The organism is Geodermatophilus sp. SYSU D01186, from assembly GCF_054050215.1.
Genome location: NZ_JBJGYW010000023.1, coordinates 1 through 56,347 on the forward strand (window position 1 = coordinate 1; position 56,347 = coordinate 56,347).

The 56,347-nt window shown below is 75.7% G+C and carries 52 protein-coding genes (1 of these 52 cut by a window edge); 24 read left to right on the plus strand and 28 right to left on the minus strand.

The genetic code is table 11. The features are described from left to right. Nucleotides 1-186 precede the first annotated feature (186 nt). A complete protein-coding gene (locus ACI784_RS16820; RefSeq protein WP_457014219.1) occupies nucleotides 187-1,176 on the plus strand; it encodes an NAD(P)H-quinone oxidoreductase in 990 nt (329 codons plus the stop codon). Between the two features lie 16 nt (nucleotides 1,177-1,192). Here ACI784_RS16820 and ACI784_RS16825 read toward each other — a convergent pair whose 3' ends face one another. The 4 genes from ACI784_RS16825 to ACI784_RS16840 form a co-directional block, all read right to left on the minus strand. Beyond that, a complete protein-coding gene (locus ACI784_RS16825) occupies nucleotides 1,193-1,813 on the minus strand; it encodes a zf-HC2 domain-containing protein (RefSeq protein ID WP_457014220.1) in 621 nt (206 codons plus the stop codon). Next, on the minus strand, nucleotides 1,810-2,334 hold the full coding sequence (locus ACI784_RS16830; RefSeq protein ID WP_457014221.1) for a sigma-70 family RNA polymerase sigma factor: 525 nt from the start codon (nucleotides 2,332-2,334) through the stop codon (nucleotides 1,810-1,812). Before ACI784_RS16830 ends, ACI784_RS16825 begins: the two co-directional genes overlap by 4 nt. Next, on the minus strand, nucleotides 2,334-2,462 hold the full coding sequence (locus ACI784_RS16835; RefSeq protein ID WP_456922785.1) for a hypothetical protein: 129 nt from the start codon (nucleotides 2,460-2,462) through the stop codon (nucleotides 2,334-2,336). The genes ACI784_RS16830 and ACI784_RS16835 overlap by 1 nt, the downstream gene beginning before the upstream one ends. 169 nt (nucleotides 2,463-2,631) lie before the next feature. Continuing rightward, nucleotides 2,632-3,855, minus strand: a complete 1,224-nt coding sequence (locus ACI784_RS16840) for a cysteine desulfurase-like protein (RefSeq protein ID WP_457014222.1) — start codon at nucleotides 3,853-3,855, stop codon at nucleotides 2,632-2,634. A 90-nt stretch (nucleotides 3,856-3,945) separates the two neighbouring features. Between ACI784_RS16840 and ACI784_RS16845 the strand changes: the two genes are divergently transcribed. After that, nucleotides 3,946-4,509: a bacterial proteasome activator family protein gene (locus tag ACI784_RS16845; protein WP_456922787.1), complete on the plus strand. Its 564-nt coding sequence runs from the start codon at nucleotides 3,946-3,948 to the stop codon at nucleotides 4,507-4,509. A 137-nt stretch (nucleotides 4,510-4,646) separates the two neighbouring features. Continuing rightward, nucleotides 4,647-4,931 carry a hypothetical protein gene (locus tag ACI784_RS16850; RefSeq protein WP_456922789.1) on the plus strand — a complete coding sequence of 95 codons (285 nt, stop codon included), beginning with the start codon at nucleotides 4,647-4,649 and terminating at the stop codon, nucleotides 4,929-4,931. 103 nt (nucleotides 4,932-5,034) lie between these two features. Here ACI784_RS16850 and ACI784_RS16855 read toward each other — a convergent pair whose 3' ends face one another. The 3 genes from ACI784_RS16855 to serS are packed head-to-tail and all read right to left on the minus strand — an operon-like array spanning nucleotide 5,035 to nucleotide 8,031. After that, on the minus strand, nucleotides 5,035-5,838 hold the full coding sequence (locus ACI784_RS16855) for a Cof-type HAD-IIB family hydrolase (protein WP_456922790.1): 804 nt from the start codon (nucleotides 5,836-5,838) through the stop codon (nucleotides 5,035-5,037). Then, a complete protein-coding gene (locus tag ACI784_RS16860) occupies nucleotides 5,831-6,742 on the minus strand; it encodes an HAD family hydrolase (RefSeq protein ID WP_456922791.1) in 912 nt (303 codons plus the stop codon). Before ACI784_RS16860 ends, ACI784_RS16855 begins: the two co-directional genes overlap by 8 nt. Next, nucleotides 6,739-8,031 (minus strand): serine--tRNA ligase, encoded by a 1,293-nt coding sequence (gene serS, locus ACI784_RS16865; protein ID WP_457014223.1) that lies wholly within the window; start codon nucleotides 8,029-8,031, stop codon nucleotides 6,739-6,741. Before serS ends, ACI784_RS16860 begins: the two co-directional genes overlap by 4 nt. Nucleotides 8,032-8,167: 136 nt before the next feature. Here serS and ACI784_RS16870 point away from each other — a divergent pair, with 136 nt between their 5' ends. From ACI784_RS16870 to ACI784_RS16880, 3 genes are read left to right on the plus strand one after another with little or no spacing between them, the layout of a single operon-like run. Continuing rightward, nucleotides 8,168-9,598, plus strand: coding sequence for a GuaB1 family IMP dehydrogenase-related protein (locus ACI784_RS16870; protein WP_457014224.1), 1,431 nt, complete (start codon nucleotides 8,168-8,170; stop codon nucleotides 9,596-9,598). Beyond that, entirely contained in the window at nucleotides 9,595-9,942 is a 348-nt protein-coding gene (locus ACI784_RS16875; protein ID WP_456922794.1) for a metallopeptidase family protein, read from the plus strand. The genes ACI784_RS16870 and ACI784_RS16875 overlap by 4 nt, the downstream gene beginning before the upstream one ends. Before the next feature lie 44 nt (nucleotides 9,943-9,986). Continuing rightward, the gene (locus ACI784_RS16880) at nucleotides 9,987-10,316 is read left to right on the plus strand and encodes a GroES family chaperonin (RefSeq protein WP_457014225.1); all 330 of its coding nucleotides are present in this window, start codon (nucleotides 9,987-9,989) and stop codon (nucleotides 10,314-10,316) included. 134 nt (nucleotides 10,317-10,450) lie between these two features. On the opposite strand, the gene ACI784_RS16885 is transcribed toward ACI784_RS16880, so the two are convergent. After that, nucleotides 10,451-10,921, minus strand: coding sequence for a MarR family winged helix-turn-helix transcriptional regulator (locus ACI784_RS16885; protein ID WP_456922796.1), 471 nt, complete (start codon nucleotides 10,919-10,921; stop codon nucleotides 10,451-10,453). 78 nt (nucleotides 10,922-10,999) lie between these two features. Here ACI784_RS16885 and ACI784_RS16890 point away from each other — a divergent pair, with 78 nt between their 5' ends. Together ACI784_RS16890 and ACI784_RS16895 are read left to right on the plus strand one after the other, a co-directional pair. After that, nucleotides 11,000-13,111, plus strand: coding sequence for an MMPL family transporter (locus ACI784_RS16890; RefSeq protein ID WP_457014226.1), 2,112 nt, complete (start codon nucleotides 11,000-11,002; stop codon nucleotides 13,109-13,111). Between the two features lie 33 nt (nucleotides 13,112-13,144). Continuing rightward, nucleotides 13,145-14,026, plus strand: a complete 882-nt coding sequence (locus tag ACI784_RS16895) for a ketopantoate reductase family protein (RefSeq protein WP_457014227.1) — start codon at nucleotides 13,145-13,147, stop codon at nucleotides 14,024-14,026. 6 nt (nucleotides 14,027-14,032) lie between these two features. Here ACI784_RS16895 and pheA read toward each other — a convergent pair whose 3' ends face one another. Beyond that, entirely contained in the window at nucleotides 14,033-14,968 is a 936-nt protein-coding gene (pheA, locus tag ACI784_RS16900; RefSeq protein ID WP_457014228.1) for a prephenate dehydratase, read from the minus strand. 110 nt (nucleotides 14,969-15,078) lie between these two features. Between pheA and ACI784_RS16905 the strand changes: the two genes are divergently transcribed. The 3 genes from ACI784_RS16905 (at nucleotide 15,079) to larC (ending at nucleotide 20,789) form a co-directional block, all read left to right on the plus strand. Beyond that, complete coding sequence (locus ACI784_RS16905) at nucleotides 15,079-16,734, plus strand: diguanylate cyclase (RefSeq protein WP_457014229.1); 1,656 nt, start codon at nucleotides 15,079-15,081, stop codon at nucleotides 16,732-16,734. Between the two features lie 101 nt (nucleotides 16,735-16,835). Continuing rightward, nucleotides 16,836-19,523, plus strand: a complete 2,688-nt coding sequence (locus tag ACI784_RS16910; protein WP_457014230.1) for a diguanylate cyclase domain-containing protein — start codon at nucleotides 16,836-16,838, stop codon at nucleotides 19,521-19,523. Between the two features lie 93 nt (nucleotides 19,524-19,616). Continuing rightward, complete coding sequence (gene larC, locus ACI784_RS16915) at nucleotides 19,617-20,789, plus strand: nickel pincer cofactor biosynthesis protein LarC (RefSeq protein WP_457014231.1); 1,173 nt, start codon at nucleotides 19,617-19,619, stop codon at nucleotides 20,787-20,789. Here larC and ACI784_RS16920 read toward each other — a convergent pair. Beyond that, nucleotides 20,774-21,892 carry an MFS transporter gene (locus tag ACI784_RS16920; RefSeq protein WP_456922803.1) on the minus strand — a complete coding sequence of 373 codons (1,119 nt, stop codon included), beginning with the start codon at nucleotides 21,890-21,892 and terminating at the stop codon, nucleotides 20,774-20,776. The two genes, larC and ACI784_RS16920, sit on opposite strands and share 16 nt — an antisense overlap. Before the next feature lie 329 nt (nucleotides 21,893-22,221). Here ACI784_RS16920 and ACI784_RS16925 point away from each other — a divergent pair, with 329 nt between their 5' ends. Continuing rightward, entirely contained in the window at nucleotides 22,222-22,824 is a 603-nt protein-coding gene (locus ACI784_RS16925; protein WP_456922804.1) for a TMEM165/GDT1 family protein, read from the plus strand. 130 nt (nucleotides 22,825-22,954) lie between these two features. Then, nucleotides 22,955-24,403, plus strand: a complete 1,449-nt coding sequence (locus tag ACI784_RS16930) for a diguanylate cyclase domain-containing protein (RefSeq protein WP_457014232.1) — start codon at nucleotides 22,955-22,957, stop codon at nucleotides 24,401-24,403. Here ACI784_RS16930 and ACI784_RS16935 read toward each other — a convergent pair. Then, entirely contained in the window at nucleotides 24,380-24,961 is a 582-nt protein-coding gene (locus ACI784_RS16935) for a TetR/AcrR family transcriptional regulator (RefSeq protein ID WP_457014233.1), read from the minus strand. The two genes, ACI784_RS16930 and ACI784_RS16935, sit on opposite strands and share 24 nt — an antisense overlap. A gap of 68 nt (nucleotides 24,962-25,029) precedes the next feature. Here ACI784_RS16935 and ACI784_RS16940 point away from each other — a divergent pair, with 68 nt between their 5' ends. Next, nucleotides 25,030-25,410, plus strand: a complete 381-nt coding sequence (locus ACI784_RS16940; protein ID WP_456922807.1) for a hypothetical protein — start codon at nucleotides 25,030-25,032, stop codon at nucleotides 25,408-25,410. A gap of 163 nt (nucleotides 25,411-25,573) precedes the next feature. On the opposite strand, the gene ACI784_RS16945 is transcribed toward ACI784_RS16940, so the two are convergent. Continuing rightward, a complete protein-coding gene (locus ACI784_RS16945) occupies nucleotides 25,574-26,491 on the minus strand; it encodes a haloalkane dehalogenase (RefSeq protein WP_457014234.1) in 918 nt (305 codons plus the stop codon). Nucleotides 26,492-26,502: 11 nt separating this feature from the next. Next, the gene (locus ACI784_RS16950) at nucleotides 26,503-27,093 is read right to left on the minus strand and encodes a DinB family protein (RefSeq protein ID WP_456922809.1); all 591 of its coding nucleotides are present in this window, start codon (nucleotides 27,091-27,093) and stop codon (nucleotides 26,503-26,505) included. Between the two features lie 103 nt (nucleotides 27,094-27,196). On the opposite strand from ACI784_RS16950, the gene ACI784_RS16955 reads away from it, so the two are divergent. After that, complete coding sequence (locus ACI784_RS16955) at nucleotides 27,197-27,952, plus strand: MerR family transcriptional regulator (protein ID WP_457014235.1); 756 nt, start codon at nucleotides 27,197-27,199, stop codon at nucleotides 27,950-27,952. An 84-nt stretch (nucleotides 27,953-28,036) separates the two neighbouring features. Here ACI784_RS16955 and ACI784_RS16960 read toward each other — a convergent pair whose 3' ends face one another. Beyond that, nucleotides 28,037-28,831, minus strand: coding sequence for a methyltransferase domain-containing protein (locus tag ACI784_RS16960; RefSeq protein WP_457014236.1), 795 nt, complete (start codon nucleotides 28,829-28,831; stop codon nucleotides 28,037-28,039). Nucleotides 28,832-28,930: 99 nt separating this feature from the next. Here ACI784_RS16960 and ACI784_RS16965 point away from each other — a divergent pair, with 99 nt between their 5' ends. Further along, nucleotides 28,931-30,025, plus strand: coding sequence for an FUSC family protein (locus ACI784_RS16965; RefSeq protein ID WP_457014237.1), 1,095 nt, complete (start codon nucleotides 28,931-28,933; stop codon nucleotides 30,023-30,025). Nucleotides 30,026-30,090: 65 nt separating this feature from the next. After that, on the plus strand, nucleotides 30,091-31,182 hold the full coding sequence (locus ACI784_RS16970; RefSeq protein WP_457014238.1) for an FUSC family protein: 1,092 nt from the start codon (nucleotides 30,091-30,093) through the stop codon (nucleotides 31,180-31,182). Nucleotides 31,183-31,186: 4 nt separating this feature from the next. On the opposite strand, the gene ACI784_RS16975 is transcribed toward ACI784_RS16970, so the two are convergent. Beyond that, a complete protein-coding gene (locus ACI784_RS16975; protein ID WP_457014239.1) occupies nucleotides 31,187-32,719 on the minus strand; it encodes a glycerol-3-phosphate dehydrogenase/oxidase in 1,533 nt (510 codons plus the stop codon). Nucleotides 32,720-32,734: 15 nt separating this feature from the next. Here ACI784_RS16975 and ACI784_RS16980 point away from each other — a divergent pair, with 15 nt between their 5' ends. Next, on the plus strand, nucleotides 32,735-34,441 hold the full coding sequence (locus ACI784_RS16980) for an FAD-binding oxidoreductase (protein ID WP_457014240.1): 1,707 nt from the start codon (nucleotides 32,735-32,737) through the stop codon (nucleotides 34,439-34,441). A 93-nt stretch (nucleotides 34,442-34,534) separates the two neighbouring features. Here the strand turns inward: ACI784_RS16980 and ACI784_RS16985 are convergent, their stop codons facing one another. Continuing rightward, the gene (locus ACI784_RS16985) at nucleotides 34,535-35,143 is read right to left on the minus strand and encodes a hypothetical protein (protein WP_457014241.1); all 609 of its coding nucleotides are present in this window, start codon (nucleotides 35,141-35,143) and stop codon (nucleotides 34,535-34,537) included. Nucleotides 35,144-35,275: 132 nt separating this feature from the next. On the opposite strand from ACI784_RS16985, the gene ACI784_RS16990 reads away from it, so the two are divergent. Both ACI784_RS16990 and ACI784_RS16995 read left to right on the plus strand, forming a co-directional pair. Beyond that, nucleotides 35,276-35,743, plus strand: a complete 468-nt coding sequence (locus ACI784_RS16990) for a DUF7144 family membrane protein (RefSeq protein ID WP_456922817.1) — start codon at nucleotides 35,276-35,278, stop codon at nucleotides 35,741-35,743. 46 nt (nucleotides 35,744-35,789) lie between these two features. Next, complete coding sequence (locus ACI784_RS16995) at nucleotides 35,790-37,031, plus strand: arginine deiminase (protein WP_456922818.1); 1,242 nt, start codon at nucleotides 35,790-35,792, stop codon at nucleotides 37,029-37,031. 130 nt (nucleotides 37,032-37,161) lie between these two features. On the opposite strand, the gene araA is transcribed toward ACI784_RS16995, so the two are convergent. The 8 genes from araA to ACI784_RS17035 all read right to left on the minus strand — a co-directional run bounded on the left by araA (nucleotide 37,162) and on the right by ACI784_RS17035 (nucleotide 47,753). After that, nucleotides 37,162-38,673, minus strand: coding sequence for an L-arabinose isomerase (gene araA, locus ACI784_RS17000; protein ID WP_457014242.1), 1,512 nt, complete (start codon nucleotides 38,671-38,673; stop codon nucleotides 37,162-37,164). A 10-nt stretch (nucleotides 38,674-38,683) separates the two neighbouring features. After that, the gene (locus ACI784_RS17005) at nucleotides 38,684-39,361 is read right to left on the minus strand and encodes an L-ribulose-5-phosphate 4-epimerase (RefSeq protein ID WP_457014243.1); all 678 of its coding nucleotides are present in this window, start codon (nucleotides 39,359-39,361) and stop codon (nucleotides 38,684-38,686) included. After that, complete coding sequence (locus tag ACI784_RS17010) at nucleotides 39,358-41,034, minus strand: xylulokinase (protein WP_457014244.1); 1,677 nt, start codon at nucleotides 41,032-41,034, stop codon at nucleotides 39,358-39,360. Before ACI784_RS17010 ends, ACI784_RS17005 begins: the two co-directional genes overlap by 4 nt. Nucleotides 41,035-41,133: 99 nt before the next feature. After that, complete coding sequence (locus tag ACI784_RS17015; protein WP_456922823.1) at nucleotides 41,134-42,171, minus strand: LacI family DNA-binding transcriptional regulator; 1,038 nt, start codon at nucleotides 42,169-42,171, stop codon at nucleotides 41,134-41,136. A gap of 98 nt (nucleotides 42,172-42,269) precedes the next feature. Next, nucleotides 42,270-43,535 (minus strand): multiple monosaccharide ABC transporter permease, encoded by a 1,266-nt coding sequence (mmsB, locus tag ACI784_RS17020; protein ID WP_456925251.1) that lies wholly within the window; start codon nucleotides 43,533-43,535, stop codon nucleotides 42,270-42,272. Beyond that, the gene (gene mmsA / locus ACI784_RS17025; RefSeq protein WP_456925250.1) at nucleotides 43,532-45,070 is read right to left on the minus strand and encodes a multiple monosaccharide ABC transporter ATP-binding protein; all 1,539 of its coding nucleotides are present in this window, start codon (nucleotides 45,068-45,070) and stop codon (nucleotides 43,532-43,534) included. Before mmsA ends, mmsB begins: the two co-directional genes overlap by 4 nt. 168 nt (nucleotides 45,071-45,238) lie before the next feature. Then, nucleotides 45,239-46,396: a multiple monosaccharide ABC transporter substrate-binding protein gene (gene chvE / locus ACI784_RS17030; RefSeq protein WP_456925249.1), complete on the minus strand. Its 1,158-nt coding sequence runs from the start codon at nucleotides 46,394-46,396 to the stop codon at nucleotides 45,239-45,241. A gap of 418 nt (nucleotides 46,397-46,814) precedes the next feature. Further along, entirely contained in the window at nucleotides 46,815-47,753 is a 939-nt protein-coding gene (locus ACI784_RS17035) for a DUF5926 family protein (protein WP_456925248.1), read from the minus strand. A gap of 50 nt (nucleotides 47,754-47,803) precedes the next feature. Here ACI784_RS17035 and ACI784_RS17040 point away from each other — a divergent pair, with 50 nt between their 5' ends. Next, on the plus strand, nucleotides 47,804-49,012 hold the full coding sequence (locus ACI784_RS17040; RefSeq protein WP_457014245.1) for a cytochrome P450: 1,209 nt from the start codon (nucleotides 47,804-47,806) through the stop codon (nucleotides 49,010-49,012). Between the two features lie 166 nt (nucleotides 49,013-49,178). Continuing rightward, the gene (locus ACI784_RS17045) at nucleotides 49,179-50,798 is read left to right on the plus strand and encodes a long-chain fatty acid--CoA ligase (protein ID WP_456925246.1); all 1,620 of its coding nucleotides are present in this window, start codon (nucleotides 49,179-49,181) and stop codon (nucleotides 50,796-50,798) included. A 39-nt stretch (nucleotides 50,799-50,837) separates the two neighbouring features. Here ACI784_RS17045 and ACI784_RS17050 read toward each other — a convergent pair whose 3' ends face one another. Further along, on the minus strand, nucleotides 50,838-51,167 hold the full coding sequence (locus ACI784_RS17050; protein WP_456925245.1) for a rhodanese-like domain-containing protein: 330 nt from the start codon (nucleotides 51,165-51,167) through the stop codon (nucleotides 50,838-50,840). Between the two features lie 57 nt (nucleotides 51,168-51,224). Between ACI784_RS17050 and ACI784_RS17055 the strand changes: the two genes are divergently transcribed. Further along, nucleotides 51,225-51,734, plus strand: coding sequence for a PH domain-containing protein (locus ACI784_RS17055; RefSeq protein ID WP_457014246.1), 510 nt, complete (start codon nucleotides 51,225-51,227; stop codon nucleotides 51,732-51,734). A gap of 77 nt (nucleotides 51,735-51,811) precedes the next feature. Continuing rightward, the gene (locus tag ACI784_RS17060) at nucleotides 51,812-53,293 is read left to right on the plus strand and encodes a PH domain-containing protein (RefSeq protein WP_457014247.1); all 1,482 of its coding nucleotides are present in this window, start codon (nucleotides 51,812-51,814) and stop codon (nucleotides 53,291-53,293) included. Here ACI784_RS17060 and ACI784_RS17065 read toward each other — a convergent pair. From ACI784_RS17065 to ACI784_RS17075, 3 genes are all read right to left on the minus strand, one after another. Next, a complete protein-coding gene (locus ACI784_RS17065) occupies nucleotides 53,244-54,575 on the minus strand; it encodes a glutamate mutase L (RefSeq protein WP_457014248.1) in 1,332 nt (443 codons plus the stop codon). The genes ACI784_RS17060 and ACI784_RS17065 overlap by 50 nt on opposite strands. Then, a complete protein-coding gene (locus tag ACI784_RS17070; RefSeq protein WP_457014249.1) occupies nucleotides 54,572-55,672 on the minus strand; it encodes a saccharopine dehydrogenase family protein in 1,101 nt (366 codons plus the stop codon). Before ACI784_RS17070 ends, ACI784_RS17065 begins: the two co-directional genes overlap by 4 nt. Before the next feature lie 83 nt (nucleotides 55,673-55,755). Beyond that, nucleotides 55,756-56,347, minus strand: the 3' portion of a protein-coding gene (locus ACI784_RS17075) for a response regulator (RefSeq protein ID WP_456925240.1). Its footprint extends 95 nt past the window's final position; only the last 592 of its 687 coding nucleotides appear in the window; its start codon lies beyond the right edge, outside the window — the gene reads right to left on this strand; the stop codon is at nucleotides 55,756-55,758.

The window sequence follows — 56,347 nt, forward strand, 5'->3', positions numbered from 1 at the left end:
GCCGCGAGCCTGCGAGCGGTGGGCAGGACGGGGTCAGCCCACCGCCCGTGGCCCCGTCCCGGGACCTGCCGCGAGCCTGCGAGCGGTGGGCAGGACGGGGTCAGCCCACCGCCCGTGGCCCCGTCCCGGGACCTGCCGCGAGCCTGCGAGCGGTGGGCAGGACGGGGTCCTTCTAGGGTCGGGGCCATGCGCGCGGTGACTCTGAGCGGACCCGGTGGACCCGAGGTGCTGGAGTGGGGCGAGGTCCCCGACCCCGAGCTCAAGCCCGGCGAGGTGCTCGTCGACGTCGTCGCCACCGCGGTCAACCGGGCCGACCTGCTGCAGCGCGCCGGCAACTACCCACCGCCCCCGGGTGCCAGCGAGGTCCTCGGCCTGGAGTGCAGCGGGATCGTCAGCGATATCGGTGAGGGCGTCACCGGCTGGTCGGTCGGCGACGAGGTGTGCGCGCTGCTGTCCGGCGGCGGCTACGCCGAGCGGGTCGCCGTCCCCGCCGGGCAGCTGCTCCCCCGCCCGGCCGGCGTCGAGCTTGCCACGGCCGCGGCGCTGCCCGAGGTGGTCTGCACGGTGTGGTCCAACGTCTTCATGCTCGCCCGGCTGACCCGCGGCGACGACTTCCTCGTGCACGGCGGCTCGAGCGGGATCGGGACGATGGCCATCCAGCTGGCCGCCCGCGCCGGCGCGCGGGTGTTCACCACCGCCGGCACCGCGGCCAAGCTCGACGTCTGCCGCGAGCTCGGCGCCGACGTGCTGATCAACTACCGCGACGAGGACTTCGTGGCGTGCGTGCGGGAGGAGACCGACGGCGCGGGCGTCGACGTCGTCCTCGACAACATGGGCGCCAAGTACCTGGCCCGGAACGTCGACGCGCTGGCCACCGGCGGGCGGCTGGTCTGCATCGGCATGCAGGGCGGGACGAAGGCCGAGCTCGACCTCGGCGGGCTGATGCGCAAGCGCGCCGCGATCCACGCCACGACGCTGCGGGCGCGCCCGGCGACGGGCCCGGGAGGCAAGGCCGAGATCGTCGCCGCGGTGCGGCACGACGTGTGGCCGGACGTCGAGCGCGGCGTCGTGCGGCCGATCATCGATCGCCGGCTGCCGATGGCGCGGGCCGCCGAGGCGCACCGGGTGGTCGACGCCAGCGAGCACGTCGGCAAGGTGCTGCTGGTCAACGAGTGAGCGGGTGCGGGCGCCCCTACAGCGGCGCCCGCACGAGGGCCGCGCCGTCCTCGTCGACCACGAGGACGGCGGTGACGGCGCCCGCGTCGACGTCCGCCCAGCCCCGCCAGATGCCGCCGCCCTCGTAGTCGACCGCCCACTCCCCCGCCGCGTGGTGGCGGCCGTCGCGGTCCACGACCACCAGCCGGCACCAGGCGTCCTGGGGGAGCCCGGCGACCGCGACGTCCACCACCGTGCCGCCGCCCCCTGTCGACGCGGTCACGGCCATGCGCACCGCACCCTCGGACGCCACCGCCGTGGTCGCACCGCTGCCGGACCACGCCGCCATCCCGGCCGCCGCGCCTCCGGCGACGAGCACCAGCGCGGCCGCCACCAGCAGCAGCCGGCGGGCCCGGGAGGGCCGCCGGGACGCGGCCGACACCCGCGCGAAGAGGTCCGGCGAGGGCGTGACGTGCGGCGCCTCGAGGTCCGCGGGGTCCACCAGCGCGAGCAGTTCCGGCAGCGCCGCCAGCTCGGCCAGCTCCGCCCGGCAGTCGGCGCAGTCGTCCAGGTGCGCCTCGACCCGCCGTCGGTCCGCCGGCTCGAACGCCCCGAGCAGGAGGGCGCCGAGGTCGGGCACCACGGCACGGCAGGTCACGTCGTCATCCCCCTCTCGGCCAGGGCGAGCTTGAGCGCGCGCAGGGCGTAGTAGCAGCGGGACTTCACCGTGCCGGGCGGGACGCCGAGCACGGCGGCGGCCTCCCTCACCGTGCGCCCCCGGTAGTAGGTCTCGACGAGGACCGCCCGGTGCTCGGCCGACAGCGCCCTGAGCGCATCGGTGACGACGATCCGGTCCAGCGCCGGGCCGAGCTCGTCGAGTGCGGGCACGGCCGCCAGGCCAGTGTCGGCCACCTCGGGCGGCCGCGCCCGCCGGGCCCGGTGGGCGTCGATGGCCACGCGGTGGGCGACGGTGAACAGCCACGGGCGGACGGGCGCCGCATCGGGGTCCAGGTCGTCGAGGTGCCGCCACGCGCGGACGAGGGTCTCCTGGACGACGTCCTCGGCGCGGGAGCGGTCGCCGTCGCACAGCCGAACGGCGTAGGCGAGAAGGGCGGCGGCGTGCGCGTCGTAGAGCGCGCGCAGGGTGCGCTCCCCGGTGTCGCCGCTCCGCGCGCCCATCAGCCGGCCGGCACCTCGCGGGGTGGAGCCCCGGCATCCAGGCCTCCGCGCGGCCGGACGACGGCGACCGCGCCGGCGCGCTGCACCCGCACGCCGGGCCGGGGCGCGGCCGGGCGGGACGGGCTCATCGCACACTCCTCCGGAACGGGGCGGATCAGTATGCGGGCAGCGCGGCCGGTACGGCGGTGCTCGCGAGCTGGTGGGCGGGACGGCCGTGCTCCGCATGGGATCCCCTCCGCCGGGTGGTCCCCGCGGCAGGGGCCACACCCCGCAGTACGGCTCCCGGCCGGGAAGGGTTCAGCGCGGACGGAGGGCGGCGACCGAGTCGACGAGGTGACCGACCTCGTCGGCGGTGTTGTAGTGCATGAGGCCCAGCTGCACCGCGCCGCCCTCCTCGTTCACGCCGAGTGCGTCGAAGAGCTCGCGGGCGTAGAAGTCGCCGTCCCAGGCGCAGATCCCGCGGCGGGCGAGCTCCACGGCGACCTGGCGCGGCCGCATGCCGGCGACGGTGAACGACAGCGTCGGCGTGGTGCGGGCCGCCGAGCCGAGGACCTGCACGTGCCGCATCGCGCGCAGCGCCTGGTCCAGCCAGGCGAACAGGCCGGCCTCGTACTCGGCGACGGCGGCCATCGACGTCCGCAGCCGTTCGCGGCGGGAGCCGGTCGCCCGGTCGCTGAGCCCGGCCAGGTGCTCGACGGCGGCGGTCACCCCGGCCAGCAGCTCGAACGGCGGCGTCCCGCTCTCGAACCGGTCCGGCACCCGGTCGGGGACGGGCGCGAGCTTCTCCGGGTGGAGTTCGGCGAGCAGCGCCGGGTCGGCGACGACGGCGCCGACGTGCGGGCCGCACCACTTGTCCGCCGCGACCGTGAGGAAGTCCGCGCCGAGCGCCGTGACGTCGAGCAGGGTGTGCGGGGCGGCGTGCACCCCGTCGACGTAGACCAGCGCGCCCACCGCGTGCGCCCGCTGCGCGATCGCGGCGACGTCCGGGCAGGTGCCCAGGGCGCTGCTGGCGGCGGTGAGGCTGACCAGCCGGGTGCGGCTGGTCAGCAGCTCGTCGTACTGCCAGTCCGGCAGCTCACCGGTCTCGATGTCCACCTCGGCCCACCGGACCGTGACGCCGGACTGCTCGGCGAGCTGCACCCAGGGGCGGATGTTGGCGTCGTGGTCCAGCCGGCTCACCACGATCTCGTCGCCGGGTCGCCACGTCCGGGCCAGCGTGCGGGCCATCGTGTAGGTCAGCGCGGTCATGTTCGCGCCCAGGACGACACCGGAGGAGACCCCGCCGACGAGGTCGGCCACCGCGGCGCGGGCGCTGGCGACCAGCCCCTCCGCGCGGGCCGACGCCGGGAACACCCCGCCGCGGTCGGCCACCGGGACCCGCATGGCCTGCGCGACGGCGAGTACGACGCTCTCCGGCAGCAGCGCGCCGGCCGGCCCGTCGGCGTGGACGAAGCCGTCGGAGAGGCCCGGGAACAGGCCGCGGACGCGCGCGACGTCCAGGTGTCCCTGCCCCGGTCCCATGGTCTTCGACCCTAGACGCTGCGCGCCCGGCTCCCGGCGGGCCGTCCGGGTCCCCGGCGGGCATCCAGCCGATCAGGGGAGGATGGGGACATGACCGCACCGGGAAACGGGAGTGAACGCCCACAACAGGTCGTCGTCGTCGGCCCCGACGGCCGGCCGGTCGGCACGATGCCCATGCCACAGGGCCAGGACGACGGCGCCGACCGTGCCGACGGCGAGGCCACCATCGGCGACATGGTCGAGCAGCCGGCGAAGGTCATGCGGATCGGCACCATGATCAAGCAGCTGCTCGAGGAGGTCCGCGCCGCGCCGCTGGACGAGGCCAGCCGGCAGCGGCTGCGCGACATCCATGCCTCGTCGATCCGCGAACTGGAGCAGGGCCTGGCGCCGGAGCTGCGCGACGAGCTGGAGCGGATCACGCTGCCCTTCGCGGAGGACGAGACGCCCTCGGACGCCGAGCTGCGGATCGCGCAGGCGCAGCTGGTCGGCTGGCTGGAGGGCGTGTTCCACGGCATCCAGACCGCGCTGTTCGCCCAGCAGATGGCCGCCCGCGCCCAGCTGGAGGAGATGCGCCGGCGCGCGCTGCCCGGCGGCCAGCAGGGCGTGCCGCCGCAGCAGCCGGACTTCCGTCCCGGCGGCGGCCAGTACCTGTAGCACCCGCCGCGTCACGCTGCGGAGTGGGCCGTTCCCCTGACCGGGTGAACGGCCCGCTCCGGTCGTTTCACCCCCGCCGTGGCCGCCGACCCTGCCCACCCCGGCCGGAGAGTCCGGCCTGCGGGAACGGAGGAACGGTGACCACAGAGCAGCACTCGCCGGCCACACGCGGCGGGACGCAGAGCGGTCTCGGCATCGGCGGCTTCGTGACCGGGCTGGCCGGCCTCGTCCTGTCCTGGCTGATCCCGATCCTGGGCCTGGTCCTGGGCGTCCTGGGCGTCGTCCTGGGCTCGGTCGGCCGCCGGCAGTCCGCGCGGAACGGGGCACCGACCGGGCTGGCGACGGCCGGGGTCGTCCTCGGCGCCCTGGCGGTCGTCGCGTCGATCGTCGCCTTCGTGATCGCCTACAACGCCCTCACCTGAGCCCGGACGCGGCGGCGCCGTCCCCCGCGGGGGTGGGGACGGCGCCGCCGCGGGTCCGCGGTCAGGCGCGGGAGCCGCCGACGCCGGTCGGCCCGGCCGGCGGCTACAGCGCGGCGAGGAAGGCGGCCACCCCGTCGTCGTCGTTGGTGCCGGTCACGTCGGTGGCCGCGGCGAGCAGGTCGGGGTGCGCGTGGGCCATCGCCACGGCCCGGCCGCCGGCCTCCCGCACCCAGTCGAACGCGGCGATGTCGTTGGGCATGTCACCGAAGACGACGACGTCCTCCGGGCCGACGCCGTGCTGGGCGGCGACCTTCGCCAGGCCGCTGGCCTTGGTGACGCCGAGCGCGGAGATCTCGGCCAGCGCGTCGCTGGAGGAGTTGGTGACCGTGGCCCGGCCGTCCACCGCGGCCTCGACCAGGGCGACGAACTCGTCGCGCGGCAGCGCCTCGTGGCGGGCCAGCAGCTTGGCCACGGGCACGGCGACCAGCTCCTCCAGCGGGGCGACGGAGACACCAGGGGCGTCGACGTCCCAGCGCGGCTGGTACACCGGCTCGTGCCGGAACTCCAGGCCGTACTCGACGGCGAACCAGGTGTCCGGCTGCTGGCGGCGCAGCTCGGCGGTGACCTCCTGCAACACCTCGGGCTCGAGGTGGTCCTCGTCGAGGATCTCGAAGCTCTCGAGGTCCAGCAGCACCGCGCCGTTGCAGCAGACGGCGGTGCCGTGCCCCAGGACGTCGCGGATGCGGGTCATCCAGCGCGGCGGCCGGCCGGTGGCCAGCACCACCGGGACGCCGTCGGCCCGCCAGCGCTCCAGCTCGGCGACGGTCGCCTCGCTGACCGTGTCGTCCCGGTGCAGGAGCGTGCCGTCCATGTCGCTGGCGATCAGTCTCGGCTTCCAGTCAGACACCGAGCACAGCCTCCAGGTATCGGGCGACGCCGTCCGCGTCGTGCCCGCTGGTGCGCAGCGGGGTGGCGGCGAGGACGTCGGGGTGCGCGTTGGCGACGGCGACCGCCCGCCCGCCGGCGACCCGCACCGCCTCCAGCATCGGCAGGTCGTTGGGCATGTCACCGAAGACCAGGACGTCGCCGAACCCGACGCCGTAGCGCTCCAGCGCGATGGCCAGCCCGGACGCCTTGGTGACGCCGACCGGCAGGACCTCGATGAAGCCGAGCCCGGCGTGGGTCAGCTCGGCCTCCGCCGGGTCGACGACCCGCCGGGCGCGGGCCAGCAGCTCGTCCTGGCCGAGGGAGGGCGACCGGAGGAACACCTTGAGCACCGCACCCTGCGGCAGCACCTGGGCCCGCGGCAGCAGGTGGGCCGGCTCCGGGTAGGGCCAGTCGAAGCCGTGCTGGACGCGCAGCGCGCTGTGCACCTCGGCCTGCTCGGCGGCGTCCTCGACGGCGACGACGAGCTCACCGGCCACCGCCTCGATCCGCTCGATGACCGCCATCGCCCGGTCGCGGGGCAGCCCCACGGTGCGCAGCACCTCGTCGCGCTCCAGGTCGACGACGAAGCCGCCCTGGGCCAGGACGGCGATGCCGCGCCCGTCCATCGCCCCGCGGACGCTGTCGAGCAGCCGCGGGCCGCGGCCGGTCACGCCCACGACCGGGATCCCGGCGTCCCAGCAGGCCTCCAGCGCCGCCCGCGTGCGGGCGCTGACCTCGCCGTCGGAGCGCAGCAGGGTGCCGTCGAGGTCGCTGGCCACCAGCTTGGGACGCCAGTCGCCCAGGTCGCCGGGCTCGACCACGCGGTCGGAGTGCGGTGAGGGCACGTGCCCGGAGAGCACGGCCCGGGGCGCGGCGTCGCTCATGCGGGCACCGGCGCCGCCAGCGTCATGCCGGGGGTGAGGACCTCGTGGCCGCCCAGCCACGGGCGCAGCGCCGCCGGGACGTACACCGAGCCGTCGGCGCGCTGGTGCACCTCGAGCAGGCAGGCGATGGTGCGGGCGATGGCGCACAGCGTGCCGTTGAGCGTGGCCGCCGGCTGGTTCTTCCCGTCGGCGTCGCGGTACCGGATGGCCAGCCGGCGGGCCTGGAAGGTGGTGCAGTCCGAGGTGCTGGTCAGCTCGCGGTAGGTGCCCTGGCTGGGGAACCACGCCTCGATGTCGTACTTGCGGGCGGCACTGGTGCCCAGGTCACCGGCGGCGATGTCGACCACCCGGTAGGGCAGCTCCAGCAGCTGGAGGAACTCCTCCTCCCAGGCCAGCAGCCGCAGGTGCTCCTCGGCGGCCTCCTCGGGCCGGCAGAAGCTGAACATCTCGACCTTGTCGAACCAGTGCACGCGGATGATGCCGCGGGTGTCCTTGCCGTAGGAGCCGGCCTCGCGGCGGAAGCAGGACGACCAGCCGGCGTAGCGGCGGGGGCCGGCCGCCAGGTCCAGCACCTCGTTCTGGTGCATGCCGGCCAGCGCGACCTCGGAGGTGCCGACCAGGTACAGGTCGTCGCGCTCGACGCGGTAGACCTCCTCGTCGTGCTCGCCGAGGAAGCCGGTGCCCTCCATGGCCTCGGGCCGCACCAGCGCCGGGGCGACGACGGGGGTGAACCCGGCGGCGACGGCCCGGCTGATGGCCAGCTGGGCGAGGGCGAACTCGAGCAGCGCGCCGGGGCCGGTGAGGAAGTAGAAGCGGGCGCCGGAGACCTTCGCCCCGCGCTCCATGTCGATCGCGCCGAGCGCCTCGCCGATCTCCAGGTGGTCGCGCACCGGGAAGTCGTAGGAGGGCACCTCGCCGACGGTGCGCATCGTCACCGCGTCGTCCTCACCGCCGGGCGGCACGTCGTCGTGGACGACGTTGGGGATCCGCAGGTGCGCCTCGCGCAGGGCGGCGTCCGCGGTGCGCAGCGCCTCCTCGGCCTCCTTCACCTGGGCGGCCAGTGCCTTGGCCCGCTCCAGGACGGCGGGCCGCTCCTCCGGGGAGGCCTTCTTCACCGCCTGTGAGGCGGCCTTCTGCTCGGCGCGCAGGTCGTCGGCGCGCTTGACCGCCTCGCGGCGGGCGGTGTCGGCAGCGATCAGGTCGTCGACCCGGGACTCGTCGGCCCCGCGGGCTCGCTGGCTGGCCTTGACGAGGTCGGGGTGCTCACGCACGAGCCGCAGGTCGATCACACACCGATCGTACGGACGCAGCCCGCCGTGCCGCCCCGCCCGGCGAGATCGCCGCCGTCGCACGGTCGCCGGGCTCCAGGCGGGCCGGATCGGCGACCTCACCGGCGGCGGTCGTGCAGCCTGGGACACTGGACCCATGCGCTTCCTGGGTGGCACCCGTCCGGCGACCGACCTGACCTACGCCGACGTGTTCATGGTGCCCAACCACTCCACCGTGGGCTCCCGGCTCGAGGTCGACCTGACCACGCCCGACCGGGTGGGTACGACCATCCCCGTCGTGGTCGCGAACATGACCGCGATCTCCGGCCGCCGCATGGCCGAGACCGTGGCCCGCCGCGGCGGGCTGGCCGTGCTCCCCCAGGACATCCCGGTGGACGTCGTCGGCGAGGTCGTGTCGTGGGTGAAGGCCCGGCACCCGGTCTACGACACCCCGATCACGCTCGACCCGTCGTCCACGGTCGCCGAGGCGCTGTCGCTCATGCACAAGCGCGCGCACGGCGTGGTCGTGGTGGTGTCCGGCGGCCACCCGGTCGGGATCGTCACCGACGGCGCCTGCCAGGGCGTGGACCGCTTCACCCAGCTCGCGCAGGTCATGACCGAGCCGCTCACCGTCCCGGCCGGCACCGACCTGCCCAAGATCTTCGACGTCCTGTCCGACGAGCGGGTCAACGCCGCGCCCGTCGTGGAGGGCGACCGGCTGGTCGGGATCATCACCCGCAAGGGCGCGCTGCGCTCGGCGCTCTACCTCCCCGCGGTCAACGGGGACGGGCAGCTGCTCACCTCGGCCGCCGTCGGCATCAACGGCGACGTCGCCGGAAAGGCCGGCGCGCTGCTGGCCTCCGGCGTCGACGTGCTCGTCGTCGACACCGCGCACGGGCACCAGGAGAAGGCGGTGGAGGCGGTCCGCGCGGTGCGGTCCGTGGCCGGCTCCACGCCGGTCGTGGCCGGCAACGTGGTCACCGCCGAGGGCACCCGCGACCTCATCGAGGCCGGCGCGGACGTCGTCAAGGTCGGCGTCGGCCCCGGCGCGATGTGCACGACGCGGATGATGACCGGCGTCGGCCGGCCGCAGTTCTCCGCCGTCGAGGAGTGCGCCGCGGCGGCCCGTGCCCTGGGCAAGCACGTGTGGGCCGACGGCGGCGTGCGCCACCCGCGCGACGTCGCGCTGGCGCTGGCCGCCGGCGCGGCGAACGTGATGGTGGGCTCCTGGTTCGCCGGCACCTACGAGTCGGCCGGCGACGTCCACGACGACGGCAACGGCCGCCAGTACAAGGAGTCCTTCGGCATGGCCTCGGCCCGCGCGGTCAAGGCCCGGACGTCGGCGCAGAGCGGGTTCGAGCGGGCCCGGGCCGGCCTGTTCGAGGAGGGCATCAGCTCCTCGCGGATGTACCTCGACCCGGCCCGTCCCGGTGTCGAGGACCTCATCGACCAGATCGTGGCCGGGGTGCGGTCGTCGTTCACCTACGCCGGCGCCCGCACGGTGGACCAGTTCCACGAGCGGGCGGTCGTGGGGGTGCAGAGCGCGGCCGGCTACGAGGAGGGCCGGCCGCTGCCCACCAGCTGGTGAAGGCGCTGCCGCTCCCCGTCTTCGAGGAGTTGGTCGCCGACGCCCTCGACCAGGTGCCGGCCGAGCTCATGGCGCTGCTGGACAACGTCGTCGTCCTGGTCGAGGACCGCAACGAGGAGGAGCCCGAGCTGCTCGGGCTCTACGACGGCTACGCCCTGACCGAGCGGGGCTGGCAGTACGGCGGCGCGCTGCCGGACCGGATCATGATCTACCGCGAGGCCATCTGCGACATCTGCTCGACCGCCGAGGAGGTCGTCGAGGAGGTCACGATCACCGTCGTCCACGAGATCGCGCACCACTTCGGCATCGACGACGAGCGGCTGCACGAGCTCGGGTGGGGCTGACGGGTGCGGCTCGACGATCGGCGCCCCGCGTAACGTGACCCGGCGTGGCTGACGTCAGGGGCTCAGGGCTGCCGATCAAGATGCTGCACGACCGCATCCTGGTGGCGCTCCGCAAGGAGGACGGCGAGCGCCGCTCCACGGGCGGCATCCTCATCCCGGCGACCGCCCAGGTGGCCAAGCGGCTGGTGTGGGGCGAGGCGCGCGGCGTCGGTGCCGGCGTCCGCCAGGTGAAGGTCGGCGACCAGGTGCTGTTCTCCCCCGAGGACCAGCACGAGGTCGAGGTGCACGGCGAGGAGCTGATCATCCTGCGCGAGCGGGACGTGCACGCCGTCGCGGCCGAGCGGATCGAGGAGTCCACCGGCCTCTACCTCTGAGGCCCACGTCGCGGCGCCGGTCGCGCGGTGTCCGGATCCGCGGGCACCGGGGCAGGCACGCCGAGACCCTGCTCTGTGCGCAGACCGTGCGCAAGCGGCGGGCGAGACCACGATGTGTGCACAGAGCGTGGGACTCAGTCGGCGGCCGGCCGGGCGTGCCGCTCGATCACCGCGGTCATCTCCTCCAGGAACCGGCGGACGACGGCCAGCTCCTCGCCCGAGTAGCCGGCCATCGCGCCGACGAGGTCGCGCTGCAGCCCACCGAAGTACTCCGCCCCGGCCGCCATCGCCTCGTCGGAGATCTCCAGCGCCACCCGGCGCCGGTCCTCGGGGTCCCGGACCCGCCGCACGTGGCCGACCCGCTCCAGCCGGTCGACCAGCGCGGTCACCGACGCCGAGCTGAGCTCCACCGCCGAGCCGAGCGCGCCCGCGGTGAGCGCCTGGCCGCGGCGGGCGGCGTCCATGATCGCCACCAGCGCCCGGACGTCGGTGCGCCCCAGGCCGTGCAGCCCGGCGAACCGCTGTCCCACCGCGTCCAGCTCGACGGTCAGCCGGCGGAGGAGCAGCGCCACCTCCTGCCGCCCGGCGTCGGCGTCCTCGGCCACTCCACCCTCCCGTTGGCGCGCGGCGGCAGAGCGCCGTATTCTCTCGACGATCGAGATGATCGACCGTCGAAGGACATCATGCGCTCCGTCGCCCGCTGGTTGCTCCCCGCCCTCGTCGCCCTCCTCTGGCTCGGCCTGGCCGGCCCGCTGGGGTCGTTCAGCGGCAGGCTGACCGAGGTCCAGGAGAACGACTCCGCAGCCTTCCTGCCCGACAGCGCGGAGTCCACCCGGGTGACCGAGCTGCTGGCGGGCTTCCGGACCGAGCGCAGCCTCCCGGTCGTCCTGCTGTGGGAGAGCACGGACGGCGCCCTCGAGGAGGCGCAGCTCGGTGAGATCGCCGGGCGCACCCGCGAGGCGGTCGGCCTGGCCGAGGAGGCCGGCGCCCTGACCGGCGAGGCGTCCCCGCCGATCCCGTCGGAGGACGGCGCGGCGGTGCAGGCGGTCCTGCCGTTCGACCCCGACCTCGGCGACGCGCTCGGCGAGGTGGTCGGCGAGCTGCGGGCGCTGCCCGGTGTCGAGGGCACCACCGCGTACGTCACCGGCCCGGGCGCGGTGTTCAACGACTTCCGTGAGGGCTTCTCCGGCATCGACGGCCTGCTGCTGCTCGCCGCGTTCGGCGTGGTCCTGCTGATCCTGCTGGTCGTCTACCGCAGCCCGCTCCTGCCGCTGCTGGTGATCACCACGGCCGGGCTGGCCCTCGTGGTCTCCCTCGCGGTCGCCTACCTGCTGGCCGACCGGGGCTGGATCGAGGTCAACGGCCAGAGCCAGGGCATCGCCTCGATCCTCGTCGTCGGCGCGGCCACCGACTACGGCCTGCTGCTGGTCGCCCGCTACCGCGAGGAGCTGCGCCGGGAGGCCTCCCGGACCACCGCCATGCGCACGGCGCTCCGGCAGTCGTGGGAGCCGATCGTGGCCAGCGGCGCCACCGTCGTCCTCGGCGTCCTGTGCCTGCTCTTCTCCGACCTCGGCTCCAACCGCGGCCTGGGTCCGATCTCCGCGGTGAGCATCGCCGTCGCGGTGCTGGCCGCGCTCACCTTCCTGCCGGCGGCGCTGGTGCTCCTCGGCCGGGCGGCGTTCTGGCCGTTCCGGCCGCGCGTGGGCGACGACCAGCCGCACGGGCGCGGCTGGCAGCGGGTGGCCACCGGCGTGGGGCGCCGTCCGGGCCGGGTGCTGCTGGCCAGCCTCGCCGTCCTGGTCGCGCTCGCCGCGTTCGCGCCGACCTTCGACGCCGGGGGCATCGCCCTGTCCGACGCCGTCCGCGGGGGCTCGCCGTCGGCGACGGGGCAGGAGGCGCTGGCGCGGCACTTCGACGCCGGCGGCGCCAGCCCGGCCGTCGTCCTCACCCCGGCCGGCGACTGGCCGGCGGTCGCCGAGGCCGCCGCGGGCCTGGACGGCGTCACCGACGTCGTGCCCTTCAGCGGCGAACGGTCCGGACCGCCCGGCGCGGGCGACCCGGTCGAGGTCGACGGGCTGGTCCGGCTCGACGTCACCCTCGCCGACGCCCCCGACAGCGAGGCCGCGCAGGCCGTGGTCGCCGAACTGCGGACGGCGGTGCGCGACGTCGACCCCGAGGCGCTGGTCGGCGGCTCGACGGCGAGCGACCTGGACACCCAGGAGACCGCTGCCCGCGACCTGGCGGTGATCGTGCCGCTGGTGCTGCTGGTCATCACCGTGGTCCTCGCGCTGCTGCTCCGGGCGCTGGTCGCGCCGGTGCTGCTGGTGGCCACGGTCGCGCTGAGCGTGCTCTCGACGGTCGGCGTGAGCGCGCTGGTGTTCGAGCACGTCTTCGACTTCCCGGGCAGCGATCCGCAGGTGCTGCTGATCGGGTTCGTCTTCCTGGTGGCGCTCGGGATCGACTACAACATCTTCCTGATGACCCGGGCGCGGGAGGAGTCCGCCCACCACGGCACGAGGGACGGCGTGCTGCGGGCCCTCGCGGTCACCGGCGGGGTCATCACCAGCGCCGGCCTGGTGCTGGCCGCCACCTTCGGCGCCCTCACCGTGCTGCCTCTGGTGATCCTGACCCAGCTCGGGTTCCTCGTCGGCTTCGGCGTCCTGCTGGACACCTTCCTCGTCCGCTCGCTGCTGGTGCCGGCGGCGGTGCACCTGGCCGGCGACCGGGTGTGGTGGCCCGGCGCCCTGGCGGCGCGGACGACGCCGGCGCCGGAGCGCGAGCCGGCGCGCGTGTAGCCGGCCTCCGCCCGCCCGGGCCAGGGTGGTGGCATGGACCCGCTGCGCATCGCGGTGCTCGGCCCCGGCGGGGTCGGGGGCCTGCTCGCCGCCCTGCTGGCCCGGCGGGGGCACGCGGTCACCTGCCTCGCCGGCCGGCAGACGGCCACGGTCGTCGACCGGGACGGGCTCCGGGTGACCAGTGACCGCTACGGCGAGTTCGCGGTGCCGGTCTCCGGTGCGGAGGTCCTGCCCGGGCCGGTCGACGCCTGCCTGGTCACCGCCAAGGCCACCCAGCTGGAGCCGGCGCTGGACCGGCTCCCGCCCGCCGTGCTGGGGACGGCCCTGCTCGTGCCGCTGCTCAACGGCCTGGAGCACATGGCGGTGCTCCGAGCCCGGCTGCCGCGGGCCCGCACCGTCGCGGGCTCCATCCAGGTGATCGCCAGCCGCACCGCCCCGGGGGCGATCCGGCACGAGGGCCGGCTCGCCACCGTCACGCTGGCACCGGGCGCCGAGCTCCTCGCCGCGGCCCTGGCCGACGCCGGCGTGGACGTCGTCGCGCGCGCCGACGAGGCCGGGCTGCTCTGGGCCAAGCTGTGCTTCCTCGCCCCGATGGCGCTGCTGACCACCAGCGTGGGCGGCCCGATCGGGGAGGTGCGCGAGCGGCGCGGGGCCGACCTGCGGGCTGTCGTCGAGGAGATCGCCGCGGTGGCCCGTGCCGAGGGCGCCGAGGTCGACGCGGCGGCCACCCTCCGGTTCGCCGAGACGGTGCCCGCGGCAGCGAAGTCGTCGATGCTGCGCGACGTCGAGGCCGGCAACCGCACCGAGCTGGAAGCGATCGGCGGCGCCGTGGTGCGGGCCGCCGACCGGCACGGCGTCGACGTCCCGGTCGTCCGCCGCATCGTCACCGAGCTGCGCGCCCGGGTCCGGACCTGAGCGGTGTCAGGCGCGGCCCTCCCGCACGGCCTGCAGCCAGCCGGCGGCCTCGGCGAAGGCGTCGTCGCCGGCGGTCGGCGGCACCGGCTTGTTCTCCCGGCCGTCGGCCCGGGGGTAGGAGCCGAGGAAGCGGACGTCGTCGCACACCCGGTGCAGCCCGGCCAGCGCCTCACCCACGCGGGCGTCGGCGACGTGCCCCTCGCAGTCGAGGGAGAACGAGTACACGCCCAGCCGCTCCCGGGTGGGGCGCGACTCGATGCGGGTCAGGCTGATCCCGCGCACGGAGAACTCGCGCAGCAGTTCCAGCAGGGCGCCGGTGCGGTCGCCGACCACCGCGACCAGCGAGGTCTTGTCGTTGCCGGTGGGGGCCGGCAGCGGCCCCGGCGGGGTGACCAGCAGGAAGCGGGTGACCGCGCCGGGGTGGTCGGCGACGTCCCCGACCAGGGCGGTCAGCCCGTAGCGCTCTGCGGCGATCGGCGCGCAGACCGCGGCGTCGAACTCCCCCTCGGCGACCTGCCGGGCCGCCCCGGCGGTGGACGTCGCCGGCAGGGGGACGACGCCGGGCAGCAGCTCGGCCAGGCGGCGGGCGGTCTGCGCCAGCGCGTGCGGGTGGCTGGCCACACTGCGGACGGCGGCCAGGTCGGTGCCCGGCCGCACGGCGAGGACGAAGGAGACCGCCAGGAACACCTCGCGGGCGATCAGCAGCGGGGCGCCGTCGGCCAGCGCGTCCATGGTGGCCGGCACCGAGCCCTCCACCGAGTTCTCGATCGGGACGAGGGCCGCGTCGGCCTCCCCCGAGCGGACCGCGGCGAGCGCCGCCGGGACGCTGGCCGCGGGCTGCCGCACCCCCTCCGCAGGCGGAACGACCCTGCTCAGGGCCGCTTCGGCGAAGGTACCCTCGGGCCCGAGATAGGCGAACCGCGTCGGGGGCATCGCAGGCATCCGACGAGGGTAGTGCGGTGGGCCCGGGGCGCCCGCCCCGCCCGGGAGAGCTGCGTCACTCCCCGCACCCGGCGGCCACGCCGGTCGTTGACCCGTCGATGGAGGGATGCGTGACCGCCGGCCCGGACCGCCTCGTCGAGGCCGAGCTCGAGGACGTGCTCTGGCGCCTCCTCGCGGCCACCTCCCGGGACGACCCCACCGTCTTCACCACCGAGCACGACCGGGCCGAGGCCGTGCTGGCCGCCGCCACCGAACCGCACTGGACGGCCTGGCGGCACGCCTTCGCCGCCCGGCGGGGGCTGCTGGACGGGGACCGTGACGTCGCCGCGAGCGGCGTGCGGTCGGCCCGGGACGCGCTGGTCCGCTGCGCGCCCACCGACCGGACGGCGCTGACGCTGGCCTACCTGGCCCACGTCGAGGTCGCCTCCGACCACTTCGACGCGGCGATGCTCACCGCCATCGACGCGAGCCTGATCGCGGAGGGCCCCGGCGCGGGCGACCCCTCGCGGGCGCTGCACCAGGCCCACCGGTGGCTCTCGCTCACCCTCACCGCCCTGGACCTGGAGGAGCTCGCCGTCGCCCAGGCGCTGTCCGGGCACCGGGTCGCCGCGGCGCTGCCGGACCTGGCCGACCAGTGGCTGATGCTGCAGCTGTGCGCCCAGCAGCACGCCGAGCTGGCCCAGACTCTGCACCGGCGCGGCGACCTGGACCGCTCCCGGGAACTGGCCGACGTCGCCGTCGAGTGCGCGCGGACCGCCCGCGCCCTGGACTGGGAGCCCGAGCCCGCCGAGCAGGACCTGCTGGACGTCGTCCAGGCGTGGGGACTGACCTGCCGCGGCGACCTGGAGGACGCCCTGGGCCCGCTGCGCAGCGCGCACCGGCGGGTCCACCGCGACGGCGGCATCTGGCTGCGCGGGTACACCGACCTGGTGCTCGCCCGGCTGCTCACCCGGCTCGCGCGGTCCCAGGCCGGTGGCGGGCACGGTGCCGAGGCCACCGACCTGCTGGTCGACGCCGCGGGCGCCTTCGCCGCCACCGGGGACCGCCGGCGCTACCGGCAGTGCCTGCTGGAGCTGGGCCAGAGCACCGCCGCCATGGGCCGCCCGGCCGAGGCGCTGCACTGGCTGGAGGCCTACCGCGCCGACACCGGCCGGGCGCACGCCCGCGGCCGGGAGCTGTGGGCGGAGATGTTCGTGCGCCGCAGCCGGCTGCGGGAGGCCGAGCGGCAGACCGCCGTCCTCCGGCGGCACGCGATGGAAGACCCCCTCACCGGCCTCGGCAACCGGCGCAGCGCGGAGCGGCGGCTGGGCAACCTGCGGCTGGGCGAGGAGCCGCTGTCGCTGGCCGTCGTCGACGTCGACCGGTTCAAGGAGGTCAACGACGACACCTCCCACTCGCACGGCGACGAGGTGCTGCGGCGGGTGGCCGCGCTGCTGCTGGAGCACAGCCGCACCGGCGACGAGGTGTACCGCTGGGCGGGCGACGAGTTCCTCGTCGTCCTGCCGACGGCCACCGAGCACCAGGCGCTGGTCGCCATGGACCGGCTGCGCGCCGCCGTGGCCGGCGCCGACTGGGCGGACCTCCAGCTCACCGAGCCGGTGACCGTGAGCATCGGGGTGGCGACGGCGGCCGGCGCCGCCGAGGAGCCGGTCGCGTGGCGTTCGCTGTTCGACACCGCCGACCTGCACCTGTTCACCGCCAAGCGCAGCGGCCGCAACCGGGTCCGCGCCCCGGGCGGGCGGGCGCCGCGCGAGGACGCCTCGTGACCGGACTCGCCGGGTGGGACGGCTGTGACGAAACGGACGACCGTCGGCGCGCCCCCCGGCCGGTGCTCGACTCGGCGCGGGAGGCCGTGCACAGTGCGCTCGTGCCACCGGGAACCCTGCACCAACGGGTGACCGCTGCGCTGGCGAACTGGCAGCTCGACGACGCCGAGGAGCTGCTCGCCGACGTCGAGACCGACATCTCGCCCTACGAGGTCTCCTCCCCGGACGACGCACCGGACCCGCTCGGCCGCGCCTGGGCCGACACGCTGCGCGCCGAGCTGCTGGTGCGCCGGCTGCGGGTGGCCGGGTTCACGCTCGTCGGCGACCCGGTGGAGCCGCCGCACGGCACGGGCACGCCGCCCGCCCTCGACCTGCACGCCGGGGTCGCCGAGCTCATCGACGGCACCGAGGACGCCGACCCGCGGGCCGAGTCCGCCTCCCGCGCGGCCCTGGCGATCGCGCTGGTGCGCTCGGCGAAGGCCGCGTTCGAGGCCACTGACGACGACCTGCAGCGTGCGGCCGGCCTGGCGCGGCACGCCCGCATCGAACTGCTCTCGCGTCGCATCGACGCCGCGATGGACGAGGCGGTCGAGGCCGCCAGCCTGCTCGACCCCGCGCTGCCGCCGTCCCTGCTGCTCATCGACACCCTCGGCACCCTCGCCGCGGTGCTCGCCGACCTCGAGCTCATGCCCCTGGCCCTGGACTACCAGCGGCGGGCGCACGAGGCGGCGGCCGCACCCGGGGCGCTGACCGGCGAGGACGGCGACGCCGACGTGCTCGTCGCCCGCACCGCGACCCGCCTGGGCGAGCTGTGCGCCGAGCTCGGCGAGGCGCTGCTGGACGACGGCGTCCCCGACGCCGCCGAGGCGCACTTCGCCGAGGCCCGGGAGCTGGCCGAACAGGCGCTGGCGCTGCTGCCGCCCGAGGCGGCCGAGGCCGTCGTCGCCGCCCAGGTCGTGCACGGCTGGGCCCTGGTCGGCCTCGGCGCGCACGCCGCGGCCGCCGCACCGCTGCGCGCCGCCGTCCGCGTCACCTCCGCCGGCGGCGACCGCGCCCTCCTGTCGGCCGCCCTGCTGGCGCTGGGCCGCGCGCTGCGCCGCCAGGGCGACGGCCGCGGGGCCGACGAGCAGCTGGCCCGGGCGCTGGCCATCGCCACCGAGCACGGGCTGCCGAGGCTGCGCCGGGCCGCGCTGCGCGAGCTGTGCACGCTGCACTCGGAGCTCGACGACGCCGGCCGGGCCCTGCCCTACCTGCAGGCCTACCTCGCCGACGAGCTGGACCGGGTCGACGAGCGGCGCACCCGCTGGGTGGAGCTGTTCGGCCGGCGCAAGAGCCTGCTGGAGACCGAGCGGGCCGCCGGGCAGCTGCGCCGGCAGGCCTACGAGGACCCGCTCACCCACCTGCCCAACCGGCGCTACGCCGAGGCCCGGCTGGACGTCCTGCTCTCCTCCGGCGCCGCCCCCGCGCTGGCCGTGGTGGACGTCGACCGGTTCAAGGAGGTCAACGACACCGCCGGGCACCCGACCGGCGACGTGGTGCTGCGCACCGTGGGCGAGCTGCTGATCGCCGGCGTCCGCGACACCGACGAGGTGTGCCGCTGGGCCGGCGACGAGTTCGTCGTGCTGCTGCCCGAGACCACCGCCGAGCAGGCCGAGCGCGCGCTGGAGCGCACCCGCCGTGCGGTCGCCGCCCACGACTGGGCGAGCCTCGGCGTGGACCTCCCCGTCACCATCAGCGTCGGCATCGCCTCGGCCACCCGCGGCGACGACCGCCGCACCCTGTTCGCCGCCGCCGACGGGGTGCTCTACGACGCCAAGCGCCGCGGCCGCGACCGCGTCGTCCGGCTGTCGGCGAAGACGCAGACCCGCGCCGGGGACAGCCCGCTCGACGCGCTGTTCGGCCCGCCGTCGTCGGCTGCGACGCCTGTGACGGACGAGTCCACTGGGACCGACACGGCCCCCGCCGGTACCCGGGAGCCGGTCGTCGTGGCGCCTAGGGTCCCTGCCGTGCAGCCTTCCCCGCTGGACGACCCCGCCGGTGACCCCGGCGGTTTCGCCCCCCTCCTCGTCGAGCCGGTCGATCCCCCGCTGGGCCTGGGCAGTCCCGTCGAGCCCGCGCTCGGGCCGGTGCCGCCGGTCGAGCCCGCTCCCGCGGCCCCGCTGCGGGACGCGCCGGCCGAGCCCGACGTCGTCTGGGCCACCGGCCGCAGCACCGAGCAGGTGCTGACGCTGGTCCGCGAGGCACGCCGGGAGTTCCCCGACCGGCCCGCCGTCGTGGTGCGCGCCACCGCCGAGACCCTGGTGGCGCTGGCCAGCGAGCACGACGCGTACACGACCGTCGACGCCGCGGCGATGTCCGCGGCCGTCGGGCCGCTGCCGGAGCCCGTGGGCCGCATCGGCGTCCTGTGCGGTGCCGGCGGCGACCTGCCCGTGGCCGCCGAGGCCGCCTTCGCCGCCCGGATCACCGGGACCTCGGTGGTGCGGGTGGACGACGTCGGGGGCAGCCGGATCCGCCCGCTGCTGACCGACCGCACCCTGCTCGACGACGTGGACTGCCTGGTCGTGGTGGCGGGCATGGACGCCTCGCTGGCCGGGCTGGTCGGCGCGATGACCGACGTGCCGATCGTCGCCGTCCCCACCTCCACCGGGCAGCCCGGTTCGTTCGGCGGGTTCAGCGCGCTGCTGACCATGCTCAACTCGGCGTCACCCGGCGTCGTGGTGAGCAACATCGACAACGGCCACTCCGCCGGCGTCTTCGCCGCCCGCATCGCCCGGAGGACCCGCCGGTAGCGGCCGCCTGGGGGAGCCGGGGCCGTCCGCGGGCGGGGCCCCCCCGCAGGAGCCCACGGAACACCGCAGAAGCGCCCTCACTACGGTCTCAGCGTGATCGGTTGGCTGGACCTGGCGGCAGGGGCTTCCGGGGATCTCCTGTTGGGCGCGCTCGTCGACGCCGGGGTGCCGCTGGAGGTCCCGGCGACGGCCGTGGCCGCGCTGCCGGTCGAGCGCATCCGGCTGGTCACCGAGCAGGTGAGCCGGCACGGGCTGGGCGCCACGCGGGTGCACGTGCACGCCCCGCCGTCGGTGCGCACCCGCACCTGGGCCGACGTCCGCGACCTGCTCGCCGACGCCGACCTCGCCCCCGCGGTCCGGGACGGCGCGCTGGCGGTCTTCGAGCGGCTGGCGGTCGCCGAGGGCCGGGTGCACCGGATCGCGCCGGAGAGCGTCCACTTCCACGAGGTCGGGGCGCTGGACGCGCTGGCCGACGTCGTCGGGGTGGTCGCCGCGTTCGAGCACCTGGGCCTGGAGCGGCTCACCGCCTCCCCCGTCGCGCTGGGCAGCGGCGCGGCCCGCAGCGCGCACGGCGTGGTGCCGGTCCCGGCGCCCGCGGTGCTGGAACTGCTGGCCGGGGCGCCGGTGCACGCCGGCCCGGTGCCCGCGGAGGCCTGCACGCCCACGGGTGCCGCACTGCTGGCCGCCCGCGTGGACGAGTGGACGACGCTGCCGCCGATGCGGGTGCAGACGGTGGGCGTCGGCGCCGGTGCCCGCGACCCCGAGCAGCTGCCCAACGTCGTCCGGCTGGTGCTCGGGGAGCCCGAGCGGCCCACGCCGGCCTCGGCGGTGGTGCTGGAGGCCAACGTCGACGACCTGGACCCGCGGCTGTGGCCCGGCGTGCTCGACCGGCTGCTGGCGGCCGGCGCCCAGGACGCCTGGCTGACCCCGATCCTCATGAAGAAGGGGCGCCCGGCGCACACCCTGTCGGTGCTGTGCCCGCCCGACGCGGTCGACGAGCTGCGCGCGACGGTGTTCACCGCGACGTCCACGATCGGGCTGCGGGTGGTGCCGGTCGGCAAGGTGGCGCTGGAGCGGGCCTCGGCGTCGGTGGCGGTCCTCGGCGGCCGGGTGGGCGTGAAGCTCGCCGTCCTCGACGGGCGCGTGGTCAACGTCAGCGTGGAGTTCGACGACGTGGCCGCGCTGGCCGGGCGGCTCGCGGCGCCGGTCAAGGAGGTCCTGCGCGCGGCCACGGCCGCCGCCGAGGCGGCCTACCCCGTGCCCTGACCGGTGCCCGGCGGACGGCGCAGGCCCGCGGCGACCACCGGGACGACGGCGAGGACGGCGACCGCCACGCCCCCGAGACCGCCGAGCGCCCAGGCCGCGAACACCGGGAGCGAGGCCAGCTCGAGCCCGAGTCCCGCGACCGAGGTGATGGTCGCCCGGTGCGGACCGGTGATGCGGTGCTGCAGCCGCGCCTCCCCGACGACCAGCACGGCGATGTAGACGCCGTAGGCAGCGGCGAGCGCGACCAGCGCCGCCGGCCGGGCCCACAGTGCCGTGCCGACGAGCAGGAGCCCGGACAGCGCCAGCAGCGCCGGTAGCGCGCGGTCGGGGAGCCGCTCGGCCCGGCCGGCCAGGGCCCCGCCCAGCGCTCCGGCCAGCGCGGTGGCCAGGACGGCGAAGGGCACGGCCTCGGTGGACACGCCCCAGTCCGCGGCGAGGACGGGGAAGTACTCCTCGACCGCGTCCAGGCCGCCGAGGAGGGCGACCGCGAGCACGGTGAGCCGCAGACCCGGGCGCAGCGCCTCGGCCACGCCCTGCCGGAGCGGTACGTCCTCGCCCTCGTCGTCCTCGGCGACGTGCCGGGCCTCGGGGAAGCGGAGCGCGAGCGCGGCGGCGGCCAGGCACACCGCGACGCTGGCCCAGCCGACGGCCGGGTACCCGCCCACGGCGAACAGCGCGCTGGCCGCGGCCGCCGTCGGCACCTGCACCAGCAGCTCGGCGCCGGTCATCCAGCCGTTGACGCGGGTGTAGGCCGACTCGGCCCCGACCGCGGCCAGCCCGTCGTAGACGAGGGCCTCCGCGGCGCCGGACACCAGCGCGGAGGAGACGCCCCACAGCGCGAACCCGATGGCGAACGCCGGGGCGGCGGGGGCGGCGGTCCACACCGCGAAGGCGACCGCCTGGAGCACGCCACCGAGGACGACGACCCCACGCCGCGACCAGCGGTCGGCCAGGACGCCGGCCGGTACCTCGGTGAGCAGGCCGGTGACCGACCAGACGGCGAACAGCGCGGACACCTGGGCGCCGGAGAGCCCGGTGTCGAGGAAGAGCAGCGCGTAGAGCGGGTAGTACGGGACCAGCTCGGAGAGCGCGGCCCAGCCCACGGCCAGCCGGGCCAGCGGCCGGGCCGCGGGGGTCAGGGGGGCCGTGGACGGGCGTCAACGGAACGGCATGGCCCGACGCTAGTGCGACAGCTCACCCGTGCGCACCCGGATTCCCCCGGGAGGGCTCGGCTAGGCTGGCGGGCCGAGAAGGGGAGTAGCCCCCCGTCCGCTGGTCGACATGCTGGCGCACCACCCCGCGGTGGTCGCCCGGTCAGCGGGCCCACGCCCCCGGCGTGGGTGGGCGAGACCTTCGACCAGTGCAGTCCCGTGCTGCCGGTCGGAGGCGTACCCGCACCCGCCCGGCAGTGCCGAGCGGAAGAGAGAAACCCGTGCTGTCCCTGTCGGTCATCGCGACCGCGTTCATCCTCGTCCTGCCCGTCGAGCTGCCGGACAAGACGCTGTTCGCCAGCCTGGTGCTCGCCACCCGCTTCCCGCACTGGCCGGTGTTCATCGGGGTCGGCGCGGCGTTCGGCCTGCAGGTGGCGATCGCCGTCACCGCCGGCAGCCTGCTGTCGCTGCTCCCCGGCGCGCTGGTCAGCGGCGTGGTGGCGGTCCTCTTCCTGGTCGGCGCGGTGCTGCTGTGGCGCAGCGCGAACAGTGGCCCGGAGGACGCCGACGACGTCGCCGCCGGCCGCGAGGGGACGTCGTTCTTCCGCGCCGCGGCCATCTCCTTCGGCGTGCTGTTCGCCGCGGAGTGGGGAGACCTCTCCCAGCTGGCCACCGCCGGCCTCGCCGCCCGCCTGGACGCCCCCCTGTCGGTGTTCATCGGCGCCTGGGCCGCGCTGCTCACCGTGTCCGGGCTCGCGGTCTTCCTCGGCAAGAAGCTGGCCGACCGCCTGCCGATCGCGCTCATCCGGCGGGTGGCGGCCGGGCTGTTCCTGGTCTTCGCCGTCGTGGCCGCCGTCGAGACGGTACGCACGCTGGCATCCTGATACGAGAACACCCCGTCCGGGGGACGTCCGCCCGCGGTCTCTCAACCGGGGCGGCGCGGGCGTCGATGGGGTGGCAGGACGGCGAGAGGCGCCGGCCGTACCGGGACGACGCCGAGGAGCCGTGGGACCAGTGACCGAGCCAGCGGGCAGCCGCGCCGCGCTGCTGCACGAGCTGGAGGTCCTCGACGTCCGCCGAGACCCCGAGGTGGAGCGGGTGGTCCGCGTGGCCGCCGCCCTGACCCGGGCGCCCCGGGCGGCGGTGCACGTGCTGGACGACCGGGAGGAGCTCCGGCTGTCCCCGCACGGCTCCGGCGGCGGGGTCGCGCCGGGCGAGGCGTCCATCAGCGCCGTGCTGACCGGCTGGGGCCCGGGCGTGCACGCCTTCGAGGACCTCAGCGCCGATCCCCGCTTCGCGACCAACCCGTGGGTCGACGGCCGCCGCGCGCGGGTGCGCGGCTACGCCAGCGCCGCCCTGGTCATCGAGGGCACCACCGTCGGGACGCTGGCCGTGCTCGACGAGCAGCCGCACGCCTTCTCCGCCGACGACCGCGACCGCCTCGGCGACCTCGCCGACGTGATCGTGGGCATCGTGGAGCGGCGCCGCGCCGTCCGGCAGCTCGCCGACGTCGCCGCCGCCACCACGGTCGCCCGCCGGGACGCGGAGCGGGCGCACGCCGAGCTGGCCCGCTCGGAGGCCTTCGTCCGCGCGCTGCTCGAGGCGCTGCCCGTCGGCGTCGTCGCCGCCGACGCCGACGGCCGGGTGGTGCTGTTCAACGAGGTCAGCCGGCAGTGGCACGGGGCGGACGCCGACCCGCGGGTGGACGTCGCCGACTTCCCCGCCGCCTTCTCCCTCAGCGAGCCCGACGGGCGCCCGCTCGCCCCGCACCGCGTCCCGCTCACCCGCGTGTTCCGCGAGGACCGGATCGCCGACGTCGGGATGCGGATCGCGCCGGCCGGCGGCGCCGTCCGCGAGGTGCTGGCCTCCGGCACGTCGATCCGGGACGACGACGGGACACTCCTCGGTGCGGTGGTCGCCCTGGCCGACGTCACGGCGCAGCGGGAGCTGGAGCGGGCCCTGCGCGCCGCGGCGCTGCACGACCCCCTCACCGGCCTGCCCAACCGCGCCCTGCTGATGGACCGCCTCGGCCAGCTCCTGGAGCCCACGCGGCGGGCAGCAGAGCCGCTCGCCGTCCTGTTCTGCGACCTCGACGGCTTCAAGCCGGTCAACGACACCGCCGGCCACGCCGTCGGGGACGAGGTGCTGGTGCAGGCCGCCCGCCGGCTGCAGGCGGCGGTGCGCCCCGGCGACACCGTGGCGCGCCTGGGCGGCGACGAGTTCGTCGTGCTGTGCCCCGGGCTGGACTGCGCCCACGCGGCCCGGTCGGTGGCCGATCGCGTCACGGCGTCCTTCGACGCGCCCCTGACCGACGCGCGCGGTGGCCGGCACCGCGTCGGCGTGAGCGTCGGCGTCGCGGTCTGCGACGCCGGGGACACTCCCGAGACGGCGCTGGCCGCCGCCGACGCGGCGATGTACCGGGTGAAGAGCGCCCGGCGCTCAGCCCGCGCCGTTCCCGTCTGAGGCGGCCGGCGAGACCAGGGCCAGCCGGCCGACCAGGTCGCGCAGCCGGCCGTCGAGCTCCGGGGCGCCCGCCCCGGCCGCCCGCAGCGTCACCACCCCGTGCAGGGCCGTCCAGATGAGCAGCGCGTCGCCGCGGGCGTCCCGGCTGGCCGAGCGCCCGGCCTCCTGGCAGGCGGTGACGGCGTCGACCAGCACGTCGAAGGCGCCCGCTCCGCCGGGGACCTCCTGCCGCTGGAACATCGCCCGGTAGCGGGCAGGTGCGGTGAGGCCGGCCGTGACGTAGGCCCGGCACCCGGCCACCAGCCGCTCCACCGGGTCCTCGATCCCGGCCACCGACGTCTCGATCGCCGCGCGCAGCGCGAGGAAGCCCTCCTCGAGGACGGCGTCGACCAGGGCCCCCAGGTCGGCGAAGTGCCCGTACACCGCGGGCGCGGTCACCCCCGCCTCGCGGGCGACCGCACGCAGCGTCACGGCCTCCACCGAGCCGGTCCGCTCGATCAGCGCGGCGGCGGAGGCGACGAGGTCGGCGCGCAGGCGGCCGGGGGTCCGTGGGGGCACAAGGTCACTTTACATGCGTTAAGAAGGTGCCTAGCCTCTGGTGCTAAACGCATGTAAAGGAGGTTGTCGTGCCCCTCATCCCCGACCTGCCGTGGAAGGCCGAGACCGTCGGTGACGGTCCCGGCGTCGTCGTCCTCACCCAGCTGCACCTGCGCCGCTTCCGCGACGTCCCGGCGTTCCTGCGTGCCTCGCTGGCCATCCGGAAGCAGGCCATGCGCAGCCCGGGGGCGCGCTCGCTGTTCCTCCGGGCCCGGCCCCTGGCGCGCCACTTCACGACCGTGTCCTGGTGGGACGACCAGGCCGCGATGGTGGCCTTCGTCCGCACCGACCCGCACCGCTCGGCGATGCGCCGGTGGGGTCCGGAGATGAGGGCGTTCAGCAACCGGTCGTTCCCGGGCACCGCCGGCGTCGTCCCCACGGTGGCGGAGGCGGAGGCCCAGCCCGCCTGACCGGCGCCCCTGCGGGAGCCCGTCGGCACCCTGGACCCACAGGGCCAGACACCTCTCCGAGCGTGCTCCGGCTCTGAGTGCACCTGCACTCGGAGCCGGAGCACCGGAGGGGCACCCCCGGACCCGGCCGCGCACGCCCCCGGTCCGCGAGGCCCCGGACGGCTCAGCGCAGCGTCGGGATCCACTCGGCCAGCGCCCGGCCGATCTCGTGCGGCGAGTCCTCGGGCACGAAGTGCGCGCCCGGCACGGTGACCTCGGTCAGCGCCGCCCACTTGCGCACGAAGGCGCGCTGCCGGCCGACCAGGATCGACCCCGGGTCGGCGTTGAGGAACAGCTTCGGCACGTCGCAGGTGCGCAGCCACTGCCCGTACCGGGCGACGACGTCGCGGACCTTCGGCGGCACGTTCTCCAGCGGGATCTGACGGGGCCACTCCAGCGTCGGCCAGCGGTCCTCGGGGGTGCGGAAGGGCTGCCGGTACCGCTCGTGCGCCTCGGGGCTCAGCCCGCGGGCGACCGAGGCGGGCAGGATCCGCTCGACGAAGGCGTTCTTCTCCAGCACCGCCGCCGGACCGTCGGGGCCGCGCATGGTGCGGAAGAGGCGTCGCGCGTCCGCCGGCCAGTCCGCCCAGGTCAGCGGGGTCACGATCGCCTCGGTGAAGGCGAGCCCACGGACCGCGCCGGGGTGCCGGTGCGCCCAGTCGAAGCCCAGCGCGGAGCCCCAGTCGTGCATCACGAAGACGACCCGCTCGGTGGCGCCGACCTCGGCGAGGAATCGCTCCAGGAACCCGGCGTGGGCGGCGAAGGAGTACGTGCCGGGCCCGGGGTCGGGCAGCTTGTCCGACTCCCCCATGCCGATGAGGTCCGGCGCCAGGCAGCGGCCCAGGTGCTGCACGTGCGGCAGCACGTTGCGCCACAGGTAGGACGACGTCGGGTTGCCGTGCAGGAAGACGATGTCGTTCCCGCCCGCCCCGCGCTCCCCCACCTCGACGTAGGCCATCTGGAGGGTGCCGTCGGCCCGCCGGTCCACCCGCACGCGCTTGCGGGGGAAGGGGTCCTCGGGCGAGACGTCGTCGGTGGCCATGCCTGCGATCCTCACGCATCCACCGGAGGGCCACCCGTCGGGCCCGGCGCCGTGCGGCCGGCCGCCTGTCGCGCCGCCGTCTCGATGCGGTCGCGGAAGGCCGCCCACTCCGCGTCGCTGCGCTCGGGCAGGTTGGGGTTGGCCGCGGTCATCCCGGCCGCGCCGTCGATGGACTCCCGGACGACGTCGGCGTGCCCGGCGTGCCGGGCGGTCTCCACGCACATGTGCACCAGCAGGGTGTGCAGCGTCGGGTGCCGCCGCTCCTCCGGCCACCACGGCACCTCGCCGACGGCGTCCAGCGGCAGCGCCTCGATGGTCGCGTCGGCGTGCGCCGCCGAGAACCGGTACAGCTCCACGACGTCCTCGCGGCGCTCGTCGGGGCGGGCCCACATGTCGGCGTCGTCCTCACCGCCGTCGTCCCACGGGCAGGGCCGGCCGCTGGGCCGGCCGAGCACCTCCCCGAAGTAGCCGAGCTGCACGTAGGCGACGTGCTTGACCAGGCCGAGCAGGTTGGTGCCGGTGCGCGTCATCGACCGCCGGACGGCGTACTCGTCGAGGCCGTCGAGCTTGCCGAGCAGAGAAAGGACCCGCCTGCCCCCCACGCCTCGCGAGCTCGGCGAGGGCCCTGCAGGCGGGCCGACGGATCGCGCTTGACCCTGACGCGACGTCAGGCTGTCCACTCGTCCACGTCGGAGAGGAGGGACCGTGAACGTGGGAGAGGTGGCTGCCCTGGCCGGGGTCACGGTGCGCACGCTGCACCACTACGACCGGATCGGGCTGCTGTCGCCGTCCGGGCGGACGTCGGCCGGCTACCGCCGGTACTCGCCGGCCGACCTGGACCGACTGCACCGGGTGCTGGTCTACCGCGAGCTCGGCTTCCCCCTCGAGGAGGTCGCGACGCTGCTGGACGACCCGTCGGCCGACCCCGCCGAGCACCTGCGCCGCCAGCACCGGCTGCTGCGGGACCGGCTGGAGCGGACGCGGGCGATGGTCGCGGCCGTCGAGAAGGAGATGGAGGCGAGGGCGATGGGGATCTCGTTGACCCCCGAGGAGCGGTTCGAGGTGTTCGGCGAGCACGACCCGGCGCAGTACGAGGCCGAGGCCGAGGAGCGCTGGGGCGACACCGCGGCGTGGGCGGAGTCGCAGCGGCGCACGCGGGGCTACGCGAAGGAGGACTGGCTGCGGGTGAAGGGCGAGATGGCCGACATCGGCGACCGGTGGGTGGCGGTGCTGCGGTCGGGCGCGGCGCCGGACTCGGAGCAGGCGATGGACGTCGCGGAGGACGACCGGCAGCACATCAGCCGGAACTTCTACGAGTGCTCGCCCGAGATGCACGCCGCCCTGGGGCGCATGTACGTCGAGGACCCGCGGTTCACGGCCACGTACGAGGCGATGGCCCCCGGGCTGGCGCGGTACGTGAGCACCGCCGTCCAGGCCAACGCCGCCCGCCAGGGGGCGTGAGCCCGCGCCCTGCGGGCGTTCCACGTGCAACCGCGGTCCTGCCGGACCCGCAGAGGACGAGGGACGCCCGCAGAGCCGCCTGGCTCAGAGCCGGATCAGCAGCTCGCCGTGCATCATCCCCAGCCAGCCGTCGTCCGCCCCGGCCCAGCGCAGCCACGCGGCGGCGACCCCCTCGAGCTCGTCGGGGGTGGCCAGCCCGTAGGCGACCGCCTGCTCCGCGAACGCCGACGCCGTCGCGCGGCCGGCCCAGGAGGTGCCCCACCACTGCCGTTCGGCCGGCGAGGCGTAGCACCAGGACGACGCCGTCGCGGTGACGTCGCGCAGCCCCGCGGCGTGCGCCCAGGCCAGCAGCCGGCGTCCGGCGTCGGGCTCGGCCGCGTTGTGGCGGGCGACGGCGTGGTAGAGCTCCAGCCACCGGTCCAGGCCCGCGTCGGCGGGGAACCAGGTGAACGTGGCGTGGTCGACGTCCCGGACGGCGACCACCCCGCCCGGCCGGCACACCCGCGCCATCTCCCGCAGCGCGGCGACCGGGTCGGTGAGGTGCTGGAGCACCTGGTGGGCGTGGACGACGTCGAAGGAGTCGTCGGGCGCGTCGAGGGCGTAGCCGTCGCCGACCGCGAAGGTCACGTCGACCCCGGCCGCGGCCGCCGCCGCGCGGGCCTCCTCGAGCGGTGCCGGCGAGAGGTCCAGCCCGACCACCCGCCCCGGGGCCACGCGGGCGGCGAGGTCGACGGTGATCGTGCCCGGGCCGCAGCCCACGTCGAGCAGGTCGAGTCCGGGTCGCAGGTGCGGCAGCAGGTGCGGAGCGGAGTTCTCCGCGGTGCGCCAGCGGTGGGACTGCAGGACGGAGTCGGCGTGCCCGTGCGTGTAGGTGTCCACGGGCCCAGCCTGCACCGCCGCGTCCACATGGTGGAACTGGCTTCTCACGTGATGGGACGGTCTGGCCCGGGGTGCAGGCGGTTGCGAGGCTGGGGACCCGTGACGTCCCTGCGTGCGCTGCTGCGCGACTCGACGGTCCAGCGCGGGATCCGCGCGGCGATCGCGGCGGGGCTGGCCTGGCAGGTCGCCGTGCTGCTCCCGGCGCCGTTCCCGGCCTACGCGTACTACGCGCCGCTCGGCGCGATCATCGCCGTCCACCCCACCATCGCCGACTCGGCCAGCGCCTCCTGGCGGACCGTGCTCGCGATCCTCCTGGGCGCGGGGCTCGCCACGGGCGTCGCCGCGCTCCCCGGCCACCTCCCGACGGCGCTGACGCTGGCGACGCTGGTCGCGGTGGCCGTGGCGCTCGAGCGGTGGCGGGTGCTCGGCGAGGGCGCCGGCTGGGTGAGCGTCGCCGCCGTCTTCACCCTCACCATCGGCACCAGCGGCGACGCCTCCGACTTCGTCCTCGCCTACGCCGGGCTGGTGCTGCTCGGCGCGGCGATCGGGGTGCTGGTGACCACGGCGCTGTTCCCTCCGCTGCAGCTGACCCGTGCCACCGCCCAGATCACCCGCACCCGGCACCTGGTCGCCGAGCACCTGAGCCGGACCGCCGCCGAGCTGCGCGCCGACCGGACCCCCACGACCGAAGACGAGCGGGCCCACGGCGCCGCCCTGCGCGCCGCCCTCGACGCGATGCGCGACGCCGAGCGGACGGTCGAGCGCGCTCGGCGCGCGAACCCGCGGGCCCGCCGCTGGCAGGAGCCGGCCGCGCGCATCCGGGACGAGTCCCGCGCCCTGGACCGCGTCGCGGTCCTGCTCGACGACGTCACCGCCCTGGTGGCGGAGTACCAGCCGCACCTGCGCGGCGGTGAGCGGCCTGACCTGGGCACCGCCCGGCGCCTCGCCGACGCCCTCGAGGGCCTGGCCGGGGTGGTCCGGACGCCGTACCACGCCGCGGACGCGGTCCGGCCCGACGACCGCGACCACCGGGTCCAGGTCGCCGGCGAGGCGCTGACCGCCCTCGTCGACCGGCTGCGGGCCACCACGCTCGACGAGGACCCGGGCCTGCTCGCCCTGAGCGCGGTGGCGGTCGGGGTGGAGCGGGCACTCGCGGCGCTGGACGCACTGCCCGGGGAGGAGCCGGCGGACTGAACCGCGACCAGCGTCACCCTCCCCCGGCCCGCGCCCGGGGCGGGCAACGGTCATCCTGGGTCCCCGTGGGGATCCTCTGGGCGCAGCTGCGCCGGCCGGCCGTGCAGCGGGGCGTGCGTGCGGCCGTCGCGGCCGGGCTGGCCTGGCAGGCCGCCGGCCTGCTCCCCCCGATGCTGTCGGACTACGCGTACTACGCCCCGCTGGGCGCGGTCATCGCCGTCCACCCCACGATCGCCGACTCGGCCAGCGCCGCCTGGCGCAGCGTGCTGGCGATCCTCACCGGCTTCGGGCTGGCCGTCGCGGTCTACGAGCTCACCCGCCCGGTGCCCAGCGCCCTGACCATCGCGCTGATCGTGGCGCTGGCGATCGCCGTCGAGCAGTGGGGGCTGTGGCGCGAGCAGGCCAGCTGGGTCAGCTTCGCCGCCGTCCTCATGCTCACGGTGGGCCTCGACGACCCCGACGCCTACGTGCTGCGCTACGCGGGCCTGACGCTGCTGGGTGCGGCGATCGGCGTCCTGGTCACCACCGTGCTGTTCCCGCCCCTGCAGCTGACCAACGCCGTCGAGCAGATCACCCGCACCCGCCAGGCGCTCGCCGACCACCTGCGCGAGATCGCGGCGACTCTGCACGAGGGCCGGGTGCCCGACGCCGCCGAGTGGGCCCGCCGGGCCGGGCGGCTGGACCGGGAGCTGGACCGGATGCGCGCGGCCGAGGCCCAGGTGGAGCGGGCGCGCCGAGCCAACCCGCGGGCCCGCCGGTGGCGGGGCCGGGCGGCGGGCATCCGCGCCGAGTCCCGGGCGGTGGACCGCGTCGCCGTCCTCGTCGACGACCTCATCTCGCTGGTCGTGGAGTTCCAGCCGCACCGCCGGGCCGTCGACCACGTGGACGCCGGCACCGGCCGGGCGCTCGCCGACGCCCTCGACGGCCTGGCCGGCGTGGTCGCCACCCCGTACCACCGCGCGGACGGGACGACGCCCGACGAGCGGGACGGCCGCATCGCGACTGCCACCGCCGCGCTCGACCGGCTGGTCGCGCTGCTGCGCACCGCGACGGTCTCCGACGAGGAGGGGTTCTTCGCCATGGGCGCGGTGGCGGTCGGCGTCCGGCGCGGGCTGACCGCCCTGGACGTGCACGCGCGCCGGCAGCCGGCCGCCTGAGCGGTCAGAGTTCGTCGGCGAGCACCCGCTGGGCCACCGGGACGGCGCGCTCGCGGTCGGCCGGCACCAGGCCGATCCGCACCCGGCGGTCCAGCAGGTCGGCCACGGTCCGCGCACCCTCGGCCCGGACCGCGAACCGCAGCTCCCCGAGCGTCTCCGGCCGCCCCGCCACCACCGGGTCGGCGCCGAGCCCCGCGACGACCGGCGCCTCGGTGCCGTACCGCGCGACCAGCCGCTGCGGCGCCTCGACCCGGTCCAGCGCGCGGCGCGGGGCGGCACCGACCAGCGGCAGGCGGGCGGTGTCCGACCGGCGGGCGCCGCGGCCGAGCCGCGTCACCACGGCGTCGACGGCCTGCTCGGCCATGGCGCGGTAGGTGGTCAGCTTGCCGCCGACGAGGGTGAGGACGGGTCCGTCCCAGCGCAGCAGGTGCCGCCGGGAGAGGTCGGCGGTCGCGTTCCCGGGGCCGGCGCCGGCCGAGGCGGGCAGCACCAGCGGCCGCAGCCCGGCGTAGGCGCCCACCACGTCGGCGCGGGTCAGCGGCTCGGCGAGCACCTGGTTGACCGTGTCCAGCAGGTGCGTCACCTCGGCGTCGTCGGGCACCGGGTCCTCGTCGCCGGCCGGGCCGGGCACCGGCTCGTCGGTGAGCCCCAGGTACACCAGCCCGTCCGGCTGCGGCAGCGCGAAGACGTACCGCGACCGCGATCCGGGCAGCGGCACGGTCAGCGCCGCCGACGGCGAGCCCAGCCGCGCGGCCGGGACCACCAGGTGCGACCCGCGGGACGGCACGAGGCGCACCCCGGGGGCCAGGCGCTGCGCCCAGACGCCGGTCGCGTTGACGACCACGCCGGCCCGCAGTGACAGCGCCTCCCCGTCGTCGGTCTCCACGTGCACGTCGGCGCCGTCCACCGCCCGGACCGCCGCGCCGGTCAGCACCCGCGCCCCGCACTCGGCCGCCGTCCGGGCCAGGGCGACCACCAGCCGGGCGTCGTCGGTGAGCTGGCCGTCCCAGAACACCAGCCCGCCGCGGCGCCCGCGCACGCCCGGGGTCAGCCGGGCCAGCTCGGCGGCGTCCACCCGGCGGGTGCCCGGCAGCGAGCCGCGCCCGCCGGGCACCGACGTCCGGACGGCGTCCCCCAGCCGGCCCCCGACACCGGCCAGCGCGCTGGCGGCGCGCCCGGCCGCGTCGGGCACGAGGAAGGCCAGCGGGCGCACCAGGTGGGGGGCGGTCGCCCCCATGAGGACGGCGCGCTCGCGGGCGCTCTCCCGCGCCAGCGCGAACTCGCCGTGGGCCAGGTAGCGGAGCCCGCCGTGCACCAGCTTCGACGACCAGCGGCTGGTGCCCGCGGCGAGGTCGGTGCGCTCCAGCAGCGCGACCGACAGCCCCCGAGAGGCGGCGTCGAGGGCCACGCCGGCGCCGGTCACGCCGCCGCCGACGACCACCACGTCGACCCAGCCGCCGGCCACGGCGTCGAGGTCCGCGACCCGGCGTGCGGCGGAGAGCACACCGGCGCCGTCGGCAGGTCCCCCGCTGCGCACCGGCAGACTGTAGCCGTGCCGGATCAGCCCGAACTGACGATCCAGGGCTGGGGCGCCCCCACCCGCCCCCGCGACGCGACGGTGGCCGTCGGGCGGGACGGCGAGGAGGGCACGCTCGAGCTCGCGCCCTTCCCGCCGCTGGCCGAGGTGCTGCCCAAGGCCGCCCGCAAACACCTGGCCCGGGAGCTGGACTGGACGCCGCGGCCCACCCCGCCGGTCCCGGTGGGCGAGGTCCGGCTGGCGCCCTCCCGGCTGGCCGAGGAGTGCCGGCTGCGGCTGGTCGAGCTGCTCGGCGAGGAGCACGTGCGCACCGACCGCGACAGCCGGCTGCGGCACGCCGGCGGCAAGAGCTACCTGGACCTGCTGCGCCGTCGGGAGGGCGACGCCTCCGACGCCCCCGACGCCGTCGTCGCCCCCGCCAGCACCGCGGAGACCGCCGCGCTGCTGGCGCTGTGCAGCGAGATGGGTGTCGTCGTCGTGCCCTTCGGCGGCGGCACCAGCGTGGTCGGCGGGCTCTCGGGCGTCGACGCCGACGACCGGCCGTCGATCTCGGTCGACCTGGCCCGCATGGCGGAGGTGACCGGCCTCGACGTGCCGTCGTCCCTCGTCACCGTCGGGCCCGGGATGCGCGGGCCGGCGCTGGAGGAGCACCTGGGCGGGCACGGCCTCACCCTCGGCCACCTGCCGCAGAGCTGGGAGTTCGCCACCCTCGGCGGCTACGCGGCGACCCGGTCGGCGGGGCAGGCGTCCACCGGGCTGGGCCGCTTCGACGACCTCGTGGCCGGGCTGACGCTGGCCACGCCCACCGGCGTGCTGGAGCTCGGGCACCCGCCGGCCTCGGCGGCCGGGCCGGACCTGCTCGGCCTCGCGCTGGGCTCCGAGGGCGCGCTCGGCATCATCACCGAGCTGCGGCTGCGAGTGCGGCCCAGGACGCGGGCCGGCCGCTACGAGGGCTGGTCGTTCCGCTCGTGGGCGGCAGGGCTCGCCGCGCTGCAGCGGCTGGCGCGCCACGACCTGCTCCCCGACGTCGTCCGGCTGTCCGACCCCGACGAGACCCGGGCCAGCCTGCTGATGAGCGGCGGGGCCGGCGCGCGGGCCCTGCGCGGCTCGCTGCGCGCCCGGCGGCGCGGCGCCGGCTGCCTGCTCGTGGTCGGCTGGGAGGGGCTGCCGCAGCTGGTGCGGGCCCGCACGCAGGCCGCGGCGTCCGTGCTGCGGGACGGCGGGGCCGTGCGGGTCGGCCGGCGGGTCGGCGAGTCGTGGCGGAAGCACCGCTTCGGCGCGCCCTACCTGCGCGACTCGCTGATGGACGCCGGCCTGCTGGTCGAGACCCTGGAGACGGCGGCCACCTGGTCCGAGCTGCCGGGGGTCTACGACGCCGTCCGCCGGGCGCTGCGCGAGTCGCTCGGCAGCCGGGGCCGGACGCCGCTGGTGCTCAGCCACGTCTCGCACGGCTACGCCACCGGGGCCTCGCTGTACGTCACCGTGCTGGCCGACCGCGACGACGACCTCCCCATCCAGCAGTGGCTGGTCGCCAAGCGGGCGGTGACCGACGCGCTGGTGGCCGCCGGCGGCACCCTCACCCACCACCACGCCGTGGGCGCCGACCACCGCCCGTGGCTGGAGCGCGAGATCGGCCCGCTCGGCGTCGACGTGCTGCGGGCGGTCAAGCAGCGACTGGATCCGCGCGGCGTCTGCAACCCCGGCGTCCTGCTGCCCGACTGAAGCGACTCGCACCTGGCCCGGGTGCCCGAGGAGACGGCCACCCGCCCCCGCCGGAAGCGCTCGGCGCCGAGGTCCGCCTGACACCGCCGCAGGTCAGCCGTCCGGCAGGTGCACCGTCGTCGTCACCCGGGCCAGGCTCGGCGCCGGCGGCACCGAGCCGAACCCGAAGGTGACCGGCGGCCGCACCCGGGTGAGCGCCCCCAGCGGCGCGCCGTCCCACACGGCCTGGGCCGCCGTCACCGTGTGCAGGTCCTGGACCCCGTACCACTCGGTGCGCCCGTTGCCGGCCGAACCGGTCGTCCGCAGCCCGGCGAGCACCCGGGCCGGCCGGTCGAGCAGCCCCACCCACGCCGGGGCGCGGGCCAGGGGCGCGGGGACGGCGCGCAGCAGCCACCCGAGCGGCGACCGGCGCCCGGTGCGGGCCCACAGCCGCAGCGGGCCGGCCGTCACCGTCCAGGTCGCGGCGTCCGGCCGGGCCACGACCACGTCGGCCGGCAGCACCTCGTCGAAGGTGTACGTCGCGGCGATGAAGTCGCCGGCCGCGGACGACGGGGCGAGCAGCACCCGGGTGCCGTCGGGGCGCTGCACCATGACGTCGGACAGCGGCCCGAACGGGGACCGGGGCCAGTGCCCGACGACCAGCCGGGTGCCCGACGTCGTGCCGACGCCGAGGATCCAGCCGTCGAACCGGAGGCGGGCCACCGGTCGAGCATGCCCGGCCACTCGGCCGGGTGGGACGGCGCATCGTCCGTTCCGCATGAGGCGCCCGGCCCCCGTCGCCCGCGAGGCTCGGCCCATCGGGCGGGGCGGTCCTGCCCGGGAGGAGGCAGCGCCATGGCGAGCGCAGGCCAGGAGCACTGGGAGGCGAACTGGCAGGCCGAGGCCCACGTCGGCCGCTACGGCTCCGGTGACCGGGCGACCGGCTGGGCGGCGTGGGTCACCTTCGCCGCCGTCCTGCTCGTGCTGATCGGCCTCTTCTCGGTGATGGAGGGGGTCACGGCACTCCTCAACGACGACTTCTACCTGGTCCGGTCCACCGCGCTCGTCGTCACCGCCGACTACGCCCTCTGGGGCTGGCTGCACGTCATCCTGGGCATCGCCGCGATCGTCGTGGGCGCGGGCGTGCTGCACGGCAGCCGCTTCGCCCGCATGGCGGCGGTCGTGTTCGCCGCCGTCAGCGCGCTCGTGCACCTGGCGTTCCTCCCGGCCTACCCGGTCTGGTCGGCGCTGGTGATCGCGTTCGACGTGCTGGTGATCTACGCCCTCACCGTGCGCGCGGAGGAGGTCGCCACCCTGCGGTGACGGCGGACGGGCGGCCCCGGGGCGCCGCCTGTGCCAGCCTCGCCCCATGACCGCCGTCGAGACCGCCGTCGAGACCGCCGTCCCGGGCGCGACCAGCGAGGTCGGGCCGCTGCGGACGGTGCTGCTGCACCGCCCGGGCGCCGAGCTGCGCCGGCTGACCCCGCGCAACAACGACCAGCTGCTGTTCGACGGCGTCCCGTGGGTGCGGCGGGCGCAGGACGAGCACGACGCGTTCGCCGCGGAGCTGACCGCGCGCGGGGTGGAGGTGCTGTACCTGGACCGGCTGCTGGCCGAGGTGCTGACCGTCCCCGCGGCGCGGCACGAGCTCGTCACCGCCGCGGTCGACGACCCGCGGCTGGGGGCCACGCTGAAGCGGACCGCCGCCGCGCACCTGGCCGACCTCTCCCCCACCGACCTCGCCGCGGCCCTCATCGCCGGGCTGGCGCACGACGAGCTGCCCGGCGCCCGCGGCCTGTCCTTCGAGCTGATGGGCCGCGGCGACTTCGTCGTCCGGCCGCTGCCGAACCTGCTGTTCACCCGTGACTCGTCGGTGTGGGTCGGCGACCAGGTCGCCGTCACGTCGCTCGCGATGCCCGCCCGGCACCGCGAGAGCACGATCACCGCCGCGATCTACGCCCACCACCCACGGTTCGCCGGCGCCGAGCAGCTCTACGACGCCTCCCTGGAGCACCTCGAGGGCGGGGACGTGCTGCTCCTCGCCCCCGGGGTCGTGGCCGTGGGCGTGGGCGAGCGGACGACGGCCGGCGGGGCGGAGCGGCTGGCCCGGCGGGCCTTCGCCCGCGGGCTGGCGCACACCGTGCTGGTGGTCCCCATCGCGCAGGAGCGGGCGACGATGCACCTGGACACCATCGCGACGATGGTCGACGTCGACGCGTTCGTCATGTACCCCGCGGTCGCCGACTCCCTGGTGGCCTGGACGGTCACCGCCGGGGACGAGCCGCCGGACGACGACGACACCACGGACCTCGCCGTCCGCGGTCCCGCGCCGTTCCTCGAGGCGGCGGCCGCGGCGATGGGGATCGACCGGCTGCGGCTGATCGACACCGGCCTGGACCCGGTCACCGCCGAGCGCGAGCAGTGGGACGACGGCAACAACACCCTCGCGCTGGCCCCGCGGCTGACCGTGGCCTACGAGCGCAACACCGTCACCAACGCCGCGCTGGAGGCCGCCGGGATCGAGGTGGTCCGGATCGCCGGCTCGGAGCTCGGCAGCGGCCGCGGCGGCCCGCGGTGCATGTCGTGCCCGGTGTCGCGGGTCCCGCTCTGACCGTCGGCGCGGCCGGGTCACCCGCTGGCGGGCAACCCCGTCCCGGGAAGCTCGTGCTCTGCCCACCGTGGTGGGCACAGCACGAGCACCGCAGGAGCAGGTCGGTCCGGGGAGGGACGCCGTCCGGCGGCTAGAGCCCCTGCGCCAGCCGGTGGTAGGCCGCGCTCCAGCGCAGCTCCTTGGCCAGCGACCGGCGCGTGGTGTCGGCGTCGATCACGACCAGCTCGGTGGAGAACACCTCGGCCAGGTCGATCAGCTCGTCGGCACCGAGAGCGGTCGACAGCACCGTGTGGTGCGGGCCGCCGGCGGTCAGCCAACCCTCGGTCGCCGTCTCGAAGTCCGGCCGGGGCTCCCAGACGGCGCGGGCGACGGGCAGGTTCGGCAGCGGCTCGTCGGGCTCGACGACGTCGATCTCGTTGGCCACCCAGCGGAACCGGTCACCCAGGTCGCACCAGCCGACGACGACGCCCTCGCCCGGGGCCGCGGTGAACACCAGCCGGGCCGGGTCCTCGCGGCCGCCGATCGACAGCGGGTGCACCTCGACCCGCGGCCGCTCACCGGCGATCGTCGGGCAGACCTCGAGCATGTGGGCGCCGAGGATCTTCGGGGTGTCGGTGGCCAGGTGGTAGGTGTAGTCCTCCATGAACGAGGTGCCGCCCGGCAGCCCGTGGGCGGCGACCTTGAGGGTGTGCAGCAGCACCGAGGTCTTCCAGTCGCCCTCGCCGCCGAAGCCGTAGCCGTCGGCCATCAGCCGCTGGACGGCGATGCCCGGGAGCTGGCGCAGCCCCCCGAGGTCCTCGAAGTTCGTGGTGAACGCGCCGAAGCCGCCGTCCTCGAGGAAGGTGCGCAGCGCGGCCTCGATGCGGGCCTGGTAGCGCACCGCCTCGTGCTGCCCCCCGCCCGGGCGGGCGTCGTCGGCGAACTCGTAGAGGTCGCCGTACTCGGCGACCAGCGCGTCGACGGCGGAGTCCTCGACGGCGTCCACCACGGCGACCAGGTCGTTGACGCCCCAGGTGTTCACCGAGACGCCGAAGCGGATCTCCGCCTCCACCTTGTCGCCCTCGGTCACCGCGACGTTGCGCATGTTGTCGCCGAACCGGGCCAGCTTGAGCGACCGTACCGCCGCCGCGGCGGCTGCGGCGCGCGCCCAGGAGCCCACCCGCGCCTTGACCCGCGGGGTGTCCACGTGCCCGGCGACCGTCGTCCGCGGCATCCGCAGCCGGGTCAGGATGAACCCGTACTCGCGGTCGCCGTGGGCGGCCTGGTTGAGGTTCATGAAGTCCATGTCGATCGTCGCCCACGGCAGGGCGGCGTCGGCCTGGGTGTGCAGGTGCAGCAGCGGCTTGCGCAGCGCGTCCAGCCCGGAGATCCACATCTTCGCCGGGGAGAAGGTGTGCATCCAGGTGATGACGCCGACGCACGAGGGGTCCTCGTTGGCCTCGCCCATCGCCCGCCGGATGGCGCCGGCGTCGGTCAGGACCGGCTTCCAGACCACCCGGATCGGGACCTCACCGGCCTGGTCGAGCGCGGCGGCGACGCGCTGGGACTGCTCGGCGACCTGCTGGAGCGTCTCCTCGCCGTACAGCCCCTGGCTGCCCGTCAGGAACCACAGCTCGTGCCCGGTGAACGGGTCCGTGCGCATCAAGCCTTCCTCACTGTCCGTAGACGTTCTGGTAGCGCGTGTACAAGGAGTCGACGTCGGCCTGGGCGATCGGCAGCGGCTCGCCGAGCTGGCGCGAGAAGTGCACCGTGCGGGCGACGTCCTCGGTCATGACGGCGGCCTTCACCGCGGCCTTCGCCGACGGGCCGATGGTGAACACGCCGTGGTTGCGCATGAGCACCGCCGGGGAGCGGGAGCCCGACAGCGTGGCCACGATCCCCTGGCCGATCGAGTCGTCGCCGATCAGCGCGAACGGCCCGACCGGGATGGGGCCGCCGAACTCGTCGGCCATCGCGGTCAGCACGCACGGGATCGGCTCGGCGCGCGCCGCCCAGGCCGTGGCGTACGGGCTGTGCGTGTGCACCTGGCCGTTGACCTCGGGCATGTTCCGGTAGACGTAGGCGTGCGCGTCGGTGTCGCTGGAGGGCTTCTTCACGCCGTCCACGGCGTTGCCGTCGAGGTCGCAGACGGTGACGCCCTCCCAGGTCAGCTCGTCGTACTCGACGCCGCTGCCCTTGATCACGAACAGGTCCTCGCCGGGCACCCGCTCGGAGACGTTGCCCGACGTCCAGGTCACCAGCTCGTAGCGGGTCAGGTAGGAGTGCAGGCGGGCCACGTGCTCGCGCTGCTCGCGGTGGGTCCCGCGCTCGGTCAGGGTGGGGAGGCTCATACCGGCTGCTCCTCGGTCAGGGCGGCGGAGGTCGTGTCGGGATCGGCGGGCCGCGGCTCGGCCCGTCGGTGGTCGTTGCCCACGTGGTCCACGGCGGCCCGCTGGACCGGGAGTGCCGCGGTGTACCGCCGCATGAACGCGTCGAAGCCGGCGACGTCGGCCGGCTCGGGGTCGACGGTCTCCAGCTCGGTACCGGTGAAGACGGCGGTGTCCAGGTAGTCGGCCAGGGTCTGCTCCGGCGAGCGCCGGGTCGAGAAGGCTGCGAGGACGGCCATCCCCCACGCGCCGCCCTCGGCCGCGACGTCCCCGACGGAGACCGGCGTGTCGATCGCCGCGGCCAGGAAGCGCTGCGCCACGCCCCGGGTCCTGAACAGGCCCCCGTGCGCGAACATCCGGTCCAGCCGCACGCCCTCGGCCTTCTGCAGGACGTCCATGCCGATCCGCAGGGTGGCCAGGGAGGCGAACAGGTGTGTCCGCATGAAGGTGCCCAGGTCGAACGTGCTGTCCGGGGACCGCAGGAAGAGCGGCCGCCCCTCCTCGAAGCCGGTGATCGGCTCGCCCGAGAGGTAGTTGTAGGCCAGCAGCCCGCCGCAGTCGGCGGCCCCACCGAGCGCGGCGGTGAACAGGGTCTCGAAGACCGCCGACGGGTCGGCGGCGGCCCCCAGGGCCCGGGCGAACTCGGCGAACAGCCCGGCCCACGCGTCGAGCTCACTGGCCCCGTTGTTGCAGTGCACCATCGCCACCGGGTCCCCGGCCGGCGTCGTGACCAGGTCGAGCTCGGGGTGCGCCCGGCTGAGCTCGTGCTCGAGCACGACCATGGCGAAGATGCTGGTCCCGGCGGAGACGTTGCCGGTGCGCGGGGCGACCGAGCCGGTGGCGACCATCCCCGTCCCCGCATCGCCCTCGGGCGGGCACAGCGGGATGCCGGCCCGCAGCCGCCCGGTGGGGTCGAGCAGCTCGGCGCCCGCGTCCGTCAGCGTGCCGGCCGGCTGCCCCGCGAGCGCGATCGCCGGCAGCAGGTCCGCGAGGGTCAGCTGCGCCCCCGCCTCGGCCGCGAGCCGGTCGAACCGGGCCAGCATCGCGGCGGAGTAGCCGCCGGTGTCGCCGTCGATCGGGAACATGCCGCTGGCGTCGCCGACGCCGAGCACCTTCTCCCCCGTGAGCTGCCAGTGCACGTAGCCGGCCAGCGTCGTCAGGTGGTCCAGCCGGCCGACGTGCTCCTCGCCGTCCAGGATCGCCTGGTAGAGGTGCGCGACGCTCCACCGGTGCGGGATGTTGACGCCGAACTCCGCGCTGAGCCGCTCGGCCGACTCCCCCGTGTTCGTGTTGCGCCAGGTCCGGAACGGGGTCAGCAGCTCCCCGGCGGCGTCGAACGCCAGGTAACCGTGCATCATCGCCGACACGCCGAGCCCGCCGACCGTGGTGAGCTCCACCCCGTGGCGTCGCCGCACGTCGTCGGCCAGGGCCGCGACACCCTCCTGCACGCCGGCCCAGACGGCGTCCAGCGAGTACGTCCAGAGCCGGTCCACGAACTGGTTCTCCCAGTCGGAGGTGCCGACGGCGAGCGGAGCGTGGTCCGGGCCGATCAGCACGGCCTTGATGCGGGTCGAGCCCAGCTCGATCCCCAGGGCGGTGCGGCCTGCGGTGATCGCCGCGCCGGCATCCGTCGTCATGTCAGGAGACCCCTCCGTCACCGGTGACAGGCCCGTCCCGGCGATCCGGTCGACCGCCGGACGTCGCCCGGGAATGTGGATGTTAGCGCTAACACGTGCTCAGTTCGGCGCCCGGTGCGGAGCCGGCCCGGTGCTCGAGCGGACCAGCAACGCCGGCGGCACCGGGTCCGGGTGCAGCTCCTCGCCGTGGAGCCGCGCGAGCACCAGCCGCACCCCGCGGCGGCCGAGCTCGGCGAAGTCCTGCCGGACCGTGGTCAGCGGCGGGGTGAAGTAGGGGGCCTCGGGCAGGTCGTCGAAGCCGACGACGCTGACGTCGCGCGGCGCGTCCAGCCCCTCCTCGTGGAAGGCGGCCAGCAACCCGAGCGCCATCTGGTCGTTGGCCAGGAACACCGCGGTGACCTCCTCGCCGGCGCGCACCCGCGCGGCGAGGTCCTTGCCGGCGGCGTACCCCGACGACGGGGTCCAGTCCCCGCGCAGGTACGGCGGGACCGGCACCCCGTGCGCGCACAGCTCCGCCCGCCAGCCGGCGATGCGGTCCCGCGCCTCCTGCGAGTCGGCCGGGCCGGTCACGTGGTGCACCGTGCGGTGGCCGAGGCCGAGCAGGTGCCGCGTGGCCAGCCGCGCCCCGGTCACCTGGTCCACGCCCACGGCCGGCTCCTCGACCGCGCCGCCGCTCTGCACGATGACCACGGGGAGCGGCGTGTCGATGAGGTGCAGGGCCTCCGCGGCGTCGTCGTAGGTGGCCAGCGCCACCACCGCGTCGACCGACTGGCCGACGAACCGGTCCACCGCCGCCCGCATCGCCTCGGCGGTCGCCTCGTCCAGGACCGTGACCGACAGCGAGTAGCCGGCGGCGCGCGCGGCCTGCTCCAGCCCGACCAGCGTCTGCGCCGGGCCGTACTGGTTGATGTTCACGGTGACGAAGCCGATGGTGCGGGTCGAGCCGGTGACCAGCGCCCGCGCGGCGGAGTTCGGCCGGTAGCCGAGCTCCCGGATCGCCCGCTCGACCCGTTCCCGGGTCTGCGGTGCGACGTTGCGGTGCCCGTTGATCACCCGGGAGACCGTCTGGTGCGAGACACCGGCCCGGGCGGCGACGTCGGACATGACCAGCGCGCGGGTCGCCCCCTCGGGCTCCACCGTCCACCCCTCCCGTCGACGGGGCGCCTCTGCCCCGTGTGGTCGCCCCGTGCCGTCGGGGGCGGTCCCGCGGCCCCCCGCGGGACCGCCCCGGCGACTCAGCGCGAGGCGCCGGCCCGCCGCTTGTTGTAGACGTCGAAGGCCACGGCGAGGAGCAGGACCAGGCCCTTGACCACCGACTGGATGGACTGGTCGATGCCCATGAGCTGCATGCCGTTGCTCATCACGGCCATGATCAGACCGCCGACCATGGCGCCGACGACCGTGCCGACACCACCGGTGACGGCCGCACCGCCGATGAAGCACGCGGCGATCGCGTCGAGCTCGAACATGTTGCCGGCGCTGGGCTGGGCGCCGTTGGACCGCGACGAGAAGACGATGCCCGCGACCGCGGCCAGGAAGCCCATGTTGACGAAGATCCAGAAGTTGACCGCCCGGACCTTGACGCCGGACAGCGTCGCGGCGGCCAGGTTGCCGCCGATCGCGTACACCTGGCGCCCGAACACGGTGCGCTTGGTGATGACGCCGTAGGTGATGATCAGCACGGCCAGGATGATCAGCACGATCGGCAGGCCGCGGGCGTGCGCCAGCTGCCAGGCGAACCACATGACCACCGCGCCGACGAGGACGATCCTGGCGACGAACAGCGGGAAGCTCTCCACCGGCTGCTGGTACTTGATCCGGGCCAGGCGGGTGCGGAAGCTGCTGAACGCGTAGCCCGCGACGGCGATCGCGCCGATGAGCAGGGTGAACGCGTCGTAGCCGTTGCCGCCGATGAGCCCGTTGAGGAAGCCGCTGGCGATGCGGCCGTACCCGGGCGGGAACGGCGAGAGCGAGATGTTGTCGAGCACCTGCAGCGTGAGCCCGCGGAACAGCAGCATGCCGGCGAGGGTCACGATGAACGCGGGGATGCCGACGTAGGCGACCCAGAAGCCCTGCCAGGCGCCGATGGCCAGGCCGACCGCGATCGCGGCCAGCGCACCGGCCCACCACGGCATGCCCTGGCGGATGACCAGGACGGCGGAGACCGCCCCGGTGAGCGCGACCACCGACCCGACGGACAGGTCGATGTGCCCGGCGATGATCACGATCACCATGCCGATGGCCAGGATCAGGATGTAGCTGTACTGCAGGACGATGTTCGTGACGTTGCCGGGGCTCAGCGAGGTGCCGCCGGTCAGCACCGCGAACAGCGCGACGATGACCACGAAGGCCACGTAGATGCCGCTCTGGCGCAGGTTGCTCGTGAGCAGGGTGCGGACGTTGCTGGTCCCGGTGTGCAGCGCGACAGCGGGGGCGACGTCCTTGGGAGCCGTGGCGGTCTGGGCCTCCGGGTCCGACGAGGGGGGAACGGTCCTGGTCATGCCGCGAGCTCCTTCTCCTTGGTCATGAGCTCCATCAGGTTCTCCTGGGTTGCCTGCCCGACGGGCATCTCGCCGGTTATCCGGCCCGCCGACAGCGTGTAGATCCGGTCGCTGATGCCCAGCAGCTCGGGCAGCTCGGAGGAGATGACCAGCACCGCCTTACCGGCGGCGACCAGCCGGTTGATGATCGTGTAGATCTCGTACTTCGCCCCCACGTCGATGCCGCGGGTGGGCTCGTCGAGGATGAGCACCTCGGGGTCGGTGTACAGCCACTTGGACAGCACGACCTTCTGTTGGTTGCCACCGGAGAGCTTCCCGACGACCGACGTCACGCTGGGCGCCTTCACGTTCATGCTCTTCCGATAGCCCTCGGCGACCTTGATCTCCTCGTTGCCGTTGACGAAGCCCTTGGTGGCGAGCTTGTTCAGGGCGGCGGCGGAGACGTTGCGCCGAATGTCCTCGATCAGGTTGAGGCCGTAGTGCTTGCGATCCTCGGTGGCGTAGGCGATGCCGGCGTCGATCGCCTCGGCGACGTTCTTCGGCCGGACCTCCTTGCCGTGCACGAACATCCGTCCGGTGATGTTCCGCCCGTAGGCACGCCCGAAGATGCTCATGGCCAGCTCGGTGCGCCCGGCACCCATCAGGCCCGCGATGCCGACGACCTCGCCGGCGCGGACGGTGAAGGTGGCGCCGTCGACGATCTTGCGGTCCTGCGTGGGGTGCCAGACGGTCCAGTCCTCGACGCGCAGCACCTCCTCGCCGGGGTGCGACTCGCGCTCGGGGTAGTAGCTGTCCAGGTCGCGGCCGACCATCCCCCGGATGATCCGCTCCTGGGTGACCTCGCCGGCGTGCAGGCTCAGCGTCTCCACCGTCTTGCCGTCGCGGATGACGGTCACGTTGTCGGAGACCGCGGTGATCTCGTTCAGCTTGTGCGAGATCATGATGCAGGTGATCCCGCGCTCGCGGAGGCGCCGCAGCAGGTCGAGCAGGTGCGCGGAGTCGTTGTCGTTGAGCGCCGCCGTCGGCTCGTCGAGGATCAGCAGCCGCACGTCCTTGGACAGCGCCTTGGCGATCTCCACCAGCTGCTGCTTGCCGACGCCGAGCTGGCCGACCGGCGTGACCGGGTTCTCCGCCAGGCCCACGGACCGGAGCAGCTCGGCGGCCTCGGCGTTGGCCTTGTTCCAGTCGATCAGCCCGCCGCGGCCGCGACGCTCGTTGCCGAGGAAGATGTTCTCGGCGATCGACAGGTAGGGCACCAGGGCGAGTTCCTGGTGGATGATCACGATGCCGACGTGCTCGCTGTCGCGGATGCCGTTGAAGCGGACCGGCTGACCGTCGTAGATGATCTCGCCGTCGTAGTCGCCGGCCGGGTAGACGCCGGAGAGCACCTTCATCAGCGTCGACTTGCCGGCGCCGTTCTCGCCGCAGATGGCGTGGATCTCGCCGCGGCGGACCTTCAGGTTCACGTCCGACAGCGCCTTCACGCCGGGGAACGTCTTGGTGATGGAGCGCATCTCGAGGATGTGGTCGTCCATGGGACCTCGTCGTCCTGTCGTCGGTGCGCACCGAGCGCGCCCGCGGATGGTGGAGAGTGTGCGCCACCCCCGCACGGGGTGGCAGGTCGGACGGGACGGATGTCCCGGGGGCCGGCCGGGCCCGGCAGCGACCGCTGCCGAGCCCGGCCGGGGCTCAGGTGACGGAGGTCAGTCCGCCTGGCCGGCGGCGACCTCTTCCTGCGTCCAGTACTCGGAGTCGATCAGGACCGACTGGATGTCGTCGGCGAAGACCGTCTCGACCGGGAGCAGGTACGACGGGACGACCTTGACGCCGTTGTCGTAGGTCTCGGTGTCGTTGGCCTCGGGCTCGTTCCCCTCGGCGAACGCCGAGGCGGCGGCGACGGCCTGCTCGGCCAGCAGACGGGTGTCCTTGAAGATCGTGGAGCTCTGGACCCCGTCGGCGATCAGCTTGACCGAGGCGATCTCGGCGTCCTGACCGGTGACGATCGGCATCGGGTTGGCGGCGTCGAGGGTCGGGCCGTACCCGGCGTTCTGCAGGGCGGTGATGATGCCGCGCGAGATGCCGTCGTAGGGCGAGAGGACGCCGTCGACGCGCGAGCCGTCGTTGTAGGTGGAGGTCAGCAGGTCCTCCATGCGCCGCTGGGCGGTCTCCTGCTGCCAGCGCAGGATCGCGGCCTGCTCGATGTCGGTCTGGCCCGACTTCACGACCAGAGTGCCGTCGTCGATCTTCGGCTGCAGGACCGACATCGCGCCGTTGAAGAAGAAGAAGGCGTTGTTGTCGTCCAGCGAGCCGGCGAACAGCTCGATGTTGAACGGCCCGGTGGCGGTGCCCGGCGAGCCGTCGGCGTTGAGCAGGCCGAGGCCGGTCAGGAGCGCGTTGCCCTGGGCCACACCGACGGCGAAGTTGTCGAACGTGACGTAGAAGTCGACGTTCTCGCTGTCGCGGATCAGCCGGTCGTAGGCGATGACCGGGATGTTGTTCGACGCCGCGTTCTCCAGCTGGCCCGCGAGCGCGGTGCCGTCGATCGCCGCGATGACGAGGATGTCGGCACCCTCGGTGATCATCTGGTCGATCTGCTGCGACTGGGTCGGGATGTCGTCGTTGGCGTACTGCAGGTCGACGGTGTACCCCTCTCCCTCCAGCTGCTCCTTGACGTTGTTGCCGTCGGCGATCCAGCGCTCGGAGGTCTGGGTCGGCATCGAGACACCGATCGTCAGGTCCTCCGCGTCGCCGCCGCTGCCGGCGCCTCCGCTGCCCCCGGCGCCCTCGCCGCCGCAGGCCGCCAGCGAGAGCGCGAGCACCGCGCTCGCGGCGGTCAATCCGAGCCTTGTCCGCACTGCCATCTCCTCCTCGAGACGTCTGCCCGCCGAGAACCCCGGCGCTCAGGCTCGCCCCGGGGCGAGCGCATAAGTGTGAGCGCTAACAAGCGCAGTGCGTCAACTCCTGGCCGCCAAGAAACCGTCACGTTCTCGTAACGTCGCCGTCGTCCGCGTGCACCCTGTCGGGGTGGCGTCGCAGCGCGTCGCGACCACCCTTACCCTCCGGTAACTTCGCGCCGCCTCACGACACCGAGCGGCTTGCCCGGACCGGGGCTGACGCGCGAGATCGGCGGTCTCGTGGCGATCAGCCGCTGATGGTCACGAGACCGCCGATCTCGGCGCGGGGAGAGCCCGTCCACCCCCGCAAGGCAACCGTGCCCCGCCCACCGGGGTGGACGGGGCACGGGGTCGCGAAGGGGCCGCCCGGGCGGGCGGCGGGCGGTCAGCGCAGGGTGATCTGGCGGGAGAGCAGGCCCGCGCGGGCCCGGCGCTCGTCGGAGGTGAGCGGGTCGGTGACGGCCAGCGCCTGCTCCAGTCGCTCCCCGAACTCCCGGGCCGGGCCGGCCCACTCGGCGGCCGGGGCGTCGGCCGGCAGGTCCCACACCGGGACGACGAGCCCGTGGGCACGGAAGGCGCCGGCGTACCGGGTGCTCTCCCCGAGGGTGATCTGCTCGGCGGCGCGCAGCCTGGCCAGGGCGTCGAGCAGCGGCTCCTCGGCCTCCGGGCGGACCCAGCGCAGGTGCGCCCGCTCGCCCCCGGGCCGCACCCAGTAGGCCGCGCCGAGGCCGGGCAGCAGCTCGGTGGGCAGCACGGCGGCGTTGGCCTGCTCCAGCCCGGCCCTCGCGGCGGGCCCGGCGTCGGTGCCCTCCAGCCAGAACCCGAAGTCGGCGTGCACGGTCACCTCGAGCGGCGCGTCGAGGTCGAGCAGCTCCTGCAGCCGGGGCCCCGCCGAGCCGGCGCCACCGATCGGACCGGGCTCGACCGGCGCACCCTTCGGCGCCTCGAGCGCCGCGGCCAGCGCCGTCCCGAGGTCGCGGCTGACGTCGTCGGAGGAGGCCTGCAGCTGGACGCCGAGCAGGATCTCCCCGTTGGCCCGCACCAGCGCCGGGGCGCCGCCGGGCAGCACGCTGGCCAGGGTGACCTCCCGGCCGTCGGCGGTCTTCAGCGGCGCGGTCGCCGCGGGCACCAGCTCGCGCAGGGCCACCCAGTGCGGCTCGCCGGGCAGCCCCTCGAACGGGCGGGTGACCGGCGGGGCGTAGCCGGAGCCGTGGCAGTGCTTGTACCGGCGGCCGGAGCCGCAGGGGCAGGGCGCCTTGGGGTTGACACCGCCGTCGGTGGCGGCGGGGGCAGCGGAGCGCTTGCGGGTCGCGGAGCGGGCCATGGGGACGAGCCTAGGTGGGTGCTCACTGCGGCCCTTCTAGGCTCCGGAGGGTGACCAGCACCGCCCCCCTGCTCGACCTCACCGACCCCGACGTCGTCGCCGACCCCTACCCGGCCTTCGCCCGGGCGCGCGCGGCCGCACCGGTCCAGTGGCACGAGGAGCTGGGCCTGTGGCTGGCCTTCGGCCACGCGGAGGCCAACGCCGTCCTGCGCGACCGCCGGCTGGGCCGGATCTGGCGGGACAGGGAGCCGGCCGAGCGGTTCGGCGACTTCAACCTCATCCACCGCAACGCCATCCTCGAGATGGAGCCCCCGGACCACACCCGGCTGCGGCGGCTGATCAGCACCGCGTTCGCCCGTGGCCACGTGGAGCGGCTGCGGCCGTGGGTGGAGGAGTTGGCCGGCCGGCTGGTCGACGGGCTGGTGGAGCGCTCCGGCGGGGCCGAGCCGGTCGACGTCCTCTCGGGCATGGCCGAGCAGCTGCCCGTCGACGTCATCGCGGAGCTCCTGGGCGTGCCGGACGCCGACCGGCCGCTGCTGCGCCCGTGGTCCAACGCCATCGTGAAGATGTACGAGTACGGGCGGACGACGGCCGTCGAGGAGGCCGCGGAGCGCGCCGCCGGCGAGTTCGTCGCCTACCTGCGCGAGCTGGCCGCCGACCGCCGTCAGCACCTCGGCGACGACCTGGTCAGCCACCTGGTCACGGTGCGCGACACCGAGGGCGACCGGCTCACCGAGGACGAGCTGGTCACCACCTGCATCCTGCTGCTCAACGCCGGCCACGAGGCGACGGTCAACGTCACCGGCAACGGCCTGCTCGCCCTGCTGCGCCACCCGGACCAGCTGGCCCGGCTGCGCGCGGACCGGGCGCTGCTGCCGACGGCGATCGAGGAGCTCATGCGCTTCGACTCGCCCCTGCAGCTGTTCGAGCGGACCGCCACCGAGGACGTCGAGATCGCCGGGGTGACCGTCCGCGAGGGGCAGAAGATCGCCGCGCTGCTGGGTTCGGCCAACCACGACCCCGCCGTGTTCGCCGACCCGGAGACCCTCGACGTCGGCCGCACCGACAACCCGCACATCACCTTCGGCGCCGGCGTCCACTTCTGCATCGGCGCGCCGCTGGCCCGGGTCGAGCTGCAGGCCTCGTTCGGCGCGCTGCTCGACCGCACCGCACGGCTGGAGCTCGGCGGCGAGCCGGTGCGGCGTCCGGAGTTCGTGATCCGCGGCCTGGCGCGGCTGCCCGTCGTCCTCGGCCGCTGACGCACTCGGCGCCCGGGCCGAGGCGGGACCCCTGACGGCTCGGTGCCGCCTGCCACGCGGTACACCGCGAGGACGGCGACCACACCGCGACGTGGGTGACCGTCGCGCCGACCCCTCCCCGCCCGAGCGGTAGAACGTGGGCCAGGTCACTGGCACGATCCAGACCATGCGTGGGCTGATGCAGGACTACCCCCTGACCATCGATGCGATCTTCCGGCACGTCGAGCAGCACTACGGCGACGGGACGATCGCCACGGCCGGGCCGGGCGGCACCACGCGGACGACGTACGCGGAGTGGGCGCAGCGCACCCGGAAGCTGGGCGGGGTGCTCGACACCCTCGGCATCAGCGCCGACGGCCGGGTGGGCACGTTCGGCTGGAACAGCCAGCGCCACCTGGAGCTGTACTTCGCCGCGCCGTCCACCGGCCGGGTGCTGCACACCCTCAACATCCGGCTGTTCCCCGAGCAGCTGACCTACATCGCCAACCACGCCGAGGACGAGGTCGTCTTCGTCGACCGCACCGTGCTGCCACTGCTGTGGCCGCTGATCGACACGATGAAGACGGTCAGGCAGGTCGTGGTCATGGACGACGGCGGCTCCAACGAGATCCCGGACGACCCGCGGGTGCTCGACTACGAGGCGCTGCTGGCCGAGGCGCAGCCGGTCGACTTCCACGTCGAGGACGAGTGGCGCGCGGCGTCGATGTGCTACACGAGCGGTACCACGGGCAACCCGAAGGGCGTCGTCTACAGCCACCGCTCGACCTGGCTGCACACCATGGGGGTGATGGCGCCCAACGCCTTCGGCCTCGGCATCCAGGACGTCGCCATGCCGGTCGTGCCGATGTTCCACGCCAACGCCTGGGGCATCGCGCAGGCCGCGCCCGCCGCCGGCGCCTCGCTGGTCATGCCGGGCCCGATGATGCAGCCCGAGGCGCTCGCGAACCTCATCGTCGAGGAGGGCGTCACCTTCACCGCCGGCGTCCCGACGATCTGGCAGGGCGTGCTGCCGCACCTGGCCGGCCGGTCGCACCGGCTGCGGGAGATCGGGTGCGGCGGATCGGCGGTGCCGCGGGCGCTGAGCGAGGCCTACCGCGAGCAGGTCGGCCTGCCGATCCTGCAGGCGTGGGGCATGACCGAGACCCACCCGGTGGCGTCGTCGGGCATCCTGCCCCGCCGCTACGCCGACGCCGACGACGACACCAAGGCCAGCCAGCGGGCGCGCGCGGGCATCCCGTTCCTCGGTGTGGAGGCGCGCATCGTCGACGCCGAGACGTTCGAGCCGCAGCCGTGGGACGACGAGGCCACCGGCGAGCTGCAGGTGCGCGGGCCGTGGTGCGCGCAGGACTACTACAACCCCGACGCCGGCGTGGAACTGTCGACGCCGGACGGCTGGATGAGGACCGGCGACGTCGCCGCGATGGACGAGTACGGCTCGATCCGCATCGCCGACCGCACCAAGGACCTCATCAAGTCCGGCGGTGAGTGGATCAGCTCGGTCGACCTCGAGAACGCGATCATGAGCCACCCGAAGGTCAAGGAGGCCGCGGTCGTCGGCATCCCGCACCCGAAGTGGGACGAGCGTCCGCTGGCCTGCGTCGTCCTCAAGGAGGGCGAGGAGATGAGCGCCGACGAGGTGCTCGAGCACCTCAAGCCGCAGGTGGCCAAGTGGTGGCTGCCGGACGCGGTGACGTTCATCGACGAGGTGCCCAAGACCAGCGTCGGCAAGTTCTCCAAGAAGGACCTGCGCGCCCGCTTCGCGGAGTTCCCGCTCGAGGGCCGGTAGCGGTCCGCTCCTCGCTCGCCGGCGCTGCTCCCGCGGCTGTCAGCGCACGAAGGGCGGCCGGCCGGTCTCGCTCACCATCGGCCGGCCGGCCGCCTCCCACTCGCCCATGCCGCCACCGACGTTCACCGCGTCGAAGCCGTTGGCGTTCAGCCACGCGGCGACCCGCGCCGAGCGGCCCCCGCCCCGGCAGGCGATGTACAGCGGATCGCCCTCGGGCAGGTCGTCGAGACGGGACGGCACCTCGCCCATCGGGATGTGCGTCGCACCCTCGATGTGCCCGTGCACCCACTCGTCGTCCTCACGGACGTCGAGGACGACGGCGTCCTCGGGGAGCTCGCTGGCGGAGACGGTCGGGACCTGCTGCGGCATCACGCACCCCATCGTGACACGCGGCCACGGAGTGCCGGGCTGCGAGGATGGGCCGCGATGAGCACCGACGCCACCGCCCCCGTGCAGGACCCCGCCTGGGCCCTGTCCCGCTCCGCGATCGGGTTGTGGGTCGTCGAGGGCGTGCTCGGCGCGCTGTTCTACGGGGCGCTGGTCACCGCCTTCGTGCTGTTCGTCCCGGTCGGCGGCCCGGTGCCGGTGCTGCGCTGGGTGCTGTCGACGCTGGTGGCCGGCTACGCCGTGGTGGCGATCGGCATCCGGCCGTGGTTCCGCCACCGCGTGCACCGGTGGGAGGTCACCGAGGAGGCGGTCTACACCCTCACCGGCTGGCTCACCCGCACCTGGACGCTGGTGCCGGTCTCGCGCATCCAGACCGTCGACGTCACCCGCGGCGTGCTGCAGCAGCTGTTCGGCCTGGCCACCGTCGCGGTGCTCACCGCCTCCAGCCAGGGCACCGTGCGGGTCTGGCACCTGGAGGCCGACGTCGCCGCCCGGGTCGCCGACGACCTCGCCCGGCGCGCGGAGCTGGTCCGCGACGAGGCGACGTGAGCGGACAGGAGCGCGAGCATCGCGGCGAGGAACGAGCGAGGAGCGGAGCGCTCCGCGGCGGCGAGCCGGAGGGCACCGTGAGCCGACCCCCGGCTCCGGCGCCGCCCGGCCGGCGGACCTCGCCGTGGATCGTGGCCGTGCACACCGCCACCTTCCGGCAGGCCCGGCAGCTGGTGCCGGTGCTGATCCCCGTCGTCGCGGTCACCGGTCTGGACGACGGGCTGACCACGGTCGTCGTCCTGGCCGCGGCGATCACCGCGCTGTCGCTGGCGGCCGCCGTCCTCAGCTGGTGGCGGTTCAGCTACGCCGACGGGCCCACCGCGGTGGTCGTGACCCGCGGGCTGCTGGCCCGCTCGGTGCGGACGGTGCCCAACGACCGCATCCGCGGCGTGGAGGTCGAGACGCCGCCGCTGCACCGGGTGTTCGGGCTGGTGCGCGTGCGCATCGACGCCGCGGCCGGCGCGGTGGGCGTCAACGGCGAGGAGGTCGTCGTCGACGGCGTCCCGCGGGCCGAGGGCGACCGGCTGCGCGCGACGCTGCTGGCCCGCCGGGGCGCCGCACCGGCCGGCGTCCCCGCACCGGCGGACGGCGTCGCCGAGGAGGTCCTCGAGGAGGAGTTCGCCCGCTTCGACAACCGCTGGCTGCTGTACGCCCCGCTGGTCGGCAGCTACCTCGTCGTGCCGATGGCCGCCGTCGGCACGCTGTTCCGGTTCCTCGACGAGCTGCCCGACTCGCTGGTCCCCGAGCTCGACGGCCCCGACCTCTCCGACGTCCAGCTGCTGGTGGTCGCCGCGGTGCTCGCGGTCGTGCTGCTGGCGCTCGCCGCGGTGGTCGGCGCCGCGCTGGTCAACTGGCGATTCCGGCTGGTGCGGCGCGGCGCCACGCTGGTCGCCGTCCGCGGGCTGCTCACCCGGCGGCACACCGAGCTCGAGGTCGACCGCATCCGCGGGGGCACCCTCAGCGAGGGCCTCGGCATGCGCTGGGTGCGCGCCGCTCGGGTGAACGCGCTGGTCACCGGCCTCGGCCAGGCGAACCGGCGGGGGCAGCTGCTGCCGCTGGGTCCGCGCACGGAGGCCGAGGCACTGCTGCGCCGCCTGGTCGACGAGCCCGGACCGCTGGTCGCCCACCCGCCCGCGGCGCGGCGCCGACGGCTGGTCCGCGCGGTGCTCAGCGGCCTGCTGCTGACCGCCACCGGGGCCGTCGCCACGGCCACGCTCGGCTGGTGGTGGCTGCTCGCCGCCGGCGGAGTGCTCACCGCCCTCGGCGTCCCCATGGGGATCGGCCGCTACCACTCGCTCGGGCACGCGGCGGGCCCCCGCACGTTCAGCGTGCGCAGCGGCTGGCTGGTGCGCGAGCAGGCGGTGCTGCAGCGGCGGGCCGTCGTGGGGTGGCAGGTCCGGCAGAGCGTCTTCCAGCGCCGGCAGGGGGTGGCCACGGTCGTGGCGTGCGTCGGCGCGGGCAGCGGTGGCTACGCGGCCGTCGACATGGCCGCCGACGACGTCGCCGGCTTCACCGCGGCCGCGTCGTCGGGGACGTGGGCGCGGACCCTGCGCGCGTGAGCAGCCCGGTGGCGGCGTCCGGGCTGCCGGACGCCAGCAGGCCGGCCGCGGCCAGCACGTAACGCCGGTCCACGAGCACCTCCGCGTCGGCCAGGACGCCGCCGGCTCCCCCGCGGTCGGCGGCGGTCCGTGTGATCGCGGCGGCCAGCGCGGCGGGGTCCGCACGCCGGAAGACCCCGCCGGAGAGGACGACGAGGCCGCAGGTCCGCGCGCCCGCGCCGCCCGGGCCGTACGCCGCCTCGGCGCGCAGGTGCCGGCGCAGCGCGATCGTGGCCGCCGCGGCGCCCAGGTCGAGCGGGGCGTCACCGGGGACCGGCACCTGCTCGGCGGCCGCGGCCGCGCGCAGCGCTCCGACGCTCGCCTCGACGCCGAGGTCGCCCTCCACCGTGCGGCGGGCGGCCGGGACGCCGACCGCCTCGCGGCCGAGCGTCGCCTGCTCGGCGTCCGGGTCGGGCACGCAGTACACGTCGGTGGTGGCGCCGCCGACGTCCACCACCACCACGCCCGGCGCTGGTCCCCCGGACCGCGTCGCCGCCAGCACGCCCACCCCGGCGAGCACCGCGTCGGGGGTCACCGTGCGCACCCACTCCCGGAGCCGGGGGTCGGTCGAGAGCCGGTCCCCGCCGATGACGTGCCGGAGGAAGACCTCCCGGATCGCCGCCCGCGCCGGCTCGGGCGCCAGCCGGCCGATGTCGGGCAGCACGTTGTCGGTCACGGTCACGGGCCGCCCGCCGGCCCGGAGCACCGCGGCGACCTCGTCGCGGACGGCGGCGTTGCCCGCCAGGACCACCGGGACGGACCGCGGAAGGACCCCGCTGCCCCCCAGCACTCGCAGACTCGCACCGGGACCCTGCAGCGGAGCCGATGAGGCGAGGACCGCCGCGTTGTGCCGCAGCACCGAGGCCTCCCCGCCGTCCGTGCCGCCGACCAGGAGGACGACGTCGGGGTCGGCCGCCGCCAGCCGCGCCACCGCCTCGCCGGTCAGCCGCCCGGCCGCCACGTGCACCACGCGGGCACCGGCCGACAGCGCCGCCCGGTGCCCGGCCTCGGCACTGATCAGCTCCTCGTAGCCGACCACCGCCAGCCGCAACCCGCCGCCGGCGCTGGAGCAGGCGAGCACCGGCGCCTCGGGGAAGCCGGCGGTCGCGGCGAGCACCCCGCGGACGACGTCCCCCCGGTCGGTGGGCGCCTGGGCGGTGGCGAGGAGGTCGCCGCGGGGCAGCCCCACCAGCGCGGCCTTCGTCCAGGTCGAGCCGATGTCGACGCAGGCGACGGCGCTCATGCCCGGTGCAGCCCGGCCGCGGCGGCGCCCGCGGTGAGCGCCTCCAGCCCGAACGCCTGCACCGGCCCGAGCGCGCCGGTGCCCCGCAGGCCGTGCTCGGCGGCCTGCGTGGCTCCCCAGGCCAGCAGCTCGGCGGTCAGGCCGTAGGGCTCCGGGCCGGCGAGCTCCACCCGGCTCAGCACCGCGCCGCCGGCGTCCCGGACCTCGGCGACGGTGCGGGTCCGCGCCTCGGCGAGGGTGCGCTCCGACGGGGCCTCCCCCACGCGGGCGCCCACCAGCGCGGCCAGCTGCTGGGCGCCGCGGCGGACCAGCGGCAGCTGCCCGGCCAGCGGCCCCAGCGGGGCCAGCTGGTGGGCGATCGGGGTCAGCGCGCCGAACCAGTCCAGGTACACGCCGACCTCGCGCAGCCCCGGGGCGAGCCCCGGCAGGGTCAGGTGCTCGGAGCCGCCGGCCGACAGACCACGGCGGGGCCGCCCGGCGGCCTCGAACCGCCACAGCCGCCGGCCGGCCGCCTCCTCCTCCAGCCGCCCGCCGGTGAACGCGAACCCGGGCTCGAGCAGCACGCCGGCCAGCGAGACGAGCGTGCCGCGGGAGAACGCCTGCCCGGAGGTGCCGTCGAGCGCGTACCCGACGTCGACGCGGTGCGCCCGGTCGCCGGCCTCCACCAGCGCCAGCGCGCCGGCGAGCGTGCCCGGCACGTAGTCCAGGCCGAAGGCGGGGACCAGGCCGGCGCCGGTGGCTGCGGCCCGCGGCCCGGCGTCGTCGAACACCCGGCGGACGAACGGCGGCTCGCCGGTGGAGTCGAGGTACGCCGCGCCGGCGTCGACGGCGGCCTCGACCGCCGCCCCGCCGAGCCGGAGGAACGGGCCCACGGTGCTGACCAGCACGTCCCCGGTGCCGAGCAGCGCCCGTACGGATGCCGGGTCGGTGACGTCGGCCCGCGCGGTCTCCAGCCCGCCGAGCCGGCCGGCCAGCGCTGCGAGCCGGACGGGGTCGCGCCCGGCGAGCACGGGGCGGGCGCCGCGGGCGGCGAGGGCCTCCGCCGTGCGGGATCCGGTGTAGCCGGTGGCACCGAGGAGGACGATCCGCGCGCTCACCGGCCCGACCCTAGCCACGCGTGGCGAGCGAGGTGGTCGGGTAGCGGTGCCCTCATGCACCCGTGGCCGGTTGCCAATGCAACTCACCGTTGCGGGCGACCGGCGCCCCTGTCCAGGTTCACCCGGCCGGCCAGCGCGGCCGCCTCCACCCGGGTGGCGACGCCGAGACTGCGCAGCAGGTGGGCCACCAGCCGCTTGGCGGTGCGCTCGGAGACGTGCAGCGTGGTGGCGATCTCCATGGTGCTGGCGCCGTCGGCGACCAGCCGCCACAGCCGTCGCTCGTCGGCGGTCAGGCGCTCGGCGAGGCCCTTCTCGCCGGTCGGGGCGGCGTCCTCGAGCAGCCGGCGCAGCAGGTCCTCCGGCACGACCGACCAGCCGTCGAGGACGGCGAGCAGCGGCCGGACGAGCGCCTCGGGATCGGCGGTCTTGGGCAGGAAGCCGGCCGCGCCCGCGCGCAGCGCCTCGATGGCCCCGTCGGCCTCGGCCAGCCCCGACATCGCCACGACCCGGACCATCGGATCGGCCCGGCGCACCGCGGCGATCGCCCGCGTCCCGCCCGGCGGGGGCATGTGCAGGTCGATCACGGCGACGTCGGCGTGGTGCCGGCGGACCAGCGCGGCTGCCGCGGAGGCGTCATCCGTCGTCCCCGCGACCCTCACCCGCCCGTCACTCACC

Bases quoted from the DNA above. Each gene is read 5' to 3' on its own strand.
- ACI784_RS16820 (WP_457014219.1), top strand. From the start codon at position 187: ATGCGCGCGGTGACTCTGAGCGGACCCGGTGGACCCGAGGTGCTGGAG.
- ACI784_RS16830 (WP_457014221.1), bottom strand. From the start codon at position 2,334: ATGGGCGCGCGGAGCGGCGACACCGGGGAGCGCACCCTGCGCGCGCTC.
- ACI784_RS16835 (WP_456922785.1), bottom strand. From the start codon at position 2,462: ATGAGCCCGTCCCGCCCGGCCGCGCCCCGGCCCGGCGTGCGGGTGCAG.
- ACI784_RS16840 (WP_457014222.1), bottom strand. From the start codon at position 3,855: ATGGGACCGGGGCAGGGACACCTGGACGTCGCGCGCGTCCGCGGCCTG.
- ACI784_RS16845 (WP_456922787.1), top strand. From the start codon at position 3,946: ATGACCGCACCGGGAAACGGGAGTGAACGCCCACAACAGGTCGTCGTC.
- ACI784_RS16860 (WP_456922791.1), bottom strand. From the start codon at position 6,742: ATGAGCGACGCCGCGCCCCGGGCCGTGCTCTCCGGGCACGTGCCCTCA.
- ACI784_RS16870 (WP_457014224.1), top strand. From the start codon at position 8,168: ATGCGCTTCCTGGGTGGCACCCGTCCGGCGACCGACCTGACCTACGCC.
- ACI784_RS16890 (WP_457014226.1), top strand. From the start codon at position 11,000: ATGCGCTCCGTCGCCCGCTGGTTGCTCCCCGCCCTCGTCGCCCTCCTC.
- ACI784_RS16895 (WP_457014227.1), top strand. From the start codon at position 13,145: ATGGACCCGCTGCGCATCGCGGTGCTCGGCCCCGGCGGGGTCGGGGGC.
- pheA (WP_457014228.1), bottom strand. From the start codon at position 14,968: ATGCCTGCGATGCCCCCGACGCGGTTCGCCTATCTCGGGCCCGAGGGT.
- ACI784_RS16945 (WP_457014234.1), bottom strand. From the start codon at position 26,491: ATGGCCACCGACGACGTCTCGCCCGAGGACCCCTTCCCCCGCAAGCGC.
- ACI784_RS16990 (WP_456922817.1), top strand. From the start codon at position 35,276: ATGGCGAGCGCAGGCCAGGAGCACTGGGAGGCGAACTGGCAGGCCGAG.
- ACI784_RS16995 (WP_456922818.1), top strand. From the start codon at position 35,790: ATGACCGCCGTCGAGACCGCCGTCGAGACCGCCGTCCCGGGCGCGACC.
- araA (WP_457014242.1), bottom strand. From the start codon at position 38,673: ATGCGCACGGACCCGTTCACCGGGCACGAGCTGTGGTTCCTGACGGGC.
- ACI784_RS17005 (WP_457014243.1), bottom strand. From the start codon at position 39,361: ATGAGCCTCCCCACCCTGACCGAGCGCGGGACCCACCGCGAGCAGCGC.
- ACI784_RS17010 (WP_457014244.1), bottom strand. From the start codon at position 41,034: ATGACGACGGATGCCGGCGCGGCGATCACCGCAGGCCGCACCGCCCTG.
- mmsB (WP_456925251.1), bottom strand. From the start codon at position 43,535: ATGACCAGGACCGTTCCCCCCTCGTCGGACCCGGAGGCCCAGACCGCC.
- mmsA (WP_456925250.1), bottom strand. From the start codon at position 45,070: ATGGACGACCACATCCTCGAGATGCGCTCCATCACCAAGACGTTCCCC.
- chvE (WP_456925249.1), bottom strand. From the start codon at position 46,396: ATGGCAGTGCGGACAAGGCTCGGATTGACCGCCGCGAGCGCGGTGCTC.
- ACI784_RS17035 (WP_456925248.1), bottom strand. From the start codon at position 47,753: ATGGCCCGCTCCGCGACCCGCAAGCGCTCCGCTGCCCCCGCCGCCACC.
- ACI784_RS17045 (WP_456925246.1), top strand. From the start codon at position 49,179: ATGCGTGGGCTGATGCAGGACTACCCCCTGACCATCGATGCGATCTTC.
- ACI784_RS17050 (WP_456925245.1), bottom strand. From the start codon at position 51,167: ATGCCGCAGCAGGTCCCGACCGTCTCCGCCAGCGAGCTCCCCGAGGAC.
- ACI784_RS17055 (WP_457014246.1), top strand. From the start codon at position 51,225: ATGAGCACCGACGCCACCGCCCCCGTGCAGGACCCCGCCTGGGCCCTG.
- ACI784_RS17065 (WP_457014248.1), bottom strand. From the start codon at position 54,575: ATGAGCGCCGTCGCCTGCGTCGACATCGGCTCGACCTGGACGAAGGCC.